We start from the raw sequence: 57,414 nt of genomic DNA on the forward strand, positions 1-57,414 counted from the left end.
GCGCGCAAGATCGCCGCGGGCGAAACCCGCTTGGCTTGATTGTCCATGATGCGCTAGCGTCGCGGAGCCTGATACAAAGAAGCCCAAGAAGCGGCTCGCGGGAGAGAACGAAGCGATGAAATCACCGATCTGCGACATGCTGGGAATCGAATTCCCCCTGCTCGCCTTCAGCCATTGCCGCGACGTGGTGGCGGCGGTCAGCCGCGCCGGCGGCTTCGGCGTGTTCGGCGCCACCGCGCATACGCCGGAGACGCTGGAGCAGGAGCTGAAATGGATCGACGCGCATGTCGACGGCAAGCCCTACGGCGTCGACGTGCTGATCCCCGAGAACATCTTGACGTCAGGTGAGAAGAACGTCACCTGGAAGAGCCTGGAGAAGCGGGTCTCGCAGGAACATCGCGACTTCACCCGCAATCTGCTGAAAAAATACGACATCGAGCTCACGACCAGGAACGTCGCCGACAACCGGCCGCAGCCGTTCGATGCCGAGACCGCGCTGGAGCTGCTCGACGTCTCGTTCCGGCATCCGATCAAGCTGATCGCCAATGCGCTCGGCGTGCCGCCGAAAGCGATGATCGATCGCGCCAAAAAACACGGCGTGCCTGTGGCCGCACTCGTCGGGGCCAAGGAACATGCCCTGCGCCAGGTCGCGGCCGGCGTCGACATCCTGGTCGTGCAGGGCACCGAGGCCGGCGGCCATTGCGGCGAGGTCTCGACCATGGTGCTGGTGCCCGAGGTGATCAAGGCGATCAAGCCGATCCGCGACGTCCCGGTGCTGGCGGCCGGCGGCATCATGACCGGCAGGCAGATGGCGGCCTGCATGGCGATGGGCGCGGCCGGCGCATGGACCGGCTCGGTGTGGCTCGCCACCGTTGAATCGGAGACGTCGGAAATCTTCCGCGAGAAGATGATCGCGGCGTCCTCGCGCGACGCGGTGCGCTCGAAGGGCCGCACCGGCAAGCCGGCGCGCCAGCTCCGCTCGGTCTGGACCGATGCATGGGACCGCTCGCCCGAGAGCCCCGGCGCGCTGCCGATGCCGCTGCAAAGCATCATCAGCCGCGACGCCTTCAACTCGATCGACCGCGCGGCGGCAGGTGGCAATGCCAAGGCCCGCGATCTCGTCAGCTACTTCGTCGGCCAGGGCGTCGGCCTGATCGACAGCGTGAAATCCGCCAGCGCCGTGGTGCAGGAGTTCAAGGAGGATTTCATCGAGGCCGTCGAGCACATGAATGCGCTGGTGGCGGAGTAGCATATGTGGCCCATCCTTCGAGGCTCGCCCAGCGGCGCAAGTGCGCCGCAAGGCTCGCACCCCAGGATGACGACGTCCATGTAGCCGTCACCCTGAGGTGCGCGCCCTTGCGCGCCTCGAAGGGCGACGGCGTGGCAAAGACCTAACAAGCGAAGCAAGAAGAAATGACAAAATCCCCTCTCCCCGAAGACCGCATTCCCGTCATCGTCGGCGTCGGCGAGATCATCGATCGTCCAACGGACATCGCCGCCGGCCTCGAGCCGCTGACCTTGCTGGAACAGGCGCTGCAGCGCGCCGAGGCCGACAGCGGCACAAAGCTGCTCGGCGACATCCAGTCGCTCGACATCGTCAACTTCCTGAGCTGGCGCTACCGCGATCCCGACAAGCAGCTCGCCCAGCGCCTCGGCATCACACCTGCGCATCTCTATTACGGCCCGGTCGGCGGCGAGAGCCCGATCCGCTATCTGCACGAGGCGGCACAGCGCATCGCGCGCGGCGAATGCAGCGTCGCCGCGGTCTGCGGAGCCGAAGCGCAGTCGACCGCGACGAAAGCGCAGCGCGCCGGGATCGAGTTGCCGTGGACGCCATTCGCGCACGACGTCGAGGAGCCGAAGCGCGGCGCCGCGTTCCAGAAGCCGATGGCGGTGACGCTCGGCGTATTCAGGCCGATCACGGTCTACCCGCTCTACGAGTCCGCTACGTCGGCGCATTGGGGCCAGACGCCGCGCGAGGCGCTGAAGGAATCGGGGGAGCTGTGGTCGACCTATGCGCGCGTCGCGGCCGACAATCCGAACTCCTGGCTGAAGAAGCGCTTCACCGGCGACGAGATCACGACGCCTTCACAGGACAACCGGCTGATCGCGTGGCCCTATACAAAACTGATGGTGGCGAACCCGACCGTGAACATGGGCGGCGCGCTGATCCTGACCAGCCTCGCGAAAGCGCGCGCGGCCGGCGTGCCGGAGGAGAAGCTGATCTATCCGCTCGGCGGCGCGTCCGCCGAGGAGCCCCGCGACTACCTGACCCGCGACCAGTTCGTCGAGAGCCACGCGCAGACTGCCGTGCTGAAAACGGTGATGGACCTCGTCGAGGGCGACGGCCGGAAGTTCGACGCCATCGAGCTCTATAGTTGCTTCCCCTGCGTGCCGAAGATGGCGCGGCGGACGCTCGGTCTCGGCGCGGACGTGCAGCCAACGGTGACCGGCGGACTAACGTTCTTCGGCGCGCCGCTCAACACCTACATGACGCATGCGGCCTGCGCGATGGTGCGGAAATTGAGAAACGGCGGCAAGCTCGGCCTGCTCTACGGCCAGGGCGGCTTCGTCACCAAGCATCATGGCCTCGTGCTGTCACGCGCGGCGCCGATGGAAGCGCTCAAGCAGGACATCAGCGTGCAGACGGAAGCCGACCGCCATCGCCAGAAGGTGCCTGATTTCACGACCTCCGCTCAAGGCAAGGGCAAGGTCGAGGCTTTCACCGTGATCTACCGTGCCAATGGCGAGGTCGAGCACGGCGTGACGATGCTGCGCACCGAAGACGGCCAGCGGACGCTGGGACGGATTCCGGCGAGCGATAAGACGACGCTCGCCTATCTGCAGAACATGGACCGCACGCCGGTTGGCGCACTCAGCGACATCGTCACTGCCGGTGACGGCATGCTGGAATGGCGGGTTGGATGACTCCGTCGCCCCGCCCTTGCGGGGTCGAGACGAGCGAAGCTCGCTCTTAGGGGGTTGGGGTGAGGGGCTCTCTCCGCAAATTTCGAAAGACGTGAGCAAGCGGAGACTCCCCCTCACCCGGATCGCATCTCGCGATGCGATCCGACCTCTCCCCGCAAGCGGGGCGAGGTGACGGGTAGCGAGCCTCGCCCCTACCCCTTCACGTCCTGCTTTTCGGAGGCGGTGGTCGGCTTGCCCTTGGCGCCGACACCGGTCACGCGCACATGGTCGCCGTCGGCCAGGCCATCCGGCGGCGCGGTGATGACGCGGTCGTCGGACGCAAGGCCCGACGCCAGCTCGATCTCCTTGCCCATATCGCGACCGATCGTCACCGTCTTGAACAGCACCTTGTCGTCCGGGCCCACCGTCGCGACCCGCAATCCGCTGCTGTTGAAGATCAGCGCGCTGGCGGGAATGCTCAGCGGCGTGGAATCGCGCTGCAGGCTGAGCTTCACGCTGGCATAGCCGCCCGGCATCAGTTCGCCCGCGGGATTATCGAGGCCGAGTTGCATCCGCGTGGTGCCGGAGGCCACATCGACGGCCTGCGAGGAGGCTTCCACCGTCGCCTGGAACGTCCGGTTGGGATATTCCGGCATCGAGATGGTGGCCTTGGCGCCGATCTTGATCGCCGGCACGTAGGTCTGCGGCACGTTGACATAGACGCGCAGCTTCTTGATGTCGGAGACCACAAACATCGCGGGGCCGGCGGTGCCGCCGGCGTTGATCAGCGCGCCGACGTCGGTGTCGCGCGCCGTCACCACGCCGTCGAAGGGCACCGTGATCTTCTTGTAGCCGGCGAGTGCTTCCAGCCGCTCGACATTGGCCTGGCCCGAATTGACCGAGCCGACCTTGTTGGAGAGGTCGGCGGTGCGCTCGTCGATCTCCTGCGCCGAGACGAAGTTCGACGCCACCAGCGTCTTGCGCCGGTTAAGCGTAGCCTCCGAAAGCTTGGCGCTGGCCTGCGCGCTCGCCAGGTCGGCGCGCGCCTGCAGCAATTGCTGGTCGAGGTCGGGGGCCTCGATTTCGGCAATCACCTGACCGGCCTTGACCCTCGCGCCGATATCCACGCTCCAGCTCTTGAGGTATCCGGACACCCGCGCAAAGATCGGCGCGCGGTAGTAGGCTTCCAGCCGGCCCGGCAGATCGATCGTGGGGCTTGATGCCTTGGCGTTGGGGAAGGCCACCGCAACGGTCGGAATGGCCTGATCCTCGGTCCAATCCTTCAGCTGCGTGCCCTGCTCCTCGCGGGCGCGAATGCCGGTGCCGACGATCAGGCCTGCGGCGATCAGCGCCACCACGCCGAATATGCCCAGTTTCCGGCGCGACACCGGCGGGCGCTGTTCAGTGGGCGGCATGCGGGATCTCCGATGAGGCGGTGGCTTTGGCGCCTAGTTTCTTGTGTACCATACTGAATACCACGGGAACGAACATCAGCGTTGCGAATGTTGCAAAGATCAGGCCGCCGATCACGGCGCGGCCGAGCGGAGCATTCTGCTCACCGCCCTCGCCCAGCCCCAGCGCCATCGGCGCCATGCCGATGATCATGGCCAGCGCGGTCATCAGCACCGGGCGGAACCGGACGAACCCGGCATCCAGCGCGGCCGCGACGGGGTCGCCGAGTTCCTCATAGCGCTCGCGGGCGAAACTGATCACGAGCACGCTGTTGGCGGTCGCCACACCCATGCACATGATGGCGCCGGTCAGCGCCGGCACCGACAGCGTCGTCTGGGTCGTGAACAGCATCCAGACGATGCCCGCCAGCGCGGCCGGCAGCGCCGTGATGATCACGAACGGGTCCGACCAGGACTGGAAGTTCACGACGATCAGGAAATAGATCAGCACCACCGCGCCGAGCAGGCCGAACATCAGGCCGGTGAAGGCTGAGTTCATGGTCTGCACCTGGCCGAGCAGCACCACGGACGAGCCCTTCGGCACCTCCTTGGCGGTCTCTGATATCAGCGCCCGCACCTCGGTGGCGACAGCGCCGAGGTCGCGGCCCTGCGTCGTCGCGTAGATCTGCACCAGCGACTGGATGTCGTATTGCGACACCACCGCGCTCGACGTCGACCGCTTGATGTCGGCGATGCCGCCGAGGATCGGCGCCTGCGTGTTGCCGGTCGCGGTGATCGGCAGCGTCTGCAGCGCGCTCAAGGAGTCGATCTGGTACTGCGGCGTCTGCATCACGATCGAATAGGATACGCCGTTGTCGGGGTTGAGGTAGTAGGTCGGCGCGACCTGCGAGGAGCCGGCGAGATTGACCACGAGGGCGTTGGTGACGTCGCGCTCGGTCAGGCCGACATATTGCGCGCGGGTGCGGTCGACATCGATGTTGAATGTCGGGCTGTTCGGCGATTGCTGGATACGCGCATCCGCGATTCCGGGAATCCGGCGGATCCTGCCGAGCAGCTTGGAGGCATAGGCGAAGTTCGCTTCGATGTTGGCGCCGCGGATCTGCAGGTCGATCGGGGCCGGCGCGCCGAAGTTCAGGATCTGGCTGACGATGTCGGCCGGCAGGAACGCGAAGCTGACACCCGGGAACAGCCGCGGCAACTGCTCACGCAGCGTGCGCACGTGCTCCTCGGTCGGCCGGTGGCCTTCCTTCAGCTTGATCTGGACGTCGCCGTCCTGCGAGCCGATGATGCCGGTGTTGTTGTAGGTCATGTTGATGCCGGAGATCGGCATGCCGATATTGTCGGTCAGGGTCTCGATCTCGCCGGGGATCAGCTTGCGGATCGCTTTCTGGATGTCGGCGAGCTGATTGGCGCTCTCCTCGACGCGGGTGCCGACCTGGGTGCGGACATGCATCAGGATATTGCCGGCGTCGACCGACGGGAAGAAGTTGCGTCCCAGGAACGGAACCAGCAGGAACGACGCAGCCACGACGGCAAGGAAGCCGGTCACGAACACCGCGCGGTGGCCGAGCGCCATCGCCAGCAGGCCGCGATAGCCGCTGCGGATGCGTTCGAACCGCGCCTCGAAACCGCGCTGGACCCAGACCAAAGGATTGCGCGACTTCGGCGGCGCGCCCTCGTGATCCACATGCGCCTGCAACAAATAGTTCGCCATGGTCGGCACCAGGGTGCGCGACAGGATGAACGACCAGATCATCGCGAACATCACGGCTTCCGCCATCGGCACGAACAGGAAGCGCGCCACGCCGGTCAGGAAGAACATCGGCACGAACACGATGCAGATGCAGAGCAGCGAGACAAAGGCCGGCGTCACGATCTGGTTGGCGCCGTCGAGGATCGACTGCTCGACCGGCTTGCCCTGCTCGAGGTGATAATTGATGTTCTCGATCGTCACCGTGGCGTCGTCGACCAGGATGCCGACCGCGAGCGCAAGGCCGCCGAGCGTCATGATGTTCAGCGTCTCGCCGATCGCCGACAGCATGATGATGGCGCCGAGCACCGACAGCGGGATCGACACGGCGATGATGACCGTCGAGCGCCAGCTGCCGAGAAACAGCAGGATCATGACGCTGGTGAGCAGTGCTGCGATCACGCCCTCGAAGGCGACGCCCTTGATCGCGCCGCGGACGAACACCGACTGGTCGCCGATGAAGCCGATCTTGAGCGCATCCGGCATCTGGTCCTTGACGTCGATCACCTTCTGCTTGATGCCGGAGATGATATCGAGCGTCGAGGTCGCGCCGGCCTTCAGCACCATCATCAGCACCGAACGATTGCCGTCGACGTGGACGATGTTGGTCTGCGGCGGGTTGCCGTCGCGCACGCTGGCGACGTCGCGCACATAGACCATCGCGCCGTTGACGGTCTTGATCGGGAGGTCGCCGAGCTCCTCGATCTTGAGCGGCGAGTTGTTGAGATTGACGGTGTATTCGAAGCCGCCGATCTTCTGGGTGCCGACCGGCGTGATCAGGTTTTGGGCCGCGAGCGCGTTGGCGACGTCCTGGCCCGACAAGCCGCGCGCCTGCAGCGCCGTCGAGTTGAGATCGATCTGGATCTGACGCTGCTTGCCACCGAACGGATAGGGGATCGCAGCACCCGGCACCGTGACCAGCGGCGTGCGCAGCTGGTTGATTCCGATATCGGCGAGGTTCTGCTCGGTCAGGCCTTCGCCCGACAGCGCGACCTGGATGATCGGCACGGTGGACGCGCTGTAGTTGAGGATCAACGGCGGCGTCGCGCCCGGCGGCATCTGCTTGAGCAGGGTCTGCGAGATCGCCGTGACCTGCGCATTGGCGGTGCGGATATCGACGTTGGGCTGGAAGAAGATCTTGATGATGCCAAAGCCGTTATAGGAATTGGCGGTGATGTGCTCGATGTCGTTGACCGTCGTGGTCAGCGCGCGCTGGAACGGGGTGGTGATGCGCCCCGACATCTGGTCCGGCGGCAGGCCGGTGTACTGCCAGACCACACCGATCACGGGAATGCGGATGTCCGGAAAGATGTCGGTCGGCGTGCGCAGCGCCGCCAGCGGTCCAATGATCAACAGCAGCAGCGCGAGCACGACGAAAGTATATGGCCGGCTCAGCGCGATACGGACCAGTGCGATCATAGAAAGGGGATTCCTAAAATTCCCGAAAAAGCCTGCCCAGGCAAGGGAATCGGCGTTCCAAAAAAAGCCGTTCCACGCCAGCACGATTTACCCGATGCGAAGCGAAACGCCAACCCGTGGAGCCCCGGGGGCCTTCACTTCCTTGGCATAGCTCGTGAGACCGCTGGTCCCGCCGGTGGCGGCGCTGCCAGTGCGCGTTCAGGCATCGGCCCAAAAGCGGCGGACCTTGCTCCGAAAGGGAGCCGGCGCGACGATGCATCGCAGGTCTGCAGAAATGCAAAAGCGTGGTGAGCGCCTCAACTCACCACGCCTGGGTTAGATGATCGCCACGTGCTTCGAAGCAGCGCCAGAGCGATAGCCTCGCCGGTGGCCCTTGCCGCGTCAGGCGGCGCGGACCGACTCCAGGAACTTGCCGACTTCGAGCTTGAGGCGATTGCTGTCGCCTGACAGCGACTGCGCGGCCGACAGCACCTGGCTCGAGGCCGAGCCGGTCTCGGTGGCGCCGCGCTGCACGTCGGTGATGTTGGCGGAGACCTGCTGGGTGCCTTGCGCAGCCTGCTGCACGTTGCGCGAAATCTCCTGCGTCGCCGCGCCCTGCTCCTCGACGGCAGCAGCGATGGTGGAGGAGATCTCCGACAGCCGCTCGATGGTCGAAGAGATTTCCCTGATCGCGCCGACCGACTCCTGCGTCGCGGCCTGGATACCGGAAATCTGCTGGCCGATCTCGCCGGTCGCCTTCGCGGTCTGCTCGGCCAGCGCCTTTACTTCCGACGCCACGACGGCGAAGCCGCGGCCGGCTTCGCCGGCGCGCGCCGCCTCGATGGTGGCGTTCAGCGCCAGCAGATTGGTCTGGCCGGCGATGGTGTTGATGAGCTCGACGACGTCGCCGATCCGCGCGGCCGCCTTTGACAGCTCGCTGACGCGATCGTTGGTGGTGCGTGCCTGGCCGACGGCATCGCCGGCCATCCGCGCCGATTCCTGCACCTGGCGGCTGATCTCGGTCACCGACGATGACAGCTCTTCGGTCGCAGACGCCACCGACTGCACGTTGGCGGAGGCCTCCTCGGAGGCGGCGGCAACCGCGGTGGTCAGTTCCTCCGACCGCGTGGCGGTCGACGAGAGCGTGCCGGCCGAGGCTTCGAGCTGGGTCGAGGCCGACGAGACGGTCTGGACGATCTCGCCGATCATGGTCTCGAAATTGCGGGTGATGGCATCGACCCGGCGGCCGCGCTCGATCTTGGCCTCCGCGTCCGCCGCGGCGGCTTCATCGGCCGCCTTCTTGGCGATCAGGGCTTCCTTGAAGACCTGCAGCGTGTCGGCCATGGCGCCGATCTCGGTTTTCTCGCCCTGATGGGGCACGGTCGCGGTCAAGTCGCCGCGGCCCAGCGACTGCATCGGCGTGACGATCGAGCCGATGCCGGTGGAGATGTCGCGAACGAGGTAGAAGCTCACGCCGACGCCGACGATAATGGCCGCACCTAGCAGCACGGCAAGCATCATGAAGGCGGACGAATAGTTGTCGGCCGCGTCCTGGGCTGCCTTGTCGGCGCCGGTATTGTTGAGATCGATGTCCTTGCGCAGGATCTCGTCGGCCTCCAGACCAATCTTGTTCACGGTCTTGCTGTTCAGCTCGTGGGCCTCATGCGGAATCTTGCCGGCTTCCTTGCGCGACAGCTCCATCACCGCTTCGGTACCCTTCTTGTACTTCGTCCAGGTGTCGACCCACTGATTGTACAGTCCGCGCTCTTGCGGCGAGGTGATCATGCTCTCGTAGGTGGTGCGGATCTTCGTATTGGCCTCGACGACGCTGGCCAGGGTCTTTTCCGCCGCCAGCTTCTCCTCGAGCGTTTCGGCTAGCATGTGCTCGCGGATCACGTTGCGGTAGGTGATGATGCCGGCGCGCAATTCGCCAAGAATGCGCACGCTCGGCAGCCAATTGGTCGTGATGTCGACGGTGTTGGCGTTGATCGCCCGCATATCCCTGACGGCCAGCAGGCCCATACCCGTGACGACGAGGAGCAGGAACGCGACCACGGAAATGAGCTTGGCGCGGATCGAGTATTTGGCGAGCATCGTGAGCATCCGATCGTGACGGCTGAAGAGACAAGGCGCGGCAAGACGCCACACGCAGCAATGCCTGCCGGCTCCTGCGGGAGAGTTAACTTGGAACACCGTTGAACTACGGAGTGGTCGTCATCGCACTGACATGATGCGTGGCAGCGCCTCAGCGCATCAGTGCGAGCGCGTCCGAGAAAAACTCCGGGCCGCCGAAATTGCCTGATTTCAAGGCAAGCAGCATCTCGCCGTTTTTGACACCGACGGCGCGCAGAACCGGCACGCCTGCAGCGATCTCCGCACCGACGAGGAATCCGGGAATGCCCAGTCGGTCCACCACGGCGCCTGAAGTTTCACCACCGGCGACCACCAGCCTTCGTACACCCGACTGCACCAGACCTTCGGCGATGTCGGCCATCGCCTGCTCGATAGCATGTCCGGCTGCATCACGACCATGACGAGATTGCAGAGCTGCGACCTCTGCAGGAACAGAGCTGCTCGCGATCAGAGTCGGCCCGTCGCCGATTCGATCCTTCGCCCAGCCCAACGCGCGCTGCGCTTCGTCCTTGCCGGCGACAACCCGCTCGGGATCGAGATGCAGCACGGACATCACTTTCTCCGCGCTGGCGATCTGCCGCAACGTTGCCTGCGAACAACTGCCGGCGAGACAGGCGGCCGGCCCTCCGATCGCCGCGTCAGGCATGGCATTCGGCGCGTTCGATTTGACCCGACCGGAGGCGACCAGCGCCCGTGCCAGCCCAAGCCCAATGCCGGAGGCGCCGACCGAGACACGGTGATCCAGCGCCACCTGTCCGATGGTTTCGAGATCGCGATCGAACACGGCGTCAACGATCGCAGCGCCGATGCCGTTGGCGGCGAGATCGGTGAGCTTTGCCCTGATGGCATCGACGCCGCGGCTCAGCGTCGCGAGATCGACCAATCCGACCTTGGTCTTGCTTTGCCACGCCAGCACCCGCACGAGGTTGGAATCGTGCATCGGGTTGAGCGGATGGTCCTTCAGCGGGCTCTCGTTGAGCGGCACGGCGCCGACGAACAGATTGCCTTGGTAGACGGTGCGGCCGGTTTCCGGAAAGGCCGGTGTCACCAGCACAATCGCGTCGCCGGAATCGGCGCGTAGCGCGTCCATCACCGGGCCGATATTGCCGGCATCGGTGGAGTCGAAGGTCGAGCAGATCTTGAACAGGATGTGCTGACAGAAGCGGCCGCGCAGCCATGTCTCGGCGGCACGCGTGCGGCTCACCGCGAGACCGGCCTCGATCGAGCGGCTCTTCAGCGAGACGACGACGGCATCGACCTCGGGCAGCGCGAGATCGTCTGAGGGCACGCCGATGGTCTGCACCGTGCGCAATCCGGCGCGTGTCAGCGTATTGGCGAGGTCGGAGGCGCCGGTATAGTCGTCGGCGATGCAGCCAAGAGACAGCGTTCCGCTTGATGTCACGACTTTGCTCCGGCATAGGGCTTGAACCACGCGAGGCCGTCCGTGGTCTTGCCGCGCGGATTGTATTCGCAGCCGACGAAGCCGTCATAGCCGAGCCGATCGAGCTCGTCGAACAGGAACGGATAGTTCAGCTCCTCCCCGTCGGGCTCGTTACGCGAGGGGATCGAGGCGATCTGGATGTGGCCGATGATCGGCATCATCTCGCGCAGCCGCATCGTCACGTCGCCATGGATGATCTGGCAATGATAGATGTCGAACTGCAGCTTGAGGTTCGGGATTTTCAGCTCGTCGATCAGGTCGCGGGCGAACAGAAAGTCGTTGAGGAAATAGCCGGGCACGTTGCGCGGATTGATCGGCTCGATCACGACGTCGAGGCCATGCGGCGCGAAGAACTCGGCGGCATAGGCGACGGACTTGCGAAACGCCGCGACCGCCCTGGGATCGCTGCGATCGGCGATCCCTGCCATCAGATGCAGCCGCTCGACGCCGGTCGCCTGCGCATAGGGCAGCGCCGTCTTCAGGCTCTGCTCGAGATCGGCAAAGTGATCCGGCCGCGCCGCAAAACCTCTCTCACCGATCTTCCAGTCGCCCGGCGGCAGATTGAACAGCGCCTGCGTCAAGCCGGCTGCCTTCAGCCGCTTGCCGAGCTCATCGGCGGGATATTCGTAGGGAAACAGGAATTCCACCGCGGTGAAGCCCGCGTTCGCCGCCGCCTCGAAGCGGTCGAGAAACGGAACTTCAGTGAACATCATCGAGAGGTTGGCGGCAAAGCGGGGCATTGTGAAATCCTGTTATTTCGCGCCGGGAAGTTTGGTGCCGGTGACCTGCGCATACATCCGCGCCACCGACGCATCGTCGTCGCGGCCCATGCCGGCGGCCGCGGTCATCAGGAACATCTGCAATGCCGCGGCCGAGACCGGCACCGGGAAGCGCGCATTGCGCGCCATGTCCTGGATGATGCCGAGATCCTTGACGAAAATCTCCACCGCGCTGCGCGGCGCATAGTCGCCGTCGAGCACATGCGGGATGCGGTTCTCGAACATCCAGGAATTGCCGGCCGAAGCTGTGATCACCTCATAGACTTTCTGGATATCGAGGCCCTGCCTGGCGGCAAAGGCGATCGCTTCCGAGGCCGCGGCGATATGTACGCCGGCCAGCAACTGATTGATCATCTTGAACGCGGCACCCTGCCCTGCGGCATCGCCGAGCTCGTAGAGCTTGGCCGCCATCGCATCGAGCGCCGGCCGCGCTTTCGCAAACGCCGCCGCGCTGCCGGAGGCGAGGATGGTGAGCTCGCCCTGTGCTGCGCGCTGCGCGCCGCCTGAGATCGGTGCATCGAGATAGTGGCGGCTGGCTGCCTCGAGCTGTTTTGCCAGGCGACGCGCGATGTCGGGGTCCATGGTCGCGGAAGAGACGAAAACAGCGTCTTTCGGCATTGCCTCGGCGACGCCATCAGCGCCGAACAGGATGGTTTCGGTCTGCGTGGCGTTGACGACGACGCTGACCACGATGTCGGCATCCTTGGCGGCCTCCGCCGGCGTCTTCGCGCCCTTGCCGCCCTCGGAGACAAACCGCGCGACGGCATCCGCCGAGACATCGCAGCCGGTAACCTCAAAACCGGCGCGCCTCAGGGAGGTCGCCATGCCGAACCCCATCGAGCCGAGCCCGATCACGGCGATACGCGGTTTGGCGGAACTGGACATGCGATGATCCCTCTAGAATTCTTCTTCGGTGTTACGCTTGCCTATCACGGCTTGGCCGCGCTGCCAAAGCATGAGACAAGGCAGGGAAACCGGATGCTTTACGGACGACACCATGAGCGAAACAAAGCTTCGTGAGGACATCTGCCGTTTCGGCCGCTCGCTGTTCGAGCGTGGGCTGACACCGGGCTCGTCGGGCAATATCAGCGTCCGCCTCGACGATGGCGGCTGGCTGGTGACGCCAACCAACGCCTCGCTCGGCTTCCTCGATCCCGGCAAGATGTCGCGGCTCGATGCCGACGGCCGGCTGATCTCCGGCGATGCGCCAACCAAGGAAGTGCCGCTGCACTCCGCCCTCTATCAAACCCGCTCGGCTGCTCGCGCGGTCGTACACCTGCATTCGACTCATTCGGTTGCGCTGTCGATGCTATCAGAGATTGACCCGCGCGCCGCGCTGCCGCCGATGACCGCCTATTACGTGATGAAATGCGGCCAGACTGCGCTGGTGCCGTATTATCGTCCCGGCGATCCCGCCGTCGCCGATGCGATCAAGGGGCTCGCCGGGAAATACTCATCGGTGCTGCTCGCCAATCACGGCCCGGTCGTATCGGGCGACACGCTGGAAGCCGCCGTGTTCGCGACCGAAGAGTTGGAAGAGACCGCCAAGCTCTATCTGCTGCTGCGCGGACTGAACCCGCGGTATCTGTCGCCGGAGCAGGTTGCGGATTTGACCAGGGTGTTTGGGCTGGTGATGCCGGAGCATGGGCATTAGCCCCTCCCCGTCATTGCGAGGAGCGTAGCGACGAAGCAATCCATGGCTCGGCACGCGGAGATATGGATTGCTTCGCTGCGCTCGCAATGACGGTGGAAAAGGAGGCATCACAGCACCTAAAGCCCGAGATACGCTTTGCGCACGTCGGGATTGCCGCTGATCTCGGCCGCGGTGCCCTGCATCAGCACGCGGCCGGTTTGCAGGATGTAGGCGCGGTCGGCGATCTCCAGGCACTCGGCCATGCGCTGCTCGACGATCAGCACGGTCATGCCGGCGTCGCGGATACGCTTCACCGCCTGGAATATCTCGTCCACCAGCTTGGGCATGATGCCCTGCGACGGCTCGTCCAGCATCAACAGCCGCGGCCGTGTCATCAGCGCGCGGCCGATCGCGAGCATCTGCTGCTCGCCACCGGACAAGGTTTCGGCGCGCTGCTCCAGCCGCTCGGCGAGCCGCGGGAACAGCTTGAACACCAGGTCGAGCGGCGCATCGCGGTCGGCCTGGCTGCGATAGAGATAGCTGCCGAGCCTCAGATTGTCGTGCACCGAGAGCCGCGGAAACAACCGGCGGTTCTCCGGCACGAAGGCGATGCCGCCTGACGTGATGACATGCTGCGGCCTGCCGTCGATGCGGTTGCCGTCGAACGTCACGGTCCCCGCGCGCGGCCGCTCGGCGCCGGCAATCGACTTGAGCAGCGTCGACTTGCCCGCGCCATTGGCGCCGGCGACGCAGACGATCTCGCCCTTGGCGACATCGATCGAAACCGAGGAGATCGCGACCAGGCCCTGATAAGCGGTGGTGACTTCACGCATCGACAGCATGACGATCCCCGAGATAGGCAGAAATGACATCTGGATTGCGGACGACGTCCGCGGGCTTGCCCTCGACCAGCACCTTGCCGAGATTGAGCACGATGGCGCGGTCGACCAGCGGCATGACGATCTCCATGACGTGCTCGACCATCAGCACGGTGACGCCGGTGGCGCGCACCTTGCGCACCAGCTCGACGCCGGTCTGGGCCTCGACCGGCGTCAGCCCGGTGAGGACTTCGTCGAGCAGCAGCAGCTTTGGCTCGGTCGCAAGTGCACGGGCGACTTCGAGCCGGCGCTTCTCCGACGGGACGAGGTCGCTGGCGAGCACATTGGCCCGCGCGGCGAGGCCGCAGAACTCCAGCACCTCATAGGCTTTCTTTCGCGCCAGGCGCATCGCCGTGTCGCGGATCAGCGCGCCGACGATGACGTTGTCGATCACGGTCATCGTTTCGAAGCTTTTGACGACCTGGAAGGTGCGCCCGACGCCGCGCTGGCAGCGCTCGGCTGCCGGCAGCTTGGTGACGTCCTCGCCATCGAAGATGATCGAGCCTTGCGTCGGCGGCAAAACACCGGCGATCAGATTGAACAGCGTCGATTTGCCGGCGCCGTTCGGGCCGATCAGGCCGACGATCTCGCCGCGGCCGACCGAGATCGAGACGTCGCTGTTGGCGATGAGGCCGCCGAAGCGTTGCCAGATGCCACGGGTCTCCAAGAGCGGGGTTTCCAGCAGCGCCGTCATCGCGCGGCCTCCTTGCGCCAGGAAAACACCCTGAACACGCTCACCAGACCCTTCGGGAGCGCCAGCGAAATCGCGACGATCAGCGAGCCGTAGACGATCAGGTCGACGCCGCGTCCGGAGCCGCCGACGAAGGACCGCGTGAGCTCGGTCAGCGGGATCAGGATCACCGCCCCCAACATCGGCCCCCAGAGCGTGCCGATGCCCCCTAACACCGCGGGTAAGGCCATCAGCAGCGAGAACTGGAAGCCCATCACGCTTTCGGGGTCGATATAGGAGACGAACTGCGCGTAGAAGCTGCCGCCGACCGCGACCAGGAAGGCGGAGACCGCGGCCGCACCCATCTTGGAATTGAACACCACCACGCCAAGGCTCTCGGCCGCGTCCGGATTGTCCTTTACCGCGCGCCACCAATAGCCCCATTTGGAATCTTCCAGCCACCAGGTGACGAGCCAGGCGACGCAGGCGAGCCCTAGCGCGAAATAGAAATAGGGCAGCTTGGAGCGGGTGAACTGGAATTTCAGCCAGCTGTCACTGCGGACGGGAATGTCGATGCCGAGGGCCGCGCCGGCCCAGTCCCAGTTCTGGATCAGCAACAGCGCGATCTCGGCGATCACGATGGTCGCGATCACGAAATAATGTCCGCGCAGGCGGAAGCAGGGATAGCCGAGCGCCATCGCAATCACAGCCGAGATCGCGCCGCCCGCCAGCATGCCGAACCACGGCAGCACGCCGAATTTGGTGAACAGCAGCGCCGTGGTGTAGGCGCCGAGGCCGAAATACAGCGCGTGTCCGAGCGAGATCTGCCCGCAATAGCCTGATAGTATGTTCCAGCTCTGCGACAGCGCCGCGTACATCAGGGTCAGCACCATGATGTTCTGGACGTAAACGTCCTTGACGAACAGCGGCACCAGCGCGGCGACCACGGCCAGACAACCGGCCATGATCAGGTCGCGCCTGCGGCGTTGGGCGAAATGTGTGTCCATCACATCGATCCGAACAGGCCGCGCGGCCGGATGAAGACGACCAGGAGGTAGACGGCGTAGATGCCGACCGACTTCAGTGACGGCGGCAGGATCAGCGCAGTCGACGCTTCCACCAGGCCGACGATGATGCCGCCGGCGAAGGCGCCGAACACGCTGCCAAAGCCGCCGAGCGCCACGGTGACATAGGCGATCAGCGCAAACGACGCGCCGACGTCGGGATAGACATAGAAGAAGATCGCCATGATGGCGCCGGCCAGCCCGACCAGTGCTGCGCCGAGGCCCCAGCCGAGCGCAAACACCCTGTTCTTGTCGATGCCGACAAGCGCCACTGCGCCGGCGTCCTCGCGCGTCGCCTCCAGCGCGCGGCCGAAATCGGTGCGGTTGATGAAGAAGTAGAGCGCGACGAACGCCGCGATCGAGACCATCGCGCCGACCAGCTGCGGCTCGGGCAGATAGATGCCGGCGATCGAGATCGTCTTGCCACCGAGCCAGGAGGTTGTCACGCTGCGGTAGTCCGGCGTGAAGAAGAACTGCGCGAGGCCGCGCATCACGATCGCAAGGCCGAAGGTCGAGAAGATCTGCACCATGCCGGCATTGGCCTTGGCGCGCACGGCGAAGCGGACGACCAGCAGATAGACCAGCGCGCCGAACACGAACAGCGCGGCGGCGACCAGCGGCGCCGCCAGCAGGGGATCGATCGCGAAGAACGCGAACAGGAAGAAGGTCGCGTACATCGCGATCATCAGGAATTCGCCGTGCGCGAAATTCACGACGTCCATCAATCCGAAGATCAATGCGAGGCCGGCGGCGATCAGTCCGTAGAGCAGCCCCATCAAGAGGCCGCTCGCCAAACTCTGGATAATGGTCTCGGCTGTCACCGCCCTATGCCCCCTTGTGCGTCCGACCGGTCAGCTGTTCATCGGCCAGATCGCCTCGGAGACGGCGGCCTGTTCCGGGAAGATCGTGACGAAGTTCTTCGCGGCGTATTGCAGCAGCACCGGATCGGCGAAATTATTCTGCCCCATCTCGTCGAACTTGACGCGCCGCCACGGCATGATGGTCACTTCGCCGGGCATGTCGGTCGCGACCAGCGCTTCGCGGATCTTGTCGCCGTCGGTCGACTTGGCGCGGTTGATCGCATCAGCCATCACGATCAGGCCCATGAACTGGCGCGACGAATAGTCGTTGAAGTCCTTGCCCGACTTCGCGCGGTACATCTCGTTGATGAGACCAACCATCGGCCGCTTCTGCGCAAGGTCGAGCGAGAAGCTGCCGCGTGAGATCACGCCTTCGAGCTTGTCGCCGACCGCGTCATACGTCGCCTTCTCAGAGAAACCGGCATCCTGCGCGACGATGTTCTTCGGCTTGTAGCCGAGCTCGGCCATGGTCTTTACCAGCAGGATCGCGTCAGTCGTGTAGCTCGACGGCATCAGCACGTCGGCATTCGCGGCCTTGATCTGCTGCACCTCGGCAGTCAACGACGGCGAGTTGGCGCGATATTTGATGTCGGCAACCACCTTGTAGCCGCGCTCGGCGGCGAGCTTGAGCTGCGCGTTCGACGAATCGGTGCCGAAGATGGTGTCCTCGTGGAACAGCGCCAGTGTCTCGATCTTCTGGCCCTTCTTCTTCATCGCATCGAAGAAGTCGAACATCGCGGCCGAGAACATCTCGTCATGCGGTGCTGCGCGGAAATAGTATTTCAGGCCGCGGCGATGCAGGCTCGGCGAGGAGTTGTCGGCGGAGATGAACGGGATCTGGTAGCGATCGCAGATCTGGCTGACGGTCACGGCGACCGCGCTCTGATAGGTGCCGATCACCGCGCAGACCTTCTCCTGCGTGATCAGGCGCTCGGCTTCGGCGCGGCCCTTCTGCGGATCGGCCTGGTGGTCGGCGAAGACGAGGCGGACCTTGGCGCCGCCGAGTCCGGGCAGACCTTCCCCCTTCGCCAGCGGCAGCGCGAAGTCGTAATTCTTGTTGATGATGTCGACCGCGGTTTCGAAGGCGCGCTGCGCATCGACGCCGATCTGCGCGCTGGATCCCGACAGCGGATAGATCACGCCGATCGCCACTTCGCTGGTCTGCGCGCGCGCGGCCATCGGACCGAGCGCGGCGGCAGCAGTGGCACCGAGCAACACGTTACGGCGAGAGATCGTCATTCCAAAACCCCTGCGGTCAGTCTGCGTTTATCGATGAAGCGCTTGTAGCGCGCAGTAAAGCCTCAATGAATTGCACGAATTGCCTATTTCAGAGCACGGCGAGTTGCTTGTTCCTGAGATCGGTGACGAGCATCAGCCCCGGCGCATGCGTGATTGCGAACGGCAGCTTCGCGTTTGCGATCACCGCCTGCGGCGTCACGCCGCAGGCCCAGAACACCGGAATCTCGTCGTCGGCAACCGGCACCGGATCGCCATAGTCGGGCTTGGCGATGTCCTTGATGCCGATCGAATGCGGGTGGCCGAGATGCACCGGCGCACCATGCACCGACGGAAAGCGCGTGGTGATCTGCACCGCGCGGATCGCATCCGCCGGCTTGAATGGACGCATCGACACCACCATCGGCCCCTCGAACAGCCCCGACGGGCTGCACGCGATATTGGTGCGGTACATTGGCACGCGGACCTTGTGCTCGATGTGGCGGATCGGCAGCCCGTCGTCCATCAGCGCCTCTTCAAACGAGAACGAGCAGCCGAGCACGAAGGCGACGAGATCGTCGCGCCAGTATTTCTTGATGTCGGTCGGCTCCTCGACCACCTCGCCGTCACGCCAGATCCGATAGCGCGGCACGTCGGTGCGGATGTCCAGGTCGAGCCCGAGCGCGGGAATCCTGAAATCCCCGACGTCGGACATGCCGATGATCGGACACGGCTTGGGGTTGAGCTGGCAAAACCGATGGAAGGCGCCGGCGAGTTTCTCCGGCAGGATCGCGAGATTGCCCTGGACGAAGCCGTTGGCGACCCCGGCCGTGCTGGAGGCCATCCCGTTGCGGCAGGCCAGGCGCGCCTCCAGGCTCGGAAGTATCGGTTCGTCGGAAGATCGCTGCGCTGCCGCAAAAACAGTCATAAAGGCCCCCTGCCCATAATCTCGACAAGGACAAGCCAACACCAAGCATGCTATAATGTCTAATCGTCCTTTCTAATCAAAATCGATAAATTTGGATTATCGATTGGAGAAATGGTCCCCATGACGGACTTCCGCTCGATCGAAACCTTCCTCTGGGTCGTCAAGCTCGGCAGCTTCCGCGGCGCCGCCCAGCGGCTCAACACCACCCAGCCGGCGATCTCGCAGCGCATCGCCCAGCTCGAGCGCGAGATGGGCGTCAAGCTGCTGAACCGCGACCATCGCGTGGCCTCGCCGACATCGAGCGGCCGTCAGATGATGGTCTATGCCGAGAAACTGATCGGCCTGCGGTCGGAAATGATGGCGGAGATCGGTGACCGCTCAGCGATGCGCGGCGTGCTGCGGCTCGGCGTCGCCGAGACGATCGTGCACACGTGGCTGCCGCGCCTCGTCAAGAGCGTCAACGAGATCTACCCGAACCTGTCGCTGGAGATCGAGGTCGACATCACGCCCAACCTCTCTGCGCGGCTGTTTGCGCAGGAGATCGAGCTCGCCTTCGTGCTCGGACCACTCTCGGGCTCCGGCGTGCAAAACCGCCCGCTCTGCGACTACCGGATCGGCTTTCTGGCCAGCCCCGCGCTCGGCCTCGGCAATGGCCCGGTGGCGCGGCAGGATCTGGCGCGGTTTCCGATCATCACCTTTCCGCGCAAGACCCAGCCCTACGAGGCGGTCCGCGCGCTGTTCAACCGGCCGGATCTGCCGCCGATCCGCTTACATGCCAGCGCCTCGCTCGGAACCGTCACCCACATGGCCAATGAAGGTCTCGGCATCGCCGTGATCCCGACTGCGATCGTCGAAAACGAACTCGCCGACGGGCGGCTGCAACTACTCGACACCGACTTCAAACTGCCGCCCCTCGCCTTCGGCGCGAGTTGGCTCGCATCCCCTGACGCAGTCGCAATCGAGCGCGTCGCCCATCTCGCGGGACAAATCGCGCAAGACAGCGTCGCGGTTGACGCGGCGGACACGGCGCGTCATTGAACGACTGCCGGAGAATGACCGTCGTTCGGGGGCCCGCTTGGCGAAGACCCGGAATGACGAAGCGCAAATGGAATGTCAGCATGAACCGAGCCGTATCCAACCTGCAGATCGATTCCGCCCGCCTCTGGGGAACCATCCACGAAACCGCGCAATTCGGCGCAACACCGAAGGGCGGCGTGCGGCGGCTGACGCTGAGCACCGAGGACAAGCAGGTGCGCGACTGGTTTCGCAAAGCCTGCGAGGAGGCCGGCCTCGAATTCCATGTCGACGCACTCGGCTCGATGTTCGGGTTGAGGAAAGGAAGGGATATGTCGAAGCCGCCGATCGGGGTCGGCTCGCATCTCGACACCCAGCCGACCGGCGGCAAATATGACGGCATCCTCGGCACGCTTGCCGCGCTCGAGCTGGTCCGCACCCTCAATGGCGCCGGCATCGAGACCGAGCTGCCGATCTGTATCTGCAACTGGACCAACGAGGAAGGCTCGCGCTTCGCACCGGCGATGATGGCCTCGGCGGCTTACGTCGGCGACTTCACCACCGACGACATCCTGTCACGCAAGGACGCCGAGGGCGTGACGGTGGCACAGGCGCTCGACAGCATCGGCTATCGCGGCGATGCCCCGGTCGGGCGGCAGAAATTCTCGAGCTTCGTCGAGCTGCACATCGAACAGGGGCCGATCCTGGAGGCCGAGAGCAAGACCATCGGCGTGGTCGATTCCGGCCAGGGCGTGTTGTGGTACGACGGCAAGATCACCGGCTTCGAGAGTCACGCGGGATCGACCCCGATGCCGCTGCGGCGCGATGCGCTGGCGACCCTGTCGGAGATCGTGCTGGCGATGGAAAGCATTGCGAAGAAGCACGGCCCCAAGGCGGTCGGCACCATCGGCGAGGCCGTGATCGCAAATCCCTCGCGCAACGTCATCCCGGGCGAGATCGCCTTCACCATGGACTGCCGCAGCGCCGACGCCGCGATCATGGACGCGCTGGATAAAGATCTGCGCACCGCGATCGCTGAGATCGCGGCGCGGCGCAAGGTCGAGGTCAAGCTCGACCTGGTCTGGCGCAAGCCGCCGACACACTTCGATCCGAAGCTGGTCGACGCGGTCGAGAACGCCGCAAAACAGCTCGGCTATTCGCACCGCCGCATTACGTCCGGCGCCGGCCACGACGCCTGCAACCTCAACACGGTGATGCCGACGGCGATGGTGTTCGTGCCCTGCAAGGACGGCATCAGCCATAACGAGCTGGAAGACGCGACGCAGGCCGATTGCGCCGCCGGCGCCAACGTGTTGCTGCACACGGTGCTGGCGCTCGCCGGCGTCGCATCCTGATCTTGCCAATACAGGAGGCCCTCGTGCGCGGAGTATTCGTCGACGCCAATGAATCGCTGGCCGTGATCATGGAACGGCTGGAGAAGCCCGGTGATCCCAAGATGCGGATCAACCGCGATGCCGACATCAAGCCGGAGCACTACCCCGCGGTCCTCGACGGCGCCGAGATCGCGGTCGTCGATCACACCGCGCTACCGACCGAGGTCGCGAAGGCATGCGCCGGATTGAAGCACGTCGTGTTCCTCGGCACCGGCGCGCGGAGCTACATGAATCCCGAGGAGCTCGCGGAGCTTGGGATCTCCGTGCATCTGATCAAAGGCTATGGCGACACGGCCGTGGCGGAGTCTGCGATCGCGCTGATGTGGTCGTCGGCCCGCGTGATCGCGCAGATGGACCGCGAGATGCGCGCCGGCAACTGGCTGCGCGAGGACGGCATGCAGCTCACCGGCAAGACGCTGGGACTGGTCGGCTTCGGCGGCATCGCCGCGGAAGTCGCGCGCATCGCGCTCGGCAGCGGCATGAAGGTGATCGCCTGGAACCGGTCGCCGAAGACCTATCCCAGCGTCGAGTTCGTCGATCTCGACACCGTGATGGCGACCAGCGACGTGGTCTCGATTCATCTGCTGCTCAACGACGAGACCCGCGGCATGATCACCGGCGACAAGATCGCGAAGCTGAAGCCGGGCGTGATCCTGATCAACACCGCGCGCGCCGCGATCGTGGACGAGCAGGCGATGATCGACGCGCTTGCTTCGGGCCACATCCGCCACGCCGGCCTCGACGTCTTCAACACCGAGCCCCTGCCGAAGGATCATCCGCTGACGACAATCCCGAATGTGACGCTGTCAGCGCATTCGGCGTTCCGTACGCCAGAGGCGAGCGAGAATCTGATCCACGCGGCATGGGAACATTGCCGAAGGATCGTGAAAGAATAAAGAGTGTCGTCCTGGACAAGTGAGCACAGCAAGCGCGATCCAGGACCCATATGTGGACGGCCCCCGTGGCACAAGAGCTTTTTGAGCGGATCGGATCGCTTGCATCCATATGTCCGGCCTTTTGAGTGCGATCGGATGGATCGCTGGCCAAGATGGTTTGCGCGATGCGAGTTCCAAACAACCACGCGGCCTGTTGACGGCCGATGGGTCCTACGGACTGTCTCGCATCGTTGCTCGATCGATCGCTCCATCTGCTCCTGCAGCTCCGGGTCGGCTGACGAGCGAGCCCGCCAGCCGGCCAATCTGTTAGACGGCGACTGCCGCGGTGGCATTGATCCGTGCGGCGTCATAACTCTCGCCGGTCGCCATCAGCTTCCAGGCGATGCGGGCCACCTTGTTGGCGAGCGCCACGGCGGCAAGCTTCGGTGGCTTGCGCTTGATCAGTGCCAACAGCCAGCGCGAGTGATGGCCGCGCCCGCGTCTGGCCTGCTGGATGACCGCCGTTGCCCCGATCACCAGCAGGCGGCGCAGGTCCTCGTCGCCCGCCCGCGTGATCCTGCCAAGCCTGGTTTTGCCGGCGGTGGAGTGATCCTGGGGGGTGAGGCCGAGCCAGGCTGCGAAGTGACGGCCGGAGCGGAAAGCATGGGGATCGGGTGTCTTCATCACGAGCGTCGTTGCAACGATCGGCCCGACAGAAGGGATCTGCGCCAGACGCCGGCCCACGGCGTCGGAGCGGTGCCAGGCCATCAATCTGGCTTCGATCTCCTGCAGCTCGCCCACGAGTCTGGTGTAGTCGCGGCCCAGCACCGTAAACAGCTCGCGTGCCAGGGCAGGAAGCGTCTCGTCCTGCGCAATCCGCGCCAGCAGCGGCTCGATCTTGTCGGTCCCTTGGGCCCCGATCAGGCCAAACTCCGCCGCATGGCCGCGGATCATATTGCCGAGCTGGGTGCGCCGGGCGATCAATCCAGCGCGGACACCCGTCAGCATCAGCGCGGCCTGCTGCTCGACCGTCTTGACCGGCACGAACCGCATGCTCGGCCGGCTCATCGCTTCACACAGCGCCTCCGCATCCCGACCGTCGTTCTTGTTCCGCGACACATAGGGCTTCACCAATTGCGGCGCCATCAACTTCACCTCGTGGCCCAGCTTGCGAAGCTCCCGTGCCCAATGGTGCGAGGCCCCACAGGCCTCCATCCCGATCACGGTCGGCGGCAACTTGGCGAAGAACTCCAGCACCTGCTTGCGCGCAAGCTTCTTGCGCAACACAGGCTGTTCCGCCGCATCAACCCCATGCAGCACAAAAATATACTTCGACGTATCCATTCCAATGCGGATAATCTCTCTCACGGACGGCTCCCTTGTCTGAGATTTGCAACAACCTCATTCTGGCACACTGATGCCGTAGGGGGCCGTCCACACCATCAACCACCACTGCGCCTTTTGGACCAAGTTGTGGGCCCAGCCAATTGCCACAACTGCTTATCGGGGTAATAGGTCCTGGCTTTCGCCAGGACGACGTCTTTGTTCACAGCGCGATCAATCCACCATCTCAGCGACCGCCTTGCCACACGCCGTCGTGTCGGCATTGCCGCCAAGATCCCGCGTCCGCAGCGTGCGTTCGCCGAGCGTGCGTTCGATCGCGCCGACGATGGCATCCGCGGCCTGCTTCTCGCCGAGATGCTCCAGCATCATCGCACCCGACCAGATCATGCCGATCGGGTTGGCGATGCCCTGCCCTGCGATGTCAGGCGCCGAGCCGTGCACCGGCTCGAACACTGACGGGAAGTTGCCCTCCGGATTGATGTTGGCCGCGGGCGCAATGCCGATCGTGCCGGTGCAGGCCGGGCCGAGGTCGGAGAGGATGTCCCCGAACAAATTGGAGCCGACCACGACGTCGAACCAGTCCGGATGCAGCACGAAGTTCGCGGTCAGGATGTCGATGTGGTACTTGTCCCACTTCACCTTCGGATAGTTCTTCGCCATCGCCTCCACGCGCTCGTCCCAATAGGGCATCGTGATGGAGATGCCGTTCGACTTGGTCGCCGAGGTCAAATGCTTCTTCGGCCGCGACTGCGCCAGGTCGAACGCGAATTTCAGGATGCGGTCGACGCCGATACGGGTCATCACCGTCTGCTGGGTGACGAATTCGCGGTCGGTGTCCGGGAACATGCGGCCGCCGACGGACGAGTACTCGCCCTCGGTGTTCTCGCGCACCACCCAGAAATCGATGTCACCCGGCTTGCGGTTCGCCAGCGGCGACGGCACGCCAGGCATCAGCCGCACCGGCCGCAGATTGACGTACTGGTCGAACTCGCGGCGGAACTTGATCAGGGAGCCCCACAGCGAGACGTGATCGGGAATCTTGGCCGGCCAGCCGACGGCACCGAAGTAGATCGCATCGTGCTTGCCGATCTTCTCTTTCCAGTCGGCCGGCATCATCTCGCCGTGCTTCTCGTAATAGTCGTAGGACGCGAAGTCGAAATGGTCGAATTGCACCGCGACGCCGTGCTTCTTCGCCGCCGCCTCGATGACACGCAGCCCCTCCGGCATCACTTCCTTGCCGATGCCGTCGCCCGGAATGACCGCAATCCGATACTGCTTCTTTGTGCTGCTCATCGAGAACACCCTTGTGATTTGCCCGGCCCGGAAAGCCGCCTATCCTGATCGCCTTGCAATGAACCAAACTTCGCACGAGCGCAACGCTGCAGTGCAGTGTTGACCGCGGCGCGGCCCTGACCCACCAAATTCGCCGACATCCGTTCCTCTTATCAAGCGAGCACCCCATGGATCTGCATCTGCGCGGCAAGCGTGTCCTGATCACCGGCGCCTCCAAGGGCATAGGCGCGGCCGCCGCCGAAGCCTTTGCCGAGGAAGGCGCCCATCTGCTGCTGGCGGCCCGCAACGGCGAACAGCTCAAGGCGCTCGCCGAACGGCTGCGCTCGGCCCACCAGATCGATGCTGCCACCAGCATCGTCGATCTGCGCAAGTCCGACGACCTGGCGCGATTGGCCAAGGAGGCCGCCGACGTCGACATCCTCGTCAACAATGCCGGCGACATTCCGGGCGGCTCGATCGACAAGATCGACGAGGCCATCTGGCGCCACGCCTGGGAGCTGAAGGTGTTCGGCTACATCAACCTGACGCGCGCGATCTACGACCGGATGAAGGCGCGCGGCGGCGGCGTCATCGTCAACGACATCGGCGCGGCCGGTGAGAAGTTCGACGCCAACTATATCTGCGGCAGCGCCGGCAACGCGGCGTTGATGGCCTTCACCCGAGCGCTCGGGGGAAAGAGCCTCGCCGACAACATCCGCGTGGTCGGCATCAATCCCGGCCCTGTTGGTACCGACCGCCATGTCACGCTGCTGAAGACCCGCGCCAAGAACCAGTTCGGCGACGAGAACCGCTACAAGGAATTCCAGAAGGGCCTGCCGCTCGGCCGCCCCGCGCATGCGCGGGAGATCGGCGACCTGATGGCGTTCCTGGCCTCCGACCGCGCCGGCTATACGTCGGGCGTGATCTACACGGTCGATGGCGGGCTGACGTCGGGGTGGGGTTAGGCACGGGCGTCATTGCGAGGAGCGACAGCGACGAAGCAATCCATCGCTCCCCATTTGCGGGCCGATGGATTGCTTCGCTTCGCTCGCAATGACGGCGAACTCATCGGCCGCGCATTTGCCACGACGGCGGAAAATGTTCTACAGCACAGAGAATGAGAACACACAGGAGCAACGGTGCATGGCTGATCAGGGCTTGGTACGCGAAACGGCCTGCGCCGTCGTCGATAAACTGAAAGCCGGCGACGTCACCCCGCTCGACCTGCTCGACGTGCTGGAAAAGCGCATCGCCGAGGTTGATGGCAAGGTCAATGCGCTGCCGACGCTCTGCTTCGACCGCGCGCGGAGCCATGCCAAGGCCTTGATGGAGAAGCCCGTGGCCGAGCGCGGCCTGCTCGCCGGACTTCCCATTCCGATCAAGGATCTGACCAACGTCCAGGGCGTGCTGACCACGCTGGGCTCGCCGATCTTCAGGGATCACGTGCCGGCGAAATCCGACATCCTGGTCGAGACCATCGAGCACAATGGCGGCGTGATCTACGCCAAGTCGAACACGCCGGAGTTCGGCGCCGGCGCCAACACCTTCAACGAGGTGTTCGGTCCGACCCGCAATCCGTGGGACACGTCGCGCTCGGCGGCCGGCTCGTCCGGGGGGGCCGCAGCGGCACTGGCCAGCGGCACGGCTTGGCTTGCCCAAGGCTCCGACATGGGCGGTTCGCTGCGCAACCCGGCGAGCTTCTGCGGCATCGTCGGCCTGAGGCCGAGCATCGGCCGCGTCGCGCAGACGCCGAAATTCGGCGTCAATCGCACGCTCAGTGTGCAGGGACCGATGGCGCGCAATGTCGAGGACCTCGCGCTGCTGCTCGATGCGATGAGCGGCGAGCATGCGGCCGATCCGCTGTCGCTGCCGGTGTTGCCGACGTCGTTTCTGTCTGCGGCGCGTTCGGGCAACAAGCCGAAGCGGATCGCCTATTCGCCCGATCTCGGCATCACGCCCGTCGATCCCGAGGTCAAGGCTGTGACCCGCAAAGCGGCGGAGCGCTTCGCCGAAGCAGGCGCCATCGTCGAGGAGGCCCATCCCGACCTGCGTGAAGCCCACGAATGCTTCCACGTGCTGCGCGCGTTCGATTTCGCGATCAGCAAGGCCGAATTGTTGCGCACCAAGCGCGACCTGCTTAAGCCGGAGGTGATCTGGAACATCGAAGAGGGGCTGAAGCTCACCGTCGAAAAGCTCGAGCGCGCCGAGGCACAACGCGTGGCCATGACCGAGCGCGCCCTCGCCTTCTTCGACACATACGATCTGTTGCTGGCGCCCGCGACGATCGTGCCGCCGTTCCCGGTCGAGAACCGCTACGTTGCCGAATGCGACGGCCGGAAGTTCGACAATTACGTCGAATGGCTCGGCATCGTCTACGCGATCACGCTGGCCTGCTGCCCGGCGCTGTCGCTGCCTTGCGGCTTCACTGCGTCGGGACTTCCAGTCGGTTTGCAGATGGTGGCCAAGCCCCGCGCCGAAGCGCAGCTTCTGTCCGGAGCAAAGGTGCTGGAAGACATTCTGGGCCTGCGCGGCACCACGCCGATCGACCCGCGGCCGCCGAAGTAAGGCGGCTTATGCCTTCTCTTCCGCCGCCTTCAGTGCGACGGTGAGTGCGAGCTTCGTCTGTTCGACGATCTCGTCCATCAGCTCCTCGCGACTGATATGGGCAACCTCGCCGGTGAGCAGTCCCTGCTCCGCGAGCATCACGATGCCGTGCAGCCCGGCCCAGATCTTCAACGCCTGGCGTTCGCGCAGCAGGCCGACGGCCGGGGCCTCGAACGCCTCGATCAACAGCGCCAGGGTTTCCATTGCCGCGGTATGCAGTTCGCTGCCCTTTGGCGCACAGGCCATGGTACGCGATGCAAACATCAGCCGGTAGATGCCGTGGCGCTGCAGCCCGAAGGCGAGCGCGGCTTGCGCAAAGCGCGACAGTTTCGATTGCGGAGCCGGCTTGTCGATGGCCTCGCGCATGATCACGTTGAACTGCCGGAACGCTTCCGCGGTCACCGCCTGCAGCAGCGCGTCGCGGTCGGCAAAGTGCCGGTACGGCGCTGGCTGCGAAACACCGAGCTGCTTCGCCAGCGCCTTGATGCTGACCGCCTCCGGCCCGCCGAGCTCAACTTCCCGCAAGGCAGCCTGGATCAGGGCGTCGCGCAGATCGCCATGATGGTAGGTTTTCAACGGCTTACGAACGATTTGTCCCATTGCGGCTGACATCACTGAATTTTCGCTTGACGCGCAAGCGCTTCGATAATGTAATATGCTATAACTTGGCGATCCGGTTAAGAGGCGGGCCGCCCAAGCAAGCTAGAACTTGCATAAAGAAGATTGAGGAACCCGGCGCGCCCGATTGCGCGCGAGCACCGAGGGAGAGCGCTTGCATGTCCAAGCTGAAGATTCGCGTCGACCAGGACAAGTGCCAGGGTCATGCCCGCTGCAAATCACTCGCCCCTGAACTGTTCGAACTCGATGATTACGGCAACGCCCATGAGGTCGGCGACGGGTCCGTCCCTGACGGCCTCGAGGACAAGGCATGGCTCGCCCAGACCAACTGTCCCGAAATCGCGATCGAGGTCACGGAAGAGTAACCGCACCGCATTCAGTCAATTCTTGCAGTCAATTCTCGAACGAACGAGAAGGAAACGACCCGATGTCCGATTCCGAGCCCGCAAGCTTCTTGCCTGAACACCCGCCGGTCACCGACTGGGTCAACGATTTCGATCACACCGATCCGACCTGGACGGAAGATCCGTTCCCGATCTGGCAGGAGTTGCGCACGGCCTCGCCGGTCGTACACACCGACCGCTTCCTCGGCTGCTACCTGCCGACCACCTATCAGGCGGTGAAGGAGATCGCCTACGACACCGAGCACTTCTCCTCGCGCCGCGTGATCGTGCGCGACGTCCGCCCCGACATCACCGCGCGCGCACCGCCGATCACCTCCGATCCGCCGGAGCACAAGCCTGCCAAGCAGGTGCTGCTGCCGCCGTTCACGCCCGACGCGATGAAGAGACTGGAACCGCGGGTGCGCGCGATCTGCAACGAGCTGATCGACGAATTCATCGCCGAGGGCCGTTGCGACGCTGCCGCGCGCTACACCAAGCATATCCCGGTGCGCGCCATCGCCCACATGCTCGGCATCCCTGAAAAGGACGGCGACCTCTTCATCAAGTGGATTCACCAGATCCTCGAGCTCGGCATCAAGGACGACAATGCGCTGATGAGCGGCGTGCGCGAGATGACGGGCTATTTCATGGCCCATCTCGAACAGCGCAAGCAGCAGCCGGGCGACGACCTGATCTCGACGCTGATGAAGGCGAAGCGACCGGACGGCCAGCCGCTGTCCGACGACCACGTGCTGGGCTCGCTGCGGCTGCTCTTGATCGCCGGCATCGACACCACCTGGAGCGCGATCGGTTCCTCGCTTTGGCACCTTGCCAGGACACCGGCCGATCGCGAGCGCCTGCTTGCGGAGCCCAAATTGATGCCGATCGCGATCGAGGAATTCTTGCGCGCCTATTCGCCGGTGACGATGGCGCGGGAGGTCATGAAGGAAACTACCATCAGCGGCTGCCCGGTGAGATCCGGCAACATGGTGCTGCTGTCGTTCCCGGCCGCCAACCGCGACCCCGCGATGTTCCCCGATGCCGACAAGGTGGTGATCGATCGCAAGGAGAACCGCCACGCCGCCTTCGGCCTCGGCATCCACCGCTGCGTCGGCTCCAATCTGGCACGGATGGAGATGACGGTGGCGATCGAGGAGTGGCTGAAGCGGATCCCGGATTTCGGTCTCGATCCGGCCGGCAAGGTCACCTGGTCGGAAGGCACGGTGCGCGGCCCACGTCAACTGCCAATGCTCTTCGGCAAGAGCGCCTGACGAGCCGGAGAGCAGTACCATCGCGCCACCCAAATGAGGTAGCTTGGTCCCGGAATCAAACAAAAGAGTCCGGGAGACCACGCTATGACCGATCAAACCGCTCAGCCCGCGAGCGACCGTCTCGACATCCACGACGTCGAGCGGCGGGTGAAGGCGATCTTCATCGGCTCGGTCGGCAATCTTGTCGAGTGGTATGATTTCTACGCCTATACGGCGTTTGCGCTGTATTTCGCGCCGGCGTTCTTTCCGCACAGCGACCCGGTGGTGCAGCAGCTCAATGTCGCCGTGCTGTTCGCGGCGACCTTCCTGATGCGCCCCCTCGGCGGCTGGCTGTTCGGCTTCATCGCCGACCGCTATGGCCGGCGCTTGTCGCTGACCCACTCGGTGGTCTGCATGTGCTTCGGCTCGCTGATCATCGCGACGACGCCGACCTATGCCACGATCGGCATTGCCGCCCCCGTGATCCTGGCGCTGGCCCGCATCATCGAGGGCCTCAGCCTCGGCGGCGAATATGGCGCGAGCGCCACCTATCTCAGCGAGGTCGCCGACGCCAACCATCGCGGGTTCTATTCCAGTTTCCAGTACGTCACGCTGATCGGCGGCCAGCTCACCGCGATCATTGTCCTGTTGCTGCTGCAAAAGGTGTTCCTGACACCGGACGAGCTGAAGGCCTGGGGCTGGCGGATTCCATTCGTGATCGGCGCCATGCTCGCGGTCTTCGCGGCGGTGATGCGGCGCGGTCTGCACGAAACCGAGGCCTTCATCGAGGCCAAGAAAGTCTCCAAGCCGACCGGCTCGATCCGCGGCCTCCTGAACTATCCCCGCGAATTGCTGCTGGTGGTCGGCCTCACCGCCGGCGGCACCGCGGCGTTCTACACCTTCACCACCTACATGCAGACCTTCGTCAAGCTCTCGGTCGGGCTCACCGAGGATCAGACCACCTTCGTGATCTTCGGCTCGCTGATCTTCGCGACCATCCTGCAGCCGCTCTATGGCATGCTCTCCGACCGCATCGGCCGCAAGCCGCTGCTGATCTTCTTCGGCGTCGTCGGTACGCTGGCGACAATCCCAATCCTGACCGCATTGAAGCAGACCAAGTCGCCCTTCACCGCGTTCCTGCTGATCTGCGCCGCCTGGATCTTCGTCGCCGGCTACACCTCGATCAACGCGATCGTGAAGGCCGAGCTGTTCCCGACCAATGTCCGCGCGCTTGGCGTCGGGTTACCTTACGCCATCACTGTTTCGGTGTTCGGCGGCACCGCGCCGGCGGTCGCGCTCGCTTTCAAGAGCAACGGGCACGAGGACTGGTTCTAATATTACCTCAGCGGCATGATCTTCCTGTCACTGCTGATTTACACGACCATGCGCGATACCAAGCGCGAATCCGCAATGCACCGCCACGAGTGAAACCGGCATGAACGACGACGACCAACCGCCCACCGAGAGCAAGCTGACGCGCAGCAAGCAGCGCTGGGCGCGCGAAGGCAAATTCCTCACCGGCAAGACCACCCGGCCCGAGCAGCAGCGCCTGCCGCCGGGCCAGCATCTGACGCGGGACTGGCCGGTCCTCGACCTCGGGCTGCTGCCCAACATCTCGCAGGCGCGCTGGCGGCTCGACGTCTACGGCGCGGTCGCGCATCCGATCTTCTGGACGTTCGAGCAATTCCTCGCGCAACCACAGACGCGGTTCGTCTCCGACATTCACTGTGTCACGACCTGGTCGCGCTACGACAATCAATGGGACGGTCTCGCCACACGCGACCTGCTCGCCGCCTGCCAGCCGCGCGAGGAGGCCCGCTTCGTCGTGTTGCATTCGCATGACGGCTATACGACAAACCTGCCGCTGGAGGATTTCGCCGCCGAGGATGCGCTGCTCGCCCATCACTGGTCGGGACAACCTCTGGAGCAGGAGCATGGCGGCCCGGTGCGGCTCGTGGTGCCGCATCTGTATTTCTGGAAGAGCGCCAAATGGCTGCAAAGCATCGAATTCTTGGCCGAGGATGCGCCCGGCTATTGGGAAGTGCGCGGCTATCACAATCGCGGTGATCCCTGGGCCGAACAGCGCTATTCTGCCGACTGATCGTCTTCACCTCTCCCGTCGGGAGAGGTGGGAGCCAGCCAGGAGCCAAAGATGTCGCATGAACGCTTTCAATTCACGGGCTCAGAAGGCCAGCAGCTTGCCGCAGCGCTCGATACGCCTGACGGCCCGATCAAGGCCTACGCGCTGTTCGCGCACTGCTTCACCTGCGGCAAGGACGTGCTGGCGGCAAAACGCATCGCGGTGGCGCTTGCGACCAAGGGCATTGCCACGCTGCGGTTCGACTTCACCGGCCTCGGCTCCAGCGAGGGCGACTTCGCCAATTCGACCTTCTCGTCGAATGTCGCCGATCTGGTCCGCGCCGCCGATCATTTGCGCGAGACGCGGCAGGCACCCGCGATCCTGATCGGCCACAGCCTCGGCGGCGCTGCGATCCTCGCGGCCGCCGGGCAGATCGCCGAGGCAAAAGCCGTCGTCACCATCGCAGCACCCTCCGATCCCGCCCATGTCACGCATCTGTTCAAGGACAAGATCGAGGACATCCGCGCCCAGGGCGAGGTCGAGGTACAGCTCGCCGGCCGGCCCTTCCGCATCAAGCGAGAGCTCCTCGACGACGTCGCCGAACAGAACCTGATGGAACGGGTGACGAAGCTGCGCAAGGCCCTGCTGGTCATGCACTCGCCGACCGACGACACCGTCGGCATCGACAACGCCACGCACATCTTCGTGGCGGCCAAGCATCCGAAGAGTTTCGTCTCACTTGTCGGCTCCGATCACCTCCTGACCGGCAAGCAGGATGCCGCCTACGTCGCCGACGTGATCGGCGCCTGGGTCGAACGCTATGTCGATCTCGCCGCGCCGCAACCGGCGGCCGACACAGACGCTGTGCCGCGCAACGTCGTGGTGCAGGAGACCCGTGCGAGCAAACTCCAGCAAATCGTAACCACGGGTCCACATCGGCTGCTGGCCGACGAACCCGTGTCCGTTGGCGGCCAGGATACGGGACCCGGTCCCTACGATTTCCTGCTCACCGCGCTCGGCACATGCACCTCGATGACCATGCGGATGTATGCCGACCGCAAGGCGCTGCCGGTCGATCGCATCACCGTCACGCTTCAGCACAGCAAGATCTATGCGAAGGATTGCGAGGAGTGCGAGACTCGCGAGGGCATGCTCGACCAGCTCGACCGCGTCATCAAGATCGAAGGCGCGCTCGACGCCGACCAGCACAAGCGTCTGATGGAGATCGCCGATAAATGTCCGGTGCATCGCACCCTGACGTCGGAGATACGGATCGTGACCAAGGCCGCGGATTAGCCCCTAAAGCGCGATGAGATCAGGTTGAGTAGGTCGCGAAGGCAGTGCGCTGCCTCTCCCTCTCCCGCTTGCGGGCAGGGCTATCGCAGGGCGCACTGCCAAAATACCGAAAACAACCCCATGCAAAGTAGCCGGCGGCTGCCGGCGTTTGACACGACGATTGACACGTCGGGCAAATCAGTGGCATTATTCCATTATTCCGAAATCGCGCAAGCGCCCCTCGCCCCCCGGGCTGTCGCATATGGCACTTGCGGACTTCTCCAGCTAACGTTCCGATGTCGTCATGACCCCGCAAGCGGGAGAGGTGTAGCCAGCCTGCCGCAAAACCGATTCAACCTGACACCATCATGCTCTAGCCGCGCGCCGCACGCTTGCCGGTCAGGCAGTTGGCCATGATCCGGACCGCCGCAGCGATCTCGCTTTCGCGCCACGCGGCGAAGCCGAGCAGCAGGCCGCTGTCGCGCGGCCGCTCCAGCGCGAGGCTAGACAGTGCACGCACCTCGACGCCGGCCGCGAGCAGCCGAGCCACGGTATCGCGGTCGGCGGCGCCCTCCTTCAGCCGGGCGACCAGCTGCATGCCACCCGGCGGGACCTCCGCCGCCAGCACCTCGCCCAATTGCCGCTCGAGTGCCGCGGCGAGATGATCCCGGCGCGACCGGTAGATGCGCCGCATCCGCCTGATATGAGCCAGGAAATGCCCATCGGAGATGAAGTCGGACAGCGCCTCCTGGACATGGACCGAGGCGACCAATCCTAGATGCCGCTGCGCGATCTCCATCGTGCGTGCCAGCGAGGACGGCACCACGAGATAGCCGATACGCACGTCCGCGGTCATCGCCTTGGAGAAGGTGCCGACATAGAGCACGCGCCCCTGGGCATCGAGCCCCTGCAGCGCCGGCATCGGCCGGCTGTCGTAATGGAATTCGCCGTCATAGTCGTCCTCGACGATCCAGGTCTTGCCAGGCTCGGCGGCGGCGAGCAGCTCGGCGCGACGTGCGACCGGCATCACCCGCCCGGTCGGATGCTGGTGCGACGGCGTGGCGAAGATCAGTTTCGGCGCCCGCCCTCCGCGGACGCGTGTCATGCCCGACGCGTCCAGCCTGATGCCGGCGACATCGGCACCAGCAGCGCGAAACGCTGCCGCGGCGCCGGGATAGCCGGGGTCCTCGGTCCAGACCGTGTCGTCTGGCGCGATCGTCGTTGCCGCGATCAGCGTCAGCGCCGCCTGGGCCGTCGGCAGCACCAGAATCTGATCCGCCTCGGCGCGAACGCCGCGGCTGACCTCGAGATAATCCCGCAAGGCCTGCTGGAGGTTCGGCCGGTTGACCAGCGTCTGCTCGTTCCAGCGCCGGCGCAGCGCACTGCGGCGCAGGCATCGCGCCCAGATCTCGTGCGGAAACTCACGCGCATCCGCGAGCCCCGGACGCAACGGCCGGAATGCAGCTTGATAGGACAGCGGCCAGTCGACATCCCTCAGCCGCATCGCCCAGGGTGAAAGCTGCGGCTTGCGGACGACGTTACGCTTCGGCGCGGGCGCGGCCCTGGCGAACCGTTCCTCGATATCTGCAGCGACGACCGGGCGCCGCCGCTCGGCGATGTGCAGATATCCTTCCGCCGCGAGTTGCTCGTAGGCGTGCGTGACCGTGTTGCGCGACACGTCGAGTTCGGCGGCCAGATGACAGCTCGACGGCAGCACGGCGCCGCTCCGGATGCGCCCGTCCGAAACCAGCTCGCGAAGCTGATGCGTCAATTGGGCCACCAGCCCTGCATCGTCAGACCGGTTTAGCGCGACCAATTCCGCGAGAATCAATCTGGCACCCATTCTCTCTACAGACTGGCTCTTTATTAAGATCCAGTCTGATCCTACTCACGGTCGGTATCGCCTGCAAGGACACTGCCGTGAATGAATCCCTGTCGCCCGCCAAAGCCGCCGCCCTGTTCATCGTCGTGGTGCTGGCATGGGGCATCAACTGGTCGGTGACCAAATCGCTGGTGGAGGCCGTCCCGCCGCTGTGGACCGCGGCGATCCGAAGCTGGATCGCCCTGATCGGCCTGCTCGTGATCCTGCGCGCGAGCGGAAACCTGATCGTCCCTGAGGTTGCCGACGTCCCGGTCGTGCTCAGCGTGGCGCTGTTGCACATGACGCTGTTCTCGACACTGGTCGCCGCCGGGTTGCGCTATCTTCCCGCCAGCAAGGGCATCGTGCTCGGCTACACCACGCCGCTCTGGGTCGCGCTTGCCGCCGGTGCCGCAAGAACCGAACGGCTCGGCACTCTCAAGCTTGTCGGCGTCGCCTCGGGGCTCGCCGGCCTCTGCGTCATCCTCAACCCGGCATCACTGGACTGGGGCAATTGGCACATCCTGATCGGCGCAGGAATGATTATCCTCGCTGCGATCTCCTGGGCGGCGAACATCATCTACATCAGGTCGCACCGCTGGATCGCAACGCCGCTGCAGCTGCTGCTCTGGCAGGTGCTGGTCGCAACCGTCGTGCTGACCGCAATGGCGCTGATCACGGACGGCATCCCCGAGGTGAATTGGTCCCCGCACCTCGCGCTGCTGTTCCTTTACTCCGGCGCGATCGGGACCGCACTGGCGTATTGGGCGATGTCGATGGTCAACAAGAGCCTGCCCGCCCTGACCACCTCGCTCGGCACGACCGCGACCCCGCTCGTCGGCATCGCCAGCGCGGCCCTTCTGCTGGGCGAGCCGGTCGATCTGTCGCTGGCGCTTGCCGCGGCCTTGATCGTCGGCGGGATCGCGCTGAGTTCGCTCGCGGACGCGCCGTCGCGCGCCTAGAGCATTTTCGGTTCTGATTGAATCAGAACCGAAGCTCTAGATTCTTGTTTTGACGCGTTTTCTTCACGCGAACCGGCGTCCACTTCGCTCAAAAACGCTCTGATTCAAGCCGCCGCGAGCGGACGGACCCTGAGAGCGCCGCGCAGACCGGCGGCGGTGCCGAGCATGATGCCGGCGACCGCGATGAAGGAGGCAAGCGACAGGGTCGACAAGCCGGTCAGCCCCTGGCCGATCGAGCAACCGAACGCCATCACGCCGCCCACGCCCATCAGCGCCGCGCCGCCGGCCGAACGCAGCATGTGGCGCGGCGATTGATAGCCCTCGAGGCGGAAACGCCCGGTGGCGAGCGCCGTGGCCAGGCTGCCGGCGAATACGCCGAACACGGTGACGATGCCGAAGTTGAGCGTCGAGCCCGTCGACAGCATCACATATTGCAGCGAGTCCGCGATCGGCGCGACGAAGGTCAACGAAGTCACCGGCGTCGGGTTGAAATCATCGGCGCCGAGAAACCCGGTCGCGTACCAGCCGGCGGCCACGAGCAGGCCGACGATCAGGCCGGCCAAAATCTGGCCGAACGATTGCCGGAACGGCGCGTGCGCAAGGGCGAAGATGATCAGCGCGGCGGCGAGCACCGAAGCCGCCACCATCCGCGCGTGCGCGGCACCGAGGCCGAGGCTCGCAAGCAGCGCAGGCGCTGAATTGGTCGCTAGCGTCAGTTGCGACACCTGCACCATCGCGATCCGCGCCGGTGCGATCAGGCCCTTCAGCGTCATCTCGGCAAAGATGCCGAGCACGAGCACGACCACGAAGGACCGGAGATTGCCGCGGCCGAGCAGCACCAGCGCGCGCGAGCCGCAACCGTTCGACAGCACCATGCCATAGCCGAACAGCAGGCCGCCAAGGAACATCACCGGCGCCGAGAACGACGGCTGCAAATAGATCGATTTGCCGAGATCGACGAGCCCCGCTGATGCAAGGAGCTGCGAGGCCGCGATCGCAACGCCCATCGCCAGCGCAAAGGTGCGCACCAGCCGGCCATCGCCCTGCGCCCACCATCCGCGCAGGCTGCTCATCATGCAGAAGCCGCTCAGGAGCCCGACCGAGCCGTAAACAAGACCGATGATCAGGGCAGAGAGGATAACGATCGTGGCGGAGTCCATGGGAGTCCTCGAGAGTTCTCGTCATTGCGAGCGAAGCGAAGCAATCCATATCACCGCGGCGGGAGAGAATGGATTGCTTCGTCGCTTTGCTCCTCGCAATGACGGTGGAAATTACGGTCGCAGGATCACGCGGTCGCGCGACGAGCCGGCGACCGCGATGAATGCCGCCCTGGCCTGCTCCAGCGGATAGACCGCGCTCGGCTTGATCGGAAACGGCTTCAGGTGACCGCTGGCGAATCCCGGCGCCAGCTCGCGCAGTACCGCGCCGGTCGCAATCGACGGCAGCCCGAGCGTATCGATACCGACATAAGTGTGCTGGCCCCGATAGAATTCGAGGATGTTGAATTGCACGATGCGGTCGACCGCCGCGATCAGGATCTGCCGGCCGCGCAGCGCCAGCGATTGGTGCGCGGCCTGGAAATAGGGATCGCCGACCGTGTTGAAGACGATGTCGGCGCCCTTGCCGCCGGTGAGCTCGCGCACGCGCGTCGCGACATCCGTTGCGGAGGCATCGATCACCTCTACCGGTGAATTCGCGTGCCCCTCGTAAGGCTCGCTCCTGCGCACCACGCCGATCACGCGTGCGCCGTGCCAGCTCGCGATCTGCGCCGCGGCCTGGCCGACCTTGCCGTTGACGCCCATGACCAGCACGGTGTCGCCTTTTGTCGGCAATCCAGCGCGACGCAGGCCTTCCATCGCAGTGACGAAGGGCACGCCGATCCCGGCCGCCTCCTCCCACGAAATGCTGCCGGGCTTCTCGACGACCGCATCACGCTCGACGACGAGATGCGTGGCATGGGTGCCGTCGCGGCGGATGCCGAGGTCGCCGGATGAGCCGAACACCTCGCGCCCGATCCAGCCCGAGGGACCATCGAGCACGACACCGGCATAGTCGCGCCCTGACGTGCGCGGGAACACGGCATAGGGCATCAGCCCGGTCGCGGCCTTCACATCGGACGGATTGACCGCGGCGGCCTTCATTTCGATCAGGAGGTCATCGTCGCCGCCCGACAGCGGGTGCATCTCGACAACAGGCGAAATCGCCGACGTATTCTCCGCCTTCGTCAACAAGCGCACGCAGCGTGCTTCGACCTGATGACGATGAGGGAGAGCCGACGGCATGGACATTCCAGTCTTGGTCGTTTTGCCAGTTTTGGTCGTTTTGGCGTGACGCGACGCCAGCGAGGATTGTTGCCGCCAAGCGGCTTGGCGTTATGACTAATCGACTGACCGTTCAATTCAAGGGGATTGTTGCGTCAAACCGCGGCTGCCGCACCGCGACAACGCCGGCTACAGTTTCGGCGGCGGCGCCGAGCCCAGGATCGCCTCGATCGACAATCCCAGCCCAAGCAATCTGGCATCGCTCCCGACCGGACCATCGATCTCAAGCCCGACCGGCAGTCCATCGGGCGTCATGCCGGCATAAAGGGACAGACCGGGAAGGCCGGCATTGCTGGCAGGATCGGTGTTGCGGATCATGGTGCCGAAGGTCGGCACAGGCGCGCCGCCATTGACCGACATCTCGCCAGACCCGTTCACGGCATCGATCAACGGCGCGGGAGCAGCGGTGGTCGGAAACAGGATGGCATCCAGACCATTGTCGCGGAAATACGCCGCGTAGATCGCCTGCAGGGCCGGCCGTTGCACCCGCATGGCGTCGTTATAGGCCGTGCCGAAGGCGTCTGCGGTGATGGCTCCGAACGCACCGACGACGTCGGGACTGGCAACCTTGGCAGCGATGTCGGCGAGCGTGATCCCCGTCAGCCCGGACGCTTCGAGATAGGCCGGAATATCGGCGATCGGTTCATGCAGGGCGACCACGAACGAGACCTTGTCGTTCTGCTCGAACAGACCGGGCATGTCGACGTCGACCAGCACCGCGCCGGCTTCGCCAAGCCGGGCGCAGGCCGCGCGGCAGACGGCCTCGACATCGCGATCCAATCCGCTCCAGAACGCCGCGGGAACGCCGAAGCGCTTGCCACGCAACGGAAGCGCCGATGCCAGCGGCGTGCCCGTGATCACGGAGTCGAGCAGCGCGACATCCGCGACCGTGCGGCCCATCGGACCCACGGTGTCGCGGGTATGGCTGATTGGAACCACCTGATGGTCGTCGTGATAGCGCCGCTCGGCGCCGCCATTGCCGACCGACGGCCGCAAACCGACGGTCCCGGTCAGCGCCGCCGGCACGCGGGTCGAGCCGCCGGTGTCGGATCCCAGTCCGCAAGTGGCGATGCGGGCGGCGATCGCCGATGACGTTCCGCCCGACGACCCGCCGGGGATTCGGGTCGTGTCATACGGATTTTTCACCGTCCCCGCGAAGGCCGCGAAATTCGTGCTGGTGATGCCGAATGCCAGTTCGTGCAGATTGGTCTTGCCGATGACCACAGCGCCGGCATCGAGCAGCTTCTGCAGCGACGGCGCATTCCGCGCGGGCCGCGCATGTTGCAGCGACGGCGTGCCGCCCGACGTCGGCAGACCGGCGGTATTGATATTGTCTTTGACGACGATAGGCAAGCCTGCGAGTGCCCCGGTCCGCTCGCCGGAATCGACTTGGTGCGCCGCCGCGAGCGCGCCGTCCCGGTTCAGCACGATGAATGCGTTGAGGTCCTTGAGCCGTTCGGCGCGATCGAGCGCCGCCTGCACGACGCTGACCGCCGTCACCTTCTTCTCGCGGATATCAGCCACGATATCAGCGGCGGTCACTTCACTGGAATTAGCCATCGAACCCTGCGCCCTCTTGGATTGCGGGCGCGAAGCTAGGCCTTCGGCCGCTTGTCGTAAACCCGTTTCGCCTTGCCAAGCGAACGTTCCAGCGTCTCGGGGGCGACGGCGCGGACGCGGGCGCTGATGCCGATCGTGTTCTTGATGAAGGCCGCGACCTTGTCGGTGTGGGCGACGAGCCCGCCGCCGTCCCAGCTCTCGGGCCGGGCTTCGGCAAGCACCGTCATCTCATCCATTCTGCCATCGCGGGTCAGCTCGATGATGAAGTGGCCGCCGCACCACTCGGTCGCGAGCAAGGCCTCCTCGATCTGGGTCGGGAACACGTTGACTCCGCGGAGGATGATCATGTCATCGGAACGCCCGGTGACCTTTTCCATCCGCCGCATGCCGGGCCGCGCCGTGCCCGGCAACAGCCGCGTCAGGTCGCGGGTGCGGTAGCGGATGATCGGAAAACCTTCCTTGGTGAGCGAGGTGAACACCAGTTCACCCTTCTCGCCGTCCGGCAACACCTCGCCGGTGCCGGGGTCGATCACCTCCGGATAGAAATGATCCTCCCAGATGTGCAGGCCGTCCTTGGTCTCCACGCATTCCTGCGCGACGCCGGGCCCCATCACTTCGGAGAGGCCGTAGATGTCGGTGGCGTCCATATCAAAGGCATGCTCGATCTCGGCACGCATGGCGTTGGTCCAGGGCTCGGCGCCGAAGATGCCGAACTTCAGCGACGATTTGCGCGGATCGAGCCCCTGCTTCTTGAACTCGTCTGATATCGCCAGCATGTAGCTTGGCGTCACCGTGATGATGTCGGGCCGGAAGTCGTTGATGAGCTGCACCTGCCGCTCGGTCATGCCGCCTGAAATCGGCACCACCGTGCAGCCGAGCCGCTCGGCGCCGTAATGCGCGCCAAGACCGCCGGTGAAAAGACCGTAGCCATAGGCATTGTGCATCAGCATGCCGGTGCGGCCACCGGCGGCGCGGATCGAGCGCGCCATCACATCGGACCAGACGTCGATGTCGCCCTTGGTGTAGCCGACCACGATCGGCTTGCCCGTAGTGCCCGACGAGCCATGGATCCGGACCAGCTTCTCACGCGGCACCGCGAACATGTTGAACGGGTAATTGTCGCGCAGGTCGGTCTTCACCGTGAACGGAAATTTGGCGAGGTCGGAGAGCTGCCTGAAATCGGATGGATGCACGCCGGCCGCGTCGAACGCTTTCTTGTAGTGCGCGACATTGTCGTAGGCATGCTTGAGCGACCAGGCGAGGCGCCTGGTCTGCAGCGCCATGATCTCGTCGCGCGAGGCGCGCTCGGAATCGTCGAGCTCGGCGCGGTAACCGCTCTCCTTGACCTTCAGCTTTGCTGTAGCCATCACACTCCCCCGAGGCCGTTATCTTTTGATGTTCGCTTCTGGTAGCCACGTGCCAGGTATCACCCGCGAATGGCCGCGGAATTCGGCGATCACGGTGTCACCAGCAGTGACTTGCACGTCGTAGATTCCCGAGCGGCCGCTGCGCGAGATCTCGTGCGCGGCCGCGACCAGGCGGTCGCCGAGCTTGCCCGGCCGGATAAAGGTGATGTTGCCCTGCGCCGCTACCGCGCGCTCATTGTGGCTGTTGCAGGCAAAGGCGAAGGCGGAATCGGCGAGCGTGAAGATGAAGCCGCCATGAGCGATGCGCTGGCCGTTGACCATGTGCGGCTGCACCGTCATCGCCATGACAGCCAGCCCCGGCTTGATCTCGACGATCTCCATGCCGAGGCCCTTGCTGGCGTCGTCCTCATTCCACATCGCCTCCGCACAGGCGCGGGCCAAATCTTCCCGCGCAATGTCCTCGGGCGATAGCGTGGCCTTGACGTTCACATCGAACTCCCTGTCAGCGAGCCCCTTTGCGAGGGCCTCTTGAGCATCAAGTGTTGGGCGCGACGCGCAAGACGTCAACGCTACTTCCGTTTCCGTCATTCCGGGATGGTCCGAAAGGACCAGACCCGGAATCTCGAGATTCCCCGGTGCGCAATTGCGCACCTGCGGTTCGCTTCGCGCCCCGGAATGACGGTCAGAACATCAAACATGATCGTAGTCGACCACGACCTTCTCGGAGCACGGCTTGGCCTGGCAGGTCAGGATAAACCCTGCCTTCAGCTCCCACGGCTCCAGCGAATAATTCAGATCCATCCTGGCATCGCCCTCGACCAGCTTGGCGCGGCAGGTCGAGCACATGCCGCCCTTGCAGGCGAACGGCAAGTCCATGCCGGCGCGCAGCGCGGCGTCGAGGATCGATTCACCATCGGCCACCGGCACCTCGCGGCGTTTGCCGTCGATGATCAGCCCGGCCACAGCCTTCGGCGGCGCGCCGGCGGGCACGACAGTCTTCGGCCGCGGCTTGCCGCCGAACTCCGAGACGAAGCGCTCGACATGGATGCGCTCGCCCGCGATGCCGATCTCGCGGCAGGTCGCCTCGACCGTCTCGCTCATTCCGGTCGGACCGCAGATGAAGACGTGATCGACGCTTGCGGCCGGCACCAACGAGCGCAGCAGCACCCGCACCTTGTCGCCGTCGAGCCGGCCTTGCAGGATCGGGATGTCCTGCTCCTCGCCCGAGATGACGTGGAATACCGAGAGCCGCTGCATGAAGCGGTCCTTCAGCTCCTCCAGCGCCTCGCGGAACAGCATGCCCTCGGTCGAGCGGTTGCCGTAGAACAGGAAGAAGCGGCTGTTCGGCTCACGCGACAGCACGCCCTTGACGATCGAGAGGATCGGCGTGATGCCGCTGCCGGCCGCAAATCCAACGTAGACCCGCGCCTGATCCGGCGCATGCGTAATGCCGAAACGGCCGGTCGGCGTCATCACGTCAAGCTCGTCACCGGCCTTCAGGTCATCGGCCGCCCAGTTCGAGAACGCGCCGCCGTCCACCTTCTTCACGGCAATGCGCAACTCGCCGTCATCGGGGCCGGAGCAGATCGAATAGGAGCGGCGAATCTCCTCGCCGTCCATCGTCGTGCGTAGCGTCAGATACTGGCCGGGCATGAAGCTGTAGTCGCCTTGCAAATCCCTTGGGATCGCGAAGGTGATGGACACCGCATCCGACGCCTCGCGGCGCAGATCGTGGACGGCCAGACGGTGAAAGCGGGGTGTCGACATGGTCAATGACACTTGAAGTAGTCGAAGGGTTCACGGCAGCTCTTGCAACGCCATAGCGCCTTGCAGGAGGTCGATCCAAACTCGGAGAGCAGCTCGGTATCACCGGAGCCGCATTGCGGGCACGTTACCTGCTGCTCGCCGAACAGCGCGCGGCGGGAGGAACCCGGCAGCGGCGGCGCGATGCCATAGTCGCGGAGCTTGCGACGGCCGTCCTCGCTCATCCAGTCGGTGGTCCAGGCCGGCGACAGCACGGTGAGCACTTTCGGCTCGCGAATACCCTCGCGCTCCAGCGCGAGCTCGATCTCGAGCGCGATCATGTTCATCGCCGGGCAGCCGGAATAGGTCGGCGTGATCGCGACCTCGACATGGCCGTCGTGCACGGCGACATCGCGCAGCACGCCGAGATCGGCGATGGTCAGCACCGGGATCTCGGGATCGACCACCTGCGCGGCCGCAGCCCAGGCGCGCTGGCGCAGGTCGGCATCGCTGATTGTAACCATCACCATGTTGCCCCCGGAAACGTCCGCTGCAGCGACTGCAACTCGCTGAGGAGATGGCCGAGATGCTCGCTGTGCCGGCCGCTGCGGCCGCCCTGCTGCATCCAGTTGCTCTTCGGCAGCGACAACGTTGCCTCGTTGACCACGCCGGTGATCGTCTTCAGCCATCGCGGCTGGAGCGCCGCAGGGTCGATCGCGATGCCGGCGTCGATCAAGCCGCGCTCGCTGTCGTCGACCGCGAACATTTCGCCGGTATAGGCCCAGAGATCGTCGATCGCGTCCTGCGCGCGCCGATGGCTCTCCTCGGTGCCGTCGCCGAGCCGGACGATCCATTCCGAGGAATGCCTGAGGTGATACGCCGTCTCCTTCTCCGACTTCGCCGCAATCGCGGCCAGCGTCGGATCCGACGATGCCATCATCGCGCGCCAGTAGAGATCGGCAAACGCCGCGTAGAAGAACTGCCGGACGATGGTGCGGGCGAAGTCGCCGTTCGGCTGCTCCAGCAGCAGGAGATTCCGGTACTGCCTGACGTCGCGCAGATAGGCGAACTTGTCTTCGTCGTTGTCGCGGCCTTCGACCTTGGCGGCATAGGCGTAGAGTTCGCGTGCCTGGCCGAGCAGATCGAGGCCCATATTGGCGAGCGCCATGTCCTCTTCCATCGCGGGCGCGTGGCCGCACCATTCGGAGAGCCGGTGGCCGAGGATCAGCGCATCGTCGGCACGGCGCAGCGCGTAGAGCACCAGCGGCGTTTCGGAGACCTTGATGTTGGCGGTTGCCATTTGATCAAACTCGCTGGTTTTTCCGTCATTGCGAGGAGCGGAGCGACGACGCAATCCACACTTGCTTTGCGGCCCGATGGATTGCTTCGCTTCGCTCGCAATGACGAGGGGAAGGCGAATTCACATATGCCCGACTTCGTCCGGCACGTCGTAAAACGTCGGATGACGGTAGATCTTCGATTCCGCCGGCTCGAACATCATGCCCTTCTCGGACGGATCGGACGCGGTGATCGCATTCGACGGCACGACCCAGATCGAGAGGCCCTCGCCGCGGCGGGTGTAGATGTCGCGCGCGGCCTGCAGCGCGAGCGTGGCATCGGTCGCGTGCAGCGAGCCGACATGCTTGTGCGCCAGCCCATTGCGGCTGCGGATGAAAACTTCCCAGAGCGGTGTGTTCGGCGTGGCCATGTCGGCGCTCCCTTATTCTGCGGCTTGCGCGAGCTGGCGGCCCTTGCGCTTCTCGGCATAGGCCACCGCGGCTTCGCGCACCCAGGCGCCCTCATCATGTGCCTTGCGGCGCGCGGCCAGACGGTCGCGGTTGCAGGGGCCGTTGCCGGCGAGAACCTGGTTGAACTCTTCCCAGTCGATCGAGCTGTATTCCCAATTGCCATTCTCGTTCTGCTTCATGCCCGGATCGGGGATGGTCAGCCCGAGATACTGCGCCTGCGGCACGGTGGCATCGACGAATTTCTGGCGCAGCTCGTCGTTGGAGAAGCGCTTGATCTTCCACTTGGTCGAGACGTCGCTGTGCTGACTCGCCTTGTCGGGCGGGCCGAACATCATCAGTACCGGCCACCACCAGCGCTCCAGCGCGTTCTGCGCCATCGCCTTCTGCTCCTCGGTGCCGCGGCACAGCGTCACCATGATCTCAAAGCCCTGGCGCTGATGGAACGACTCTTCCTTGCAAACGCGGATCATCGCGCGCGCATAGGGACCGTAGGAGCAGCGGCACAGCGGAATCTGGTTCATGATCGCGGCACCGTCGACCAGCCAGCCGATGGCGCCAATGTCGGCCCAGGTCAGCGTCGGGTAATTGAAGATCGAGGAATATTTCGCCTTGCCTGACAACATCAGGTCGACAAGCTCTTCGCGCGAGGTGCCGAGCGTCTCGGCGGCGGCGTAGAGATATAGGCCGTGGCCACATTCGTCCTGCGCTTTTGCCAGCAGCGCGGCCTTGCGACGCAGCGTTGGCGCGCGGGTGATCCAGTTGCCCTCGGGCAGCATGCCGACGATTTCGGAATGGGCGTGCTGGGAAATCTGCCGGGTCAGCGTCTTGCGATAGGCCGCCGGCATCCAGTCGTTCGGCTCGATGCGCTCGTCGTCATCGATGCGCGCCTGGAACTGCGCTGCGCGGGTGGCATCCTCGATGCCGCGATCATCGCCGTCGGATGAATTGAGCGCCTGCGTATACATGGCCGACCTCCCGGTGTGCTATTGCGGTCAATATATAACACAAATTTCATAATGCAAGAATTTTTTGTAACATGTTTACTTGCCCTCGAAGCGACGCCCGACGGCGCCGTTCGGCCTCGGCAGTGGTCCGTCCTCGTTGGTTGCGTGGTCGTCAAGCCATTGTTCCGACGGCGAAAGCACCCCCCGGTAGATATCGCCGCAGAGTTTTCGCGCCGCCCTGCCCGGCCAGTCCTGTGGCAACAGCTGATACGGCAGCAGCGGATCGCGCAGCACGACGCGGCGGTAGTGGTGGATCAGCAGTATCCGCGCGGTGAAGGCATCGGCATCGCTGAGCTGTTCGCCACGACCGATCCAGCCGCGCAGCGGCTCGAACGTCTTGATAAACTTCAGATAGGCGTCCGCGGTGCGATCGAGCGGCCAGCTTTCGCTGAGCAGCCGCCGCCCGCTGTCGTCTTCCGCGGAGACTTCGAGGCGGATCGCGCGCGCGGCCTCGTCGGGGATCGGCGCACCCGACGGTGCGACCCAGACGCCGGGCAGCGGACTGCCGAAACCCGCATTCTTCAGCGCCTCGCGCGAGGCGTCGCGGTCTTCGGCATTGCCGATCAGCAGCAGCTCGAAGCGGCCGGTCCAGTCCGACGGCGGCGGGTCGTAGATGTGCTTCGTCGCGGTATCGAAGGTCTGCCGGCCCTTCTTGATCAGCCGATAGAAACTGTTGCGCCCGACCTTGTTGCGCTCGAGCCAGCCGTCCGCGGCGAGCCGCGACATCGCGGTGCGCACCACATTGCCGTCGATGTCGAGCGATTGGAAGAATTCCAGCAAGGTCCCGAGCCACACCGAGCCGCCGCGCGGCACGATGGCGTCGCCGAACACGGTGATGATGATCGAGCCCGTGCGCGACGGCTCGCGCTTCAACTGGTCGATGATGCGGGCAAGCGGCTGCGGCATGCCTCAACGCATACCGCGTTTTGTCGATTCACGACAATGCAGGTGGTTCACTTCTCCCTCGCCCCGCTCTTGCGGGGAGAGGGTTGGGGTGAGGGGCTGCTTCCGCAAATTCGAGAGATCGGAGTGCGCCGAGAGTCCCCCTCACCCGGATTGCATTCCGCTTCGCTGCATGCAATCCGACCTGTCCCCGCAAGCGGGGCGAGGTGAAGAGGGACTTCGCAAGTTGTCAGCGGTTCGGATCCGGATAAACCATGCTGCGCCAGCCGCCGCGATCGAACGGGGCCCATTCGCCGTCCTTCTGCGCGAGGCGGTCGGCGACGGCGTAGACGACGGCTGGATGATGGCCCATGCCGCAATGGCTGCTCTCGACCTCGATGCTCTCTGACATCGCGGAGGTCTGCTCACGGCAGCCCTGCCAGGCGCAGATGCCGTCGGTGCGGCTGAAGATCGCGGTGGTCGGCACCGGCGGGGCACCGGCTAGCGCACCGCCGAAGCGGACATCCTCGTCCTCGGCGCGGCGGCCGCTCGCCATCTCGTAGACCCGCCAGGCGTTGGTCGCCTTCGGATTCGAGGCAAATGGGCTGCCGAGCGTGATCACCTGGCGCACGCGATCCGGCATCATCTTGGCGAGTTGGCGCGCATAGAGGCCGCCGAGGCTCCAGCCGACCAGCGAGACCTTCCGGCCGCTCGCGTCGTTCATCTCCTGCAGCAGATCGACCATGGCATCCTGCACACCGTGACGAAGCCCGAGGTTGCGGCCCTGGCGCCAGCCGCTGACGGCGTAGCCTTTGCTGTCGAGAAAGCTGCGCAGCGGGCGGGTCGACGTATCGGACGCAATCAGCCCGGGCAGCACCAGCACCGGATGGCCGTCACCGCGCGGGGTGAGGCTCAACAGCGGCAGTGCACCGAGGAAGGCGCCGAGTTCGTGGATGGCACGGCCTTCCAGAAACATCAGTGTCCGGGACGGCGGGCGTAGCGTCTGCGCAGCAACCGACATTTCAACTCCTCTTCCGGCGTGGCCTCGACGTCTCGGCAGCCGGCAATGGGTCAACAGGAAGGGTCAAAGGGATTGACGCAAATCCGGGGAAATCGTTCCGCAATGCAACAATTCACCCATCCAGTGCAAAAGCTAAGGAACTGATCCGCTTAGCGCAAGCGACCCATTTCACACTTCACAACTCAAAGTGCCGCCGTGCCATGCCGGTCACAGCAGCCGCAGCAGGTATTCCAGCGTGTAGAGCGCCAGCCCGGCAAGGCCGCCGATCAGCGAGCCGTTGAAGCGGATGTATTGCAGGTCCTTGCCGACATTGACCTCGATCAGGGAGATTAGTTGCTCCATGTCCCAGCTCTTCATCTGATCGGCGATGAAGGTCGAGACCCCGCTCTTCTGCTCGGCAACGACCGTGCGCAGGATGGCCGTGAGTCCCTGGTTGATCTCGCCGCGCAGCTCTGCGTCACCGGCCAGCGCGTCGCCGGCCTCGACGAACATTCTTGCCAGTTGATGCTGCAACACCTGCGACTCGCCCGATGCACTGCGCTCGATGAAGTCCTTGACGTTGGCCCAGATCGTGCGCCCGAGATTGGCAAGCTCCGGCCGCGCCATCAAATCGCGCTTCAGGCCCTCGATGCGATCGGCGAACGCCTGGTCGCTGCCAAGACGGTCGACAAAGGACAGCAACATGCGGTCGAACTCGCCGCGGAACGGATGCTTCGGGTCGTTGCGCACCTCCTCGAAGAACTTCGTGGCCGAGGCGATGATCCGGTTCACCACGAACTTGTCGGCGCGATAGAGCTTCAGGAGCGTCGGCATCTCGCCGCGGACCTTGTCGCGGATCAGCGCCATCGTCTCCTTCTGCGTCAAGGTCTGGTGCAACGCGCGCAAGATGTCATCGAGCAGGCCCTCATGCCTGCCGTCCTGCACGAAGCCGCGCAGCGCGCCGGCCGCAAGCGGCGCGAGATCGACCGAGAGGATCTGCGTCGTGATGCGGCGGCTGATGAACTGCATCAGGCCCGATGACTCGGTCGCCGACAACGCCTCGGGCAGCATCCGCAACACGAAGCGCCCGAGATCCTCGGCGCGCTTGCGGTCGCGCAGCCAGTCGGCGATGAAGCTGCCGAAATCGATCTCGCGCAGCTTGGCGTCGACCGGCCCGGCGTCGAGGAAATTCGTCTCGATGAATTCGCCGAGCTTCTCGGCGATGCGGTGCTGGTTGCTCTGGATGATCGCGGTGTGCGGGATCGGCAGTCCCAGCGGCCGCTTGAACAGGGCCACGACCGCATACCAGTCGGCAAGCCCGCCGATCGTTGCGGCCTCGGCAAACGCTGCAATGAAGCCAAAGGCGGGATGCATCGGCAGCAGCGCCTTGGACGCGATGAAGACGACGAAGGTCGCGACCAGCACGCCCGTCGCCAGCCACTTCACGCGACGCAGCTCGGCCGCGCGTTCGACATCGACGGGAATGGCGCTGAGGGCGGCGGGAAGGGTCATGGTCCAATGCTAGCCGTCATTGCGAGCGAAGCGAAGCAATCCATTTCACCGCGCGCGGAGACGTGGATTGCTTCGTCGCTGTCGCTCCTCGCAATGACGGCAGGAGCGGCTTCAACGAAGTATGAAAAGCACCGGACAAAAAGAAGGCCCGCCTAAGCGGGCCTTCGAAAAGGGTAGTTGGTCAGATCGGCGCGATCAGGCGGTCTTGGTGTAGACCTTGGAGAAATTGTCCTGCGCGGTCTTGGCACCGTCGGCGACGAGCTTGCCGAGATATTCTGACGTGGCCTTCGCCCGCGAGACGAACACTTCGCCACGCGCACGGACCATCTCCGACTGGATCTGGGCGGCTTCGCTGAACGACTTCGCGGACGCGAGCTTGTCGATGCCGGCGAAGAACGCCTCGGCGTCCTGATAGATCGCCTGCTGGATGTTGCGGCTGATCTTGGCAGCCTCGGTCACCGAACCGGCAACGGCGGATTCGATCACGGCGGTCACCTTCTCGGAGCCGGCATACGCATCGGCAGCGCGGGTCTTCGCGGTCTCAGCCTGCTTCTTCACGAACTCACGGGCGGCTTCCGGAACTTCCAGGTTCTGGAGCTTGGTGAACGCCTCGGTGACGGGCGCGAAGGCTTCCTTGACGCTGTTCAGCACGGAATTGGTTTCAGTGGTCATTGGGGTCTCTCCATCCTCAGGTTTGAGCTATGGGCTCACCCCGTCCGGTTTGGCCCGGGGCAAAGGTGTTGTGACACAGTTAATGGTGCGATGCAATATATATGTTGTATTGCAATATCACGAGCATGTGAGCAGCGTAAATATCCGGCAGACTGCCCGCGAAACTGACGACAAGAGGTGCCTAATTACTGCTGAACCGCGGCCGGTAGCCCATAAGCCTCCATCTGGACACGGACCTGCGCCACATTGTGCCCGAGCACGACGATGTCATGCGTCTTGCCCTCCACGTCGCGGACGTGGTCGCGCAGCAGGGCCTCCGCCTTGAAGCCGAGGCTTTCGAACAGCGCGATCGCCGCACGCTGGTCGACTGTCATCTGCACCGAGAGCTTCTCCAGCCCGGCCCCCAGCGCGATGGCGAAGGTCTCCTGCGAGAGCGCCCGGCCGACCCCCTGCCCGCGGACATCCAGCGACACCACCATCCTGATTTCACCGACATGCGGAGACCAGGAATGCGGATCGCGCACCAGCGTGCCGCAGCCGACCACCTTGCCGTCCTTGAGCGCGACCAGGCTTGTGATGTCGCCGCGCTCGATCTCGTTGATCCAGGCCGACAGCACCTTCGGCTGGCCGATGTTACGCGGCAGGAACAGCAGATCGTGGGTCGGCAGCTTCTGCGCAAAGGCCAGCACCGCGGCCTCGTCCGCGCGGGTCATCAGGCGGAATTCGATGTCGCCAGCCTCGGTCTTGACGTGGCGCGGATAGGAACGTTGTTCGGTCATGTCGATCTCTTGCTCAACCAGGAGTCCAGTTTCGGCCACAGCCGCTTGATCGCGTTGGCGCCGGCGACGAGGCTGACATGACCGCCTTTCAGCACCACCTCCTCCTTGTCCTCGGAGCCGATCTTGGTGATCAGGTGCTTGGCCGCGTCATACGGCACGATATGGTCGTGCTCGGCGACCGCATGCAGCATCGGCACCTTGATGTCCGCAAGCTTCGCCTCGCGGCCGCCGACCGTCATGGTGTCGTTGTAGAGCTTGTTGTCCCACATCAGGTCCTTGGTGATGGCGCGGAAATATTCGCCCGCCAGCGGCAGCGTGTCGGTCGCCCAGCGGTCGAACATCCGGTACGACTTGACGAACTCGTCGTTCCAGATGTTGTCCCAGAGCTGCACCTGGCTTGCCGCTCGCGAGGCCGGCCGCAGCATCTCGAACGACTGCAGGATCAGTTCGGGCGGCATGTTGCCGACGCTGTCGATCAGGCCGTCGACGTCGAAATAGCGGCGGTCGGCGAAGTTCGAGAACAGCTTCATCTCGCGGAAATCGACCGGCGTGGTGAAGCAGATCAGGTTTTTCATCGGCCCATCGTTGAAAATCGAGCCATAGAGCAGCGACAGCACGCCGCCGAAGCAATAGCCGATGACCGAGATGTCCGTCTCGCCGGAATCCTGCTGCACGCGGCGCACGCAATCCGGGATGAAGTCGAGGACGTAATCCTCCATCCGAAGCGATTTCTCCTCCGGCTTCGGCGCGGCCCAGTCCAGCATGTAGACGTCGTAGCCGTGCTTGAGCAGGAATTCGATGAAGCTCTGCCCCGGCACCAGGTCGAGGATGTAGCCGCGATTGGTGGTCGCCATCACGATCAGCACCGGCACGCGATAGACTTCGCCCGCCATCGGCCGGTAGTGATAGAGGTTCATGGTGCCGCGCGAATGCAGCACATCCTTCGGCGTCGAACCGAGCGACGGGCCGGAGCTGGAGAAATACTCGACGCCTTTGATGCTGCGCTGGATCGCGCGCTGCACCTCGGACTGCACCCGCTCCGAGATCGAGGCGATATCAAAGCCCGTGGGAGCGTTCATTTGCGCTCTCCCTCCGGCGGTGGCTGTTTGGTGCGCGGCGGACGCGGCGCGGCGCCAAAGCCGCCCTCCGGCGCCAGCGAGTTGTGGTGCACCTGCTGCAGCAGCGCCTTGATCTCGTTGAGCTGGCCTTCGATCGACTGGATGCGCTCGGCCATGCCGACGAGTTGCGCGCGGCTCGGCAGATTCATCGCCAGCAGATATTTCTCCATCAACTCGCCAAGCTGCCTCTGCGCGCCCGCCGCAGCGCCGCCAGCCTGATTCATCACGCGTGAAAATTCCGGCGATGCCATCGCCTGGTTAGCGAAGGAGTTGAAACCCTTCTCCATCTCGCCCATCATCGTCTGCCAGATCACGGCAGGGTCGTTGCCCTTGTCGGCCATTCGGCGTCCTCCACACCAATTCCGAGCGCTTGGCGCGCTTCCGCTTGTTTGTGCCATACGACACCGTTCGCGTGGGTCGGTCAACTGCGCGGCGTCAACAGCGACATCGAAAGCCTTCTGCGCTGCGTCAAACCGTGGCATAGAGTTTCCTGACCGGATACCAGCAGGGGATGCCCGTGACCACGCTCGCCCATCAGCCACCGCAGATCATCCGCGCCAATGGCATCGACATTTGCTACGAGATATTTGGCGATGCGGGTGCGGAGCCGCTGCTGCTGATCATGGGCCTCGGCGCCCAGATGATCCATTGGGACGACGAGTTCTGCCGGCAGCTTGCCGCGCGCGGTTTCCGCGTCATCCGATTCGACAACAGGGACATCGGCAAGTCCTCGCATTTGAGCGGCGGCAAACGGCTGACCCCGCTCGAACTGCTCAAGCTGCGTTTCCTGAAGATCCCGGTCGCGGCCCCCTACAAACTGATCGACATGGCGCGCGACGCAATCGGGCTGATGGATGCGCTCGGCATCAGGACCGCGCATCTGGTCGGCGCGTCGATGGGCGGCATGATCGCGCAGGAGATCGCAATCACGTTTCCGGAACGCGTGCGCTCGCTGACCTCGATCATGTCCACCACCGGCAACCCGAAAATACCGGGTCCGACCCGCGAGGCGGGCGCGGTGCTGATGGCACCGCCGCCGGCGACTAAGGAAGAATATTTTGCGCGCTTCGCGCAGACTTGGAAGGTGTTGCGCAACGGCTCGTTTCCGGAGGACGAAGCGCTTGATCCCGCGCGCGCCAGGCGCACCTATGAGCGCGGCCTCAATCCGCCCGGCGTCGGCCGCCAGCTCCGCGCCATCCTTGCCTCCGGCAGTCGCAAGGAACGTTTGCACAGCGTCAAGGCGCCGACGCTGGTGATCCACGGCACCGTCGATCCGCTGGTCCATCCCGACGGCGGCAAGGACACCGCGGCCTCGATCCCCGGGGCGAAACTCCTGATGGTCGAGCACATGGGTCATGCGCTGCCGATCCCGATGTGGCCGCAGATCATCGACGCCATCGACAACCATGCTCACGGCGCCGCGGCGAAGGCGGCCTAAGGCAGGTTTCCTGAAAGTGACCTTGTGAGATCGAGGTACGCTCTTCCGGGCCGTCGGTGGAGGCTGTAGAGAGCGCAGCGCGCGAGGTCGTGCGGATCAAATCACCGGGAGCCCCTCAATGAACATCCTTCACCGGCCGCGAGCGGCCATCGCCGCCACCTTGCTGGTTGCGTTCGTCTCGACCTCGGCCATCGCGGCACCAAATGGGGCCCAGCAGGAAGCCAACCGCAAGGCGGTGCTGGCGTTCTACGAGAAGGGGCTGAACCAGAAGGATGCCGACGGCGCGCTCGCCTATGTCGGCGACCGCTATGTGCAGCACAATCCGGGTGCCACCGACGGCCCGGAAGGCTTCCGCAAGTTCATCGCCTTCCTGCGCGAGAAATTCCCGAACTCGCACAGCGAGATCAAGCAGTCATTCGTGGATGGCGACTACGTCATCCTGCACGTCCATGCGGTGCGCGAGCCCGGCACCCGCGGCAACGCGATCATCGACATCTTCAAGCTGGAGAACGGCAAGATCGTCGAGCACTGGGACGTGGTGCAGCCGATCCCGGAGAATCCGGCGAATAACAACACGATGTTCTGACAGTAGAGCGGGCTACGACTTCGTCGCAATCCAGATCACATGGCGTGCGCCGCCACCTTTGCCGGTGGCGCGGATGGCTACTTCGTTGACAGCGAACCCGGCCTGGCGAAGCGATTTCGGAAACTTCACATTCGGCCCTGATGACCAGACCGCGAGCACGCCGCCGCGCCGCAACGCGGTGTGTGCGATTTTGATCCCGGCGACTTCATACAGCGCGTTATTGGCCTTGCGGGTCAGACCTTCAGGACCGTTATCGACATCGAGCAGGATGGCATCAAAGGTGAGCGAATGCCGCTCGATCACGTCGGCAACATCCACCTCCTGGATGCTTACGCGCGGATCGTTCAGGCTGTCGCCGAATATCTCCGCCATCGGGCCTCGTGCCCAGGCGACGACTGCCGGCACCAGTTCGGCCACCACAATCCGCGCCTCGCGTCCGAGTGCTGAGAGTGCAGCCCGCAGCGTAAAACCCATGCCGAGGCCGCCGATCAGAAAACGCGGATTCTTGACCTTTTCGATCTGCTTGGCGGCAAGCGTCGCGAGCGCGGCTTCCGAACCCGACAGGCGGCTGTTCATCAGCTCGTTGGCGCCAAGCATGATCGAGAATTCGCGGCCCCGCCGCATCAGACGCAATTCGTCTTCGCTGCCAGGAATCCGCGCCGTATCGATTTTTTCCCACGGAATCATGCGACGGCTTCTAGCATGACCGCTGGTCGTAAAGCACCTTTGCGTAGCCTATCCGCCCGCCCAGACGTCGAGCACGTAGCGGTTCCTGGCGCCCATCTCCTCGATCCAGCGCGCGGCAGCATCGGCATCAGTGCGGGTGCGTTCGCGATAGATCGACATCAGCGTCGCCTTGACGTCGGGTTCCATCTTGCCGCCGTCGCCACAGACATAGATGACCGCGCCGTGCTGGATCAGGTCCCAAACCCGGTCCTTCTGCGCGGCGAGGAGATGCTGCACATAGGTCTTGGGACCGTCGGCGCGCGAGAACGCGGTGTGCAGCTCCGCGACCCCGTCGACCGCGAACGCCTTCAACTCATCGGCATAGATGAAGTCCTGTTCGGGGTGGCGGCAGCCGAAGAACAGCATCGCAGGGCCAAGCGTCGCGCCTTGCGCTCTTCGCGCCGCGCGCTCCTGGAGGAAGCCACGGAACGGCGCCAGGCCGGTACCCGGACCGATCATGATAATCGGTGCAGCATTGTCGTCGGGCAAGCGGAAGCCCGCCTTGGTCTCCTTCACAGTGGCATGCACGGTGTCGCCGGCACGGCGGCGCGCCAAATAGTTCGAGCAGACCCCCTTGTAGACGCCGCGGCCGGAGCTTGCTGGCGCCTCGACCACGCCGACGGTGACGCTGCAGCGCTGCGCCTCGCCGGCCGGTGACGACGAGATCGAGTAATAGCGCGGCGCGAGCAGCGACAGCATCTCCAGGTAAAGGTGGAACGGCAGCTCGCACGCCGGATATTCCTCGAGCAGATCGAACACCGATTTGCGCTTTGCCAGCACCTCGGCCCGGTAGCGCTGGGCGGAGGCATCGTCATCGCCGACATAGGCCATCAGCTTCGGCTTGGTCACCGGGCAGCGGGTCTGCTCGGCCATGATCTGGATCTGCTTGCGGGTCGCAACCTGCTGGAGATCGACGAATTCGGTGAGCAGGCGTCCGACCGACACCGCGTTGCCGACGGGCAATTGCGCGCGGCGGCCTTCGCTGACCTGAAGCTTGATCTGGTCGGCTGGCAGGAAGCCAAAACGGCGCGCAACGGAATCGACCAGCGTCGGATCGTTGCGTGGCACCACGCTGAGATGGTCGCCGACGCGATATGTCAGATTTGCCGGCAGCTCGACCTCGATGTGCCGGGTCGACCGCTCCGACGGATGCGCACCTGTCGTGTTCTGCAGCTCGTTGTTGACCAGCACCTTCATCGGCACCGCGCCGCCCTGCGTCACGATGGTGTTGACCGCGCCCTGCGCCACCGGCTCGATCGCGTAGAGCGGTTCGTCCTCGGCGGTGCGGGTGAAATTCCAGTCGATGCCGAACTCCCTGGTCGCGACCTTGGCGGCCTCCGGGAACCATTTCTGGAACTGGCCGTCGAGGTCGCTGCGCGCATCGCCCTCACCGCGCGGATAGACGGCGTGCGCGCCATGGGCGGCCAGTTGCTCGTCGATGAAGCGCGGCACCGATTGGTACGTCGCGGCCCAATCGCTGTTGCCACAGCCGAACACCGCGTAGCGCACCTTGGCGAAGGCATCCTTCGCCAGATCGTCGCCGAGCCATTTGACGAACTGCGTCGCGTTGTCGGGCGGTGCGCCATTGTACGACGCGCAGATGATCAGGACGCCGCCCTGCTCCGGCAGCTTGCCGACATAATCGTCGAGCGGACCGAGCCGCGTGGCAAAGCCATTGATCTCGGAGAGATCCGCCATGCGCGTTGCCAGCTCCTCGGCCGAACCGAGGTTGGAGCCATACAGCACCAGCATTGGCGTGTTGTGGCCCGGACGCGTGGCCGGCGCGCGCGGCGCCGTTGGCGCGGCGGCGGCGACACCGGCGCTGCCGGCGAACGTGCCGCGATCCCTGTCGTCGCGTGGCCGCACCTTGATCTTGAAGCCGTCGGGCTTGACCGTCAGCGTCTCCTTCAGGTGCATCTGGTAGCGGTGAATATCCATCAGCCTGAAGCGCTGCAGGATCATGCCGACCGCCAGCGCCGCCTCATGCATGGCGAAGCCGCGGCCGATACAGGCGCGCTGGCCGTTGCCGAACGGCTTCCAGGCATTGATAGGGCGTTTTGCTTCAGCCTCGCGGCTGAAATTCTCCGGATCGAACACGTCCGGTTTCGGCCCCCAGACGCTGGGGTCGCGATGCAGCGCCATCACCAAAATGGTGATGAAGGTGTTCTTCCTGAGCTTGTACTTGCCGCCGATGGTCTCGTCGTTCAACGGCGCGATGCCATAGGCCGGCGCCGGCGGCCACAGCCGCAGCGCCTCCTTGAGGCATTGCGTGATGTAGGTGAGCTGCGTCACCTGCTGATAAGTCGGCCGCGCGTCGATGTCGGGGCCGAGGACGCGGTCGACCTCCTCATAGGCCTTCTTCAATATATCCGGGTGCTTCAACAGCGCATAGATCGTGCAGGACAGCAGGCCCGAAGTGGTCTCGTGGCCGGCGATTAAAAAGGTGTTGATCTGATAGCGGATGTTGACGTCGTCGAGTTGCTCCCCAGTGGAGCGGTCGACGCCGGTCATCATTGCGGCCAGCATGTCCTTCTTGTCGTCGCTCGCAGCCGTGTTGCCGCGCCGCTCGGCGATGATCTCGTCAACCATCCTGTTCATGAAGGCGACGTCTTCGGTGAGCGTCTTACGCCGCTTCTGCATCCACAGGCCTTCGAGCGGCAGGCCGCGGGTCATCATGATGGTTTCGAGCGAGCGCACCAGCGACTCCACGAACGGGTGGTAGTCGCGGCGATAGAACGAATTGAAGCGGTAGTCGAAACCGCAGAGGCCGATGGTGTCCAGCGTCAGCGCCGTCATGTCGTGGACGACGTCGATCTCCTCGTCGGCGTTCAGCCGCTCCCATTTCTTGACCAGCTGCTCGGCGATATCGACCATGCTCGGGTGATAGGACTGCATGGCGCGGTTGCCGAACGGCTGCATCAGAATGTTATGCGCCTTGCTCCAGTTCGGCTCCCTGGTGTC

At 64.5% G+C, this 57,414-nt stretch carries 50 protein-coding genes and 1 pseudogene (1 of these 51 running past the window's edge); 16 read left to right on the top strand and 35 right to left on the bottom strand.

Annotation, left to right across the window (positions count from 1 at the left end):
• Positions 1 to 115: 115 nt before the first annotated feature.
• Entirely contained in the window at positions 116 to 1,249 is a 1,134-nt protein-coding gene (locus ACP2YO_RS31820) for a nitronate monooxygenase (protein ID WP_426435094.1), read from the top strand.
• A gap of 164 nt (positions 1,250 to 1,413) precedes the next feature.
• The gene (locus ACP2YO_RS31825) at positions 1,414 to 2,928 is read left to right on the top strand and encodes an acetyl-CoA acetyltransferase (protein ID WP_426435095.1); all 1,515 of its coding nucleotides are present in this window, start codon (positions 1,414 to 1,416) and stop codon (positions 2,926 to 2,928) included.
• Positions 2,929 to 3,119: 191 nt separating this feature from the next.
• On the opposite strand, the gene ACP2YO_RS31830 is transcribed toward ACP2YO_RS31825, so the two are convergent.
• From ACP2YO_RS31830 to ltnD, 6 genes are all read right to left on the bottom strand, one after another.
• Positions 3,120 to 4,322 (bottom strand): efflux RND transporter periplasmic adaptor subunit, encoded by a 1,203-nt coding sequence (locus ACP2YO_RS31830; RefSeq protein ID WP_426435096.1) that lies wholly within the window; start codon positions 4,320 to 4,322, stop codon positions 3,120 to 3,122.
• Complete coding sequence (locus ACP2YO_RS31835) at positions 4,309 to 7,488, bottom strand: efflux RND transporter permease subunit (protein ID WP_426435097.1); 3,180 nt, start codon at positions 7,486 to 7,488, stop codon at positions 4,309 to 4,311. Before ACP2YO_RS31835 ends, ACP2YO_RS31830 begins: the two co-directional genes overlap by 14 nt.
• A 381-nt stretch (positions 7,489 to 7,869) precedes the next feature.
• Positions 7,870 to 9,561, bottom strand: coding sequence for a methyl-accepting chemotaxis protein (locus tag ACP2YO_RS31840; protein ID WP_426435098.1), 1,692 nt, complete (start codon positions 9,559 to 9,561; stop codon positions 7,870 to 7,872).
• A 151-nt stretch (positions 9,562 to 9,712) separates the two neighbouring features.
• A complete protein-coding gene (gene otnK / locus ACP2YO_RS31845; RefSeq protein ID WP_426435099.1) occupies positions 9,713 to 11,002 on the bottom strand; it encodes a 3-oxo-tetronate kinase in 1,290 nt (429 codons plus the stop codon).
• Entirely contained in the window at positions 10,999 to 11,781 is a 783-nt protein-coding gene (gene otnI, locus ACP2YO_RS31850) for a 2-oxo-tetronate isomerase (protein ID WP_426435100.1), read from the bottom strand. Before otnI ends, otnK begins: the two co-directional genes overlap by 4 nt.
• 12 nt (positions 11,782 to 11,793) lie before the next feature.
• Positions 11,794 to 12,705, bottom strand: a complete 912-nt coding sequence (gene ltnD, locus ACP2YO_RS31855; RefSeq protein WP_426435101.1) for an L-threonate dehydrogenase — start codon at positions 12,703 to 12,705, stop codon at positions 11,794 to 11,796.
• 112 nt (positions 12,706 to 12,817) lie between these two features.
• Here ltnD and ACP2YO_RS31860 point away from each other — a divergent pair, with 112 nt between their 5' ends.
• Positions 12,818 to 13,474: an aldolase gene (locus ACP2YO_RS31860; RefSeq protein ID WP_426435102.1), complete on the top strand. Its 657-nt coding sequence runs from the start codon at positions 12,818 to 12,820 to the stop codon at positions 13,472 to 13,474.
• Positions 13,475 to 13,590: 116 nt separating this feature from the next.
• On the opposite strand, the gene ACP2YO_RS31865 is transcribed toward ACP2YO_RS31860, so the two are convergent.
• The 6 genes from ACP2YO_RS31865 to ACP2YO_RS31890 all read right to left on the bottom strand — a co-directional run bounded on the left by ACP2YO_RS31865 (position 13,591) and on the right by ACP2YO_RS31890 (position 19,068).
• Positions 13,591 to 14,295 carry an ABC transporter ATP-binding protein gene (locus tag ACP2YO_RS31865; RefSeq protein ID WP_426435103.1) on the bottom strand — a complete coding sequence of 235 codons (705 nt, stop codon included), beginning with the start codon at positions 14,293 to 14,295 and terminating at the stop codon, positions 13,591 to 13,593.
• Complete coding sequence (locus tag ACP2YO_RS31870) at positions 14,279 to 15,025, bottom strand: ABC transporter ATP-binding protein (protein WP_426435104.1); 747 nt, start codon at positions 15,023 to 15,025, stop codon at positions 14,279 to 14,281. Before ACP2YO_RS31870 ends, ACP2YO_RS31865 begins: the two co-directional genes overlap by 17 nt.
• Positions 15,022 to 16,008 (bottom strand): branched-chain amino acid ABC transporter permease, encoded by a 987-nt coding sequence (locus tag ACP2YO_RS31875; RefSeq protein ID WP_426435105.1) that lies wholly within the window; start codon positions 16,006 to 16,008, stop codon positions 15,022 to 15,024. The genes ACP2YO_RS31870 and ACP2YO_RS31875 overlap by 4 nt, the downstream gene beginning before the upstream one ends.
• Positions 16,008 to 16,841, bottom strand: coding sequence for a branched-chain amino acid ABC transporter permease (locus ACP2YO_RS31880; protein ID WP_426443362.1), 834 nt, complete (start codon positions 16,839 to 16,841; stop codon positions 16,008 to 16,010). The genes ACP2YO_RS31875 and ACP2YO_RS31880 overlap by 1 nt, the downstream gene beginning before the upstream one ends.
• A gap of 75 nt (positions 16,842 to 16,916) precedes the next feature.
• Complete coding sequence (locus ACP2YO_RS31885; protein ID WP_426435106.1) at positions 16,917 to 18,164, bottom strand: ABC transporter substrate-binding protein; 1,248 nt, start codon at positions 18,162 to 18,164, stop codon at positions 16,917 to 16,919.
• Positions 18,165 to 18,252: 88 nt separating this feature from the next.
• A complete protein-coding gene (locus tag ACP2YO_RS31890) occupies positions 18,253 to 19,068 on the bottom strand; it encodes a putative hydro-lyase (RefSeq protein ID WP_426435107.1) in 816 nt (271 codons plus the stop codon).
• Between the two features lie 120 nt (positions 19,069 to 19,188).
• Between ACP2YO_RS31890 and ACP2YO_RS31895 the strand changes: the two genes are divergently transcribed.
• From ACP2YO_RS31895 to ACP2YO_RS31905, 3 genes are all read left to right on the top strand, one after another.
• Positions 19,189 to 20,106: a LysR family transcriptional regulator gene (locus tag ACP2YO_RS31895; RefSeq protein WP_426435108.1), complete on the top strand. Its 918-nt coding sequence runs from the start codon at positions 19,189 to 19,191 to the stop codon at positions 20,104 to 20,106.
• A gap of 80 nt (positions 20,107 to 20,186) precedes the next feature.
• Positions 20,187 to 21,437: a Zn-dependent hydrolase gene (locus ACP2YO_RS31900; protein WP_426443363.1), complete on the top strand. Its 1,251-nt coding sequence runs from the start codon at positions 20,187 to 20,189 to the stop codon at positions 21,435 to 21,437.
• A gap of 23 nt (positions 21,438 to 21,460) precedes the next feature.
• Complete coding sequence (locus ACP2YO_RS31905; RefSeq protein WP_426435109.1) at positions 21,461 to 22,372, top strand: NAD(P)-dependent oxidoreductase; 912 nt, start codon at positions 21,461 to 21,463, stop codon at positions 22,370 to 22,372.
• 306 nt (positions 22,373 to 22,678) lie between these two features.
• Here the strand turns inward: ACP2YO_RS31905 and ACP2YO_RS31910 are convergent, their stop codons facing one another.
• Positions 22,679 to 23,719, bottom strand: coding sequence for an IS110 family transposase (locus tag ACP2YO_RS31910; RefSeq protein ID WP_426434766.1), 1,041 nt, complete (start codon positions 23,717 to 23,719; stop codon positions 22,679 to 22,681).
• Between the two features lie 189 nt (positions 23,720 to 23,908).
• Positions 23,909 to 24,988, bottom strand: a complete 1,080-nt coding sequence (locus ACP2YO_RS31915; protein WP_426435110.1) for a tartrate dehydrogenase — start codon at positions 24,986 to 24,988, stop codon at positions 23,909 to 23,911.
• A gap of 167 nt (positions 24,989 to 25,155) precedes the next feature.
• Between ACP2YO_RS31915 and ACP2YO_RS31920 the strand changes: the two genes are divergently transcribed.
• Positions 25,156 to 25,932, top strand: coding sequence for an SDR family oxidoreductase (locus ACP2YO_RS31920; RefSeq protein ID WP_426435111.1), 777 nt, complete (start codon positions 25,156 to 25,158; stop codon positions 25,930 to 25,932).
• Positions 25,933 to 26,110: 178 nt separating this feature from the next.
• Complete coding sequence (locus tag ACP2YO_RS31925) at positions 26,111 to 27,532, top strand: amidase (protein WP_426435112.1); 1,422 nt, start codon at positions 26,111 to 26,113, stop codon at positions 27,530 to 27,532.
• A 6-nt stretch (positions 27,533 to 27,538) separates the two neighbouring features.
• On the opposite strand, the gene ACP2YO_RS31930 is transcribed toward ACP2YO_RS31925, so the two are convergent.
• On the bottom strand, positions 27,539 to 28,183 hold the full coding sequence (locus tag ACP2YO_RS31930; RefSeq protein WP_426435113.1) for a TetR/AcrR family transcriptional regulator: 645 nt from the start codon (positions 28,181 to 28,183) through the stop codon (positions 27,539 to 27,541).
• Between the two features lie 164 nt (positions 28,184 to 28,347).
• Here ACP2YO_RS31930 and ACP2YO_RS31935 point away from each other — a divergent pair, with 164 nt between their 5' ends.
• The 5 genes and pseudogenes from ACP2YO_RS31935 to ACP2YO_RS31955 all read left to right on the top strand — a co-directional run bounded on the left by ACP2YO_RS31935 (position 28,348) and on the right by ACP2YO_RS31955 (position 33,198).
• Positions 28,348 to 28,554: a ferredoxin gene (locus ACP2YO_RS31935; protein ID WP_426435114.1), complete on the top strand. Its 207-nt coding sequence runs from the start codon at positions 28,348 to 28,350 to the stop codon at positions 28,552 to 28,554.
• 62 nt (positions 28,555 to 28,616) lie between these two features.
• Positions 28,617 to 29,843 (top strand): cytochrome P450, encoded by a 1,227-nt coding sequence (locus ACP2YO_RS31940; RefSeq protein WP_426435115.1) that lies wholly within the window; start codon positions 28,617 to 28,619, stop codon positions 29,841 to 29,843.
• 84 nt (positions 29,844 to 29,927) lie between these two features.
• A pseudogene (locus ACP2YO_RS31945) lies at positions 29,928 to 31,250 on the top strand (MFS transporter).
• Positions 31,251 to 31,257: 7 nt separating this feature from the next.
• Complete coding sequence (locus ACP2YO_RS31950; protein ID WP_426435116.1) at positions 31,258 to 31,923, top strand: sulfite oxidase-like oxidoreductase; 666 nt, start codon at positions 31,258 to 31,260, stop codon at positions 31,921 to 31,923.
• A gap of 51 nt (positions 31,924 to 31,974) precedes the next feature.
• Positions 31,975 to 33,198 (top strand): alpha/beta fold hydrolase, encoded by a 1,224-nt coding sequence (locus ACP2YO_RS31955; protein ID WP_426435117.1) that lies wholly within the window; start codon positions 31,975 to 31,977, stop codon positions 33,196 to 33,198.
• A gap of 352 nt (positions 33,199 to 33,550) precedes the next feature.
• On the opposite strand, the gene ACP2YO_RS31960 is transcribed toward ACP2YO_RS31955, so the two are convergent.
• Entirely contained in the window at positions 33,551 to 35,020 is a 1,470-nt protein-coding gene (locus tag ACP2YO_RS31960; RefSeq protein ID WP_426435118.1) for a PLP-dependent aminotransferase family protein, read from the bottom strand.
• Between the two features lie 77 nt (positions 35,021 to 35,097).
• Here ACP2YO_RS31960 and ACP2YO_RS31965 point away from each other — a divergent pair, with 77 nt between their 5' ends.
• A complete protein-coding gene (locus ACP2YO_RS31965; RefSeq protein WP_426435119.1) occupies positions 35,098 to 35,997 on the top strand; it encodes a DMT family transporter in 900 nt (299 codons plus the stop codon).
• Between the two features lie 104 nt (positions 35,998 to 36,101).
• Here ACP2YO_RS31965 and ACP2YO_RS31970 read toward each other — a convergent pair whose 3' ends face one another.
• The 17 genes from ACP2YO_RS31970 to ACP2YO_RS32050 all read right to left on the bottom strand — a co-directional run bounded on the left by ACP2YO_RS31970 (position 36,102) and on the right by ACP2YO_RS32050 (position 52,044).
• Positions 36,102 to 37,157: a YeeE/YedE family protein gene (locus tag ACP2YO_RS31970; RefSeq protein WP_426435120.1), complete on the bottom strand. Its 1,056-nt coding sequence runs from the start codon at positions 37,155 to 37,157 to the stop codon at positions 36,102 to 36,104.
• 111 nt (positions 37,158 to 37,268) lie between these two features.
• Positions 37,269 to 38,279: a quinone oxidoreductase family protein gene (locus tag ACP2YO_RS31975; protein ID WP_426435121.1), complete on the bottom strand. Its 1,011-nt coding sequence runs from the start codon at positions 38,277 to 38,279 to the stop codon at positions 37,269 to 37,271.
• A 168-nt stretch (positions 38,280 to 38,447) separates the two neighbouring features.
• The gene (iaaH, locus tag ACP2YO_RS31980) at positions 38,448 to 39,878 is read right to left on the bottom strand and encodes an indoleacetamide hydrolase (RefSeq protein WP_426435122.1); all 1,431 of its coding nucleotides are present in this window, start codon (positions 39,876 to 39,878) and stop codon (positions 38,448 to 38,450) included.
• Between the two features lie 35 nt (positions 39,879 to 39,913).
• Complete coding sequence (gene paaK, locus ACP2YO_RS31985) at positions 39,914 to 41,245, bottom strand: phenylacetate--CoA ligase PaaK (protein ID WP_426435123.1); 1,332 nt, start codon at positions 41,243 to 41,245, stop codon at positions 39,914 to 39,916.
• An 18-nt stretch (positions 41,246 to 41,263) separates the two neighbouring features.
• Positions 41,264 to 41,734, bottom strand: coding sequence for a hydroxyphenylacetyl-CoA thioesterase PaaI (gene paaI / locus ACP2YO_RS31990; protein ID WP_426435124.1), 471 nt, complete (start codon positions 41,732 to 41,734; stop codon positions 41,264 to 41,266).
• Between the two features lie 201 nt (positions 41,735 to 41,935).
• The gene (gene paaE, locus ACP2YO_RS31995; RefSeq protein ID WP_426435125.1) at positions 41,936 to 43,012 is read right to left on the bottom strand and encodes a 1,2-phenylacetyl-CoA epoxidase subunit PaaE; all 1,077 of its coding nucleotides are present in this window, start codon (positions 43,010 to 43,012) and stop codon (positions 41,936 to 41,938) included.
• Positions 43,013 to 43,014: 2 nt separating this feature from the next.
• Positions 43,015 to 43,518, bottom strand: a complete 504-nt coding sequence (paaD, locus tag ACP2YO_RS32000; protein ID WP_426435126.1) for a 1,2-phenylacetyl-CoA epoxidase subunit PaaD — start codon at positions 43,516 to 43,518, stop codon at positions 43,015 to 43,017.
• Positions 43,512 to 44,288, bottom strand: coding sequence for a 1,2-phenylacetyl-CoA epoxidase subunit PaaC (gene paaC / locus ACP2YO_RS32005; RefSeq protein WP_426435127.1), 777 nt, complete (start codon positions 44,286 to 44,288; stop codon positions 43,512 to 43,514). Before paaC ends, paaD begins: the two co-directional genes overlap by 7 nt.
• Positions 44,289 to 44,408: 120 nt before the next feature.
• Complete coding sequence (gene paaB, locus ACP2YO_RS32010) at positions 44,409 to 44,696, bottom strand: 1,2-phenylacetyl-CoA epoxidase subunit PaaB (protein WP_066504298.1); 288 nt, start codon at positions 44,694 to 44,696, stop codon at positions 44,409 to 44,411.
• Between the two features lie 12 nt (positions 44,697 to 44,708).
• Complete coding sequence (gene paaA, locus ACP2YO_RS32015) at positions 44,709 to 45,701, bottom strand: 1,2-phenylacetyl-CoA epoxidase subunit PaaA (RefSeq protein ID WP_426435128.1); 993 nt, start codon at positions 45,699 to 45,701, stop codon at positions 44,709 to 44,711.
• Positions 45,702 to 45,776: 75 nt separating this feature from the next.
• Positions 45,777 to 46,646, bottom strand: a complete 870-nt coding sequence (gene paaX / locus ACP2YO_RS32020) for a phenylacetic acid degradation operon negative regulatory protein PaaX (RefSeq protein WP_426435129.1) — start codon at positions 46,644 to 46,646, stop codon at positions 45,777 to 45,779.
• Between the two features lie 226 nt (positions 46,647 to 46,872).
• Positions 46,873 to 47,643: an esterase/lipase family protein gene (locus ACP2YO_RS32025; RefSeq protein WP_426435130.1), complete on the bottom strand. Its 771-nt coding sequence runs from the start codon at positions 47,641 to 47,643 to the stop codon at positions 46,873 to 46,875.
• Between the two features lie 207 nt (positions 47,644 to 47,850).
• Positions 47,851 to 49,134: a DUF445 domain-containing protein gene (locus ACP2YO_RS32030; RefSeq protein WP_426435131.1), complete on the bottom strand. Its 1,284-nt coding sequence runs from the start codon at positions 49,132 to 49,134 to the stop codon at positions 47,851 to 47,853.
• Positions 49,135 to 49,329: 195 nt separating this feature from the next.
• Positions 49,330 to 49,806, bottom strand: a complete 477-nt coding sequence (locus ACP2YO_RS32035; protein ID WP_426435132.1) for a phasin — start codon at positions 49,804 to 49,806, stop codon at positions 49,330 to 49,332.
• Positions 49,807 to 49,991: 185 nt separating this feature from the next.
• A complete protein-coding gene (locus tag ACP2YO_RS32040; RefSeq protein WP_426435133.1) occupies positions 49,992 to 50,585 on the bottom strand; it encodes an N-acetyltransferase family protein in 594 nt (197 codons plus the stop codon).
• Positions 50,582 to 51,664: a PHA/PHB synthase family protein gene (locus ACP2YO_RS32045; protein ID WP_426435134.1), complete on the bottom strand. Its 1,083-nt coding sequence runs from the start codon at positions 51,662 to 51,664 to the stop codon at positions 50,582 to 50,584. Before ACP2YO_RS32045 ends, ACP2YO_RS32040 begins: the two co-directional genes overlap by 4 nt.
• Entirely contained in the window at positions 51,661 to 52,044 is a 384-nt protein-coding gene (locus ACP2YO_RS32050; protein WP_426435135.1) for a hypothetical protein, read from the bottom strand. Before ACP2YO_RS32050 ends, ACP2YO_RS32045 begins: the two co-directional genes overlap by 4 nt.
• Before the next feature lie 170 nt (positions 52,045 to 52,214).
• Between ACP2YO_RS32050 and ACP2YO_RS32055 the strand changes: the two genes are divergently transcribed.
• Positions 52,215 to 53,141: an alpha/beta fold hydrolase gene (locus tag ACP2YO_RS32055; protein ID WP_426435136.1), complete on the top strand. Its 927-nt coding sequence runs from the start codon at positions 52,215 to 52,217 to the stop codon at positions 53,139 to 53,141.
• A 118-nt stretch (positions 53,142 to 53,259) separates the two neighbouring features.
• Entirely contained in the window at positions 53,260 to 53,727 is a 468-nt protein-coding gene (locus ACP2YO_RS32060; RefSeq protein WP_426435137.1) for a nuclear transport factor 2 family protein, read from the top strand.
• 12 nt (positions 53,728 to 53,739) lie between these two features.
• On the opposite strand, the gene ACP2YO_RS32065 is transcribed toward ACP2YO_RS32060, so the two are convergent.
• Together ACP2YO_RS32065 and ACP2YO_RS32070 are read right to left on the bottom strand one after the other, a co-directional pair.
• Positions 53,740 to 54,414 carry a spermidine synthase gene (locus tag ACP2YO_RS32065; protein ID WP_426435138.1) on the bottom strand — a complete coding sequence of 225 codons (675 nt, stop codon included), beginning with the start codon at positions 54,412 to 54,414 and terminating at the stop codon, positions 53,740 to 53,742.
• Positions 54,415 to 54,462: 48 nt separating this feature from the next.
• Positions 54,463 to 57,414 carry the 3' portion of a bifunctional cytochrome P450/NADPH--P450 reductase gene (locus ACP2YO_RS32070; protein WP_426435139.1) on the bottom strand. Its footprint extends 282 nt past the window's final position, so 2,952 of the gene's 3,234 nt are visible here — the last part of the coding sequence; its start codon lies off the right edge, out of view — the gene reads right to left on this strand; the stop codon is at positions 54,463 to 54,465.

Origin of the sequence: Bradyrhizobium genosp. P (assembly GCF_049949265.1) — a bacterium.
Lineage (GTDB): Bacteria > Pseudomonadota > Alphaproteobacteria > Rhizobiales > Xanthobacteraceae > Bradyrhizobium.

Bases quoted from the DNA above. Each gene is read 5' to 3' on its own strand.
- ACP2YO_RS32060 (WP_426435137.1), top strand. From the start codon at position 53,260: ATGAACATCCTTCACCGGCCGCGAGCGGCCATCGCCGCCACCTTGCTG.
- ACP2YO_RS31940 (WP_426435115.1), top strand. From the start codon at position 28,617: ATGTCCGATTCCGAGCCCGCAAGCTTCTTGCCTGAACACCCGCCGGTC.
- ACP2YO_RS31895 (WP_426435108.1), top strand. From the start codon at position 19,189: ATGACGGACTTCCGCTCGATCGAAACCTTCCTCTGGGTCGTCAAGCTC.
- otnI (WP_426435100.1), bottom strand. From the start codon at position 11,781: ATGCCCCGCTTTGCCGCCAACCTCTCGATGATGTTCACTGAAGTTCCG.
- ACP2YO_RS31860 (WP_426435102.1), top strand. From the start codon at position 12,818: ATGAGCGAAACAAAGCTTCGTGAGGACATCTGCCGTTTCGGCCGCTCG.
- ACP2YO_RS31830 (WP_426435096.1), bottom strand. From the start codon at position 4,322: ATGCCGCCCACTGAACAGCGCCCGCCGGTGTCGCGCCGGAAACTGGGC.
- ACP2YO_RS31890 (WP_426435107.1), bottom strand. From the start codon at position 19,068: ATGACTGTTTTTGCGGCAGCGCAGCGATCTTCCGACGAACCGATACTT.
- ACP2YO_RS32055 (WP_426435136.1), top strand. From the start codon at position 52,215: ATGCCCGTGACCACGCTCGCCCATCAGCCACCGCAGATCATCCGCGCC.
- ACP2YO_RS31875 (WP_426435105.1), bottom strand. From the start codon at position 16,008: ATGGACACACATTTCGCCCAACGCCGCAGGCGCGACCTGATCATGGCC.
- paaX (WP_426435129.1), bottom strand. From the start codon at position 46,646: ATGCCGCAGCCGCTTGCCCGCATCATCGACCAGTTGAAGCGCGAGCCG.
- ACP2YO_RS31835 (WP_426435097.1), bottom strand. From the start codon at position 7,488: ATGATCGCACTGGTCCGTATCGCGCTGAGCCGGCCATATACTTTCGTC.
- ACP2YO_RS31930 (WP_426435113.1), bottom strand. From the start codon at position 28,183: ATGTCAGCCGCAATGGGACAAATCGTTCGTAAGCCGTTGAAAACCTAC.
- ACP2YO_RS31870 (WP_426435104.1), bottom strand. From the start codon at position 15,025: ATGACGGCGCTGCTGGAAACCCCGCTCTTGGAGACCCGTGGCATCTGG.
- ACP2YO_RS31900 (WP_426443363.1), top strand. From the start codon at position 20,187: ATGAACCGAGCCGTATCCAACCTGCAGATCGATTCCGCCCGCCTCTGG.
- ACP2YO_RS31880 (WP_426443362.1), bottom strand. From the start codon at position 16,841: ATGGGGCTGCTCTACGGACTGATCGCCGCCGGCCTCGCATTGATCTTC.
- ACP2YO_RS31970 (WP_426435120.1), bottom strand. From the start codon at position 37,157: ATGGACTCCGCCACGATCGTTATCCTCTCTGCCCTGATCATCGGTCTT.
- ACP2YO_RS31915 (WP_426435110.1), bottom strand. From the start codon at position 24,988: ATGAGCAGCACAAAGAAGCAGTATCGGATTGCGGTCATTCCGGGCGAC.
- ACP2YO_RS31950 (WP_426435116.1), top strand. From the start codon at position 31,258: ATGAACGACGACGACCAACCGCCCACCGAGAGCAAGCTGACGCGCAGC.
- ACP2YO_RS31960 (WP_426435118.1), bottom strand. From the start codon at position 35,020: ATGGGTGCCAGATTGATTCTCGCGGAATTGGTCGCGCTAAACCGGTCT.
- paaA (WP_426435128.1), bottom strand. From the start codon at position 45,701: ATGTATACGCAGGCGCTCAATTCATCCGACGGCGATGATCGCGGCATC.
- ACP2YO_RS32045 (WP_426435134.1), bottom strand. From the start codon at position 51,664: ATGAACGCTCCCACGGGCTTTGATATCGCCTCGATCTCGGAGCGGGTG.
- ACP2YO_RS31825 (WP_426435095.1), top strand. From the start codon at position 1,414: ATGACAAAATCCCCTCTCCCCGAAGACCGCATTCCCGTCATCGTCGGC.
- paaB (WP_066504298.1), bottom strand. From the start codon at position 44,696: ATGGCCACGCCGAACACACCGCTCTGGGAAGTTTTCATCCGCAGCCGC.
- ACP2YO_RS32030 (WP_426435131.1), bottom strand. From the start codon at position 49,134: ATGACCCTTCCCGCCGCCCTCAGCGCCATTCCCGTCGATGTCGAACGC.
- ACP2YO_RS32035 (WP_426435132.1), bottom strand. From the start codon at position 49,806: ATGACCACTGAAACCAATTCCGTGCTGAACAGCGTCAAGGAAGCCTTC.
- ACP2YO_RS32025 (WP_426435130.1), bottom strand. From the start codon at position 47,643: ATGTCGGTTGCTGCGCAGACGCTACGCCCGCCGTCCCGGACACTGATG.
- paaC (WP_426435127.1), bottom strand. From the start codon at position 44,288: ATGGCAACCGCCAACATCAAGGTCTCCGAAACGCCGCTGGTGCTCTAC.
- ACP2YO_RS31840 (WP_426435098.1), bottom strand. From the start codon at position 9,561: ATGCTCGCCAAATACTCGATCCGCGCCAAGCTCATTTCCGTGGTCGCG.
- ACP2YO_RS31865 (WP_426435103.1), bottom strand. From the start codon at position 14,295: ATGCTGTCGATGCGTGAAGTCACCACCGCTTATCAGGGCCTGGTCGCG.
- ACP2YO_RS31955 (WP_426435117.1), top strand. From the start codon at position 31,975: ATGTCGCATGAACGCTTTCAATTCACGGGCTCAGAAGGCCAGCAGCTT.
- ltnD (WP_426435101.1), bottom strand. From the start codon at position 12,705: ATGTCCAGTTCCGCCAAACCGCGTATCGCCGTGATCGGGCTCGGCTCG.
- ACP2YO_RS32065 (WP_426435138.1), bottom strand. From the start codon at position 54,414: ATGATTCCGTGGGAAAAAATCGATACGGCGCGGATTCCTGGCAGCGAA.
- paaK (WP_426435123.1), bottom strand. From the start codon at position 41,245: ATGGCTACAGCAAAGCTGAAGGTCAAGGAGAGCGGTTACCGCGCCGAG.
- ACP2YO_RS31885 (WP_426435106.1), bottom strand. From the start codon at position 18,164: ATGACGATCTCTCGCCGTAACGTGTTGCTCGGTGCCACTGCTGCCGCC.
- paaD (WP_426435126.1), bottom strand. From the start codon at position 43,518: ATGGTGATGGTTACAATCAGCGATGCCGACCTGCGCCAGCGCGCCTGG.
- ACP2YO_RS31820 (WP_426435094.1), top strand. From the start codon at position 116: ATGAAATCACCGATCTGCGACATGCTGGGAATCGAATTCCCCCTGCTC.
- iaaH (WP_426435122.1), bottom strand. From the start codon at position 39,878: ATGGCTAATTCCAGTGAAGTGACCGCCGCTGATATCGTGGCTGATATC.
- paaE (WP_426435125.1), bottom strand. From the start codon at position 43,012: ATGTCGACACCCCGCTTTCACCGTCTGGCCGTCCACGATCTGCGCCGC.
- ACP2YO_RS31925 (WP_426435112.1), top strand. From the start codon at position 26,111: ATGGCTGATCAGGGCTTGGTACGCGAAACGGCCTGCGCCGTCGTCGAT.
- ACP2YO_RS32040 (WP_426435133.1), bottom strand. From the start codon at position 50,585: ATGACCGAACAACGTTCCTATCCGCGCCACGTCAAGACCGAGGCTGGC.
- ACP2YO_RS31975 (WP_426435121.1), bottom strand. From the start codon at position 38,279: ATGCCGTCGGCTCTCCCTCATCGTCATCAGGTCGAAGCACGCTGCGTG.
- ACP2YO_RS31920 (WP_426435111.1), top strand. From the start codon at position 25,156: ATGGATCTGCATCTGCGCGGCAAGCGTGTCCTGATCACCGGCGCCTCC.
- ACP2YO_RS32050 (WP_426435135.1), bottom strand. From the start codon at position 52,044: ATGGCCGACAAGGGCAACGACCCTGCCGTGATCTGGCAGACGATGATG.
- ACP2YO_RS31935 (WP_426435114.1), top strand. From the start codon at position 28,348: ATGTCCAAGCTGAAGATTCGCGTCGACCAGGACAAGTGCCAGGGTCAT.